The sequence below is a fragment of the Azospirillum sp. ST 5-10 genome, assembly GCF_051225715.1.
In the GTDB taxonomy this organism is placed as follows: domain Bacteria; phylum Pseudomonadota; class Alphaproteobacteria; order Azospirillales; family Azospirillaceae; genus Azospirillum.
This window is the reverse complement of sequence record NZ_JBPJSP010000021.1, coordinates 1-55646: the sequence shown is the minus strand read 5'-3', so window position 1 is coordinate 55646 and position 55646 is coordinate 1. Positions and strand designations below refer to the sequence as shown.

50 protein-coding genes (1 of these 50 running past the window's edge) are annotated in these 55646 nt (G+C 71.6%); 19 read left to right on the top strand and 31 right to left on the bottom strand.

Annotated features, from left to right (window positions below):
* The 5 genes from ACSBPG_RS21210 to ACSBPG_RS21190 all read right to left on the bottom strand — a co-directional run.
* Positions 1-536, bottom strand: partial view of a phosphotransferase family protein gene (locus tag ACSBPG_RS21210; protein ID WP_435539206.1) — the 5' portion only. 496 nt of this gene lie to the left of the window's left edge; 536 of the gene's 1032 nt are visible here — the first part of the coding sequence; its start codon is at positions 534-536; the stop codon falls past the left edge of the window.
* 1 nt (position 537) lies between these two features.
* On the bottom strand, positions 538-1734 hold the full coding sequence (locus tag ACSBPG_RS21205; RefSeq protein ID WP_435539205.1) for an acyl-CoA dehydrogenase family protein: 1197 nt from the start codon (positions 1732-1734) through the stop codon (positions 538-540).
* A gap of 30 nt (positions 1735-1764) precedes the next feature.
* Complete coding sequence (locus tag ACSBPG_RS21200) at positions 1765-2535, bottom strand: glucose 1-dehydrogenase (protein WP_435539204.1); 771 nt, start codon at positions 2533-2535, stop codon at positions 1765-1767.
* The gene (locus tag ACSBPG_RS21195) at positions 2532-4169 is read right to left on the bottom strand and encodes a long-chain-fatty-acid--CoA ligase (protein ID WP_435539203.1); all 1638 of its coding nucleotides are present in this window, start codon (positions 4167-4169) and stop codon (positions 2532-2534) included. Before ACSBPG_RS21195 ends, ACSBPG_RS21200 begins: the two co-directional genes overlap by 4 nt.
* Positions 4170-4325: 156 nt before the next feature.
* Positions 4326-5459, bottom strand: coding sequence for a lytic transglycosylase domain-containing protein (locus ACSBPG_RS21190; RefSeq protein WP_435539202.1), 1134 nt, complete (start codon positions 5457-5459; stop codon positions 4326-4328).
* 254 nt (positions 5460-5713) lie between these two features.
* Here ACSBPG_RS21190 and ACSBPG_RS21185 point away from each other — a divergent pair, with 254 nt between their 5' ends.
* The 4 genes from ACSBPG_RS21185 (at position 5714) to ACSBPG_RS21170 (ending at position 10287) form a co-directional block, all read left to right on the top strand.
* Positions 5714-6808 (top strand): NnrS family protein, encoded by a 1095-nt coding sequence (locus ACSBPG_RS21185; RefSeq protein ID WP_435539201.1) that lies wholly within the window; start codon positions 5714-5716, stop codon positions 6806-6808.
* Between the two features lie 16 nt (positions 6809-6824).
* Positions 6825-7328 carry a hemerythrin domain-containing protein gene (locus tag ACSBPG_RS21180; protein WP_435539200.1) on the top strand — a complete coding sequence of 168 codons (504 nt, stop codon included), beginning with the start codon at positions 6825-6827 and terminating at the stop codon, positions 7326-7328.
* A 371-nt stretch (positions 7329-7699) separates the two neighbouring features.
* A complete protein-coding gene (locus ACSBPG_RS21175) occupies positions 7700-8353 on the top strand; it encodes a chemotaxis protein CheC (protein WP_435539199.1) in 654 nt (217 codons plus the stop codon).
* Positions 8354-8418: 65 nt separating this feature from the next.
* Positions 8419-10287 (top strand): PAS domain-containing hybrid sensor histidine kinase/response regulator, encoded by a 1869-nt coding sequence (locus tag ACSBPG_RS21170; protein ID WP_435539198.1) that lies wholly within the window; start codon positions 8419-8421, stop codon positions 10285-10287.
* Between the two features lie 457 nt (positions 10288-10744).
* Here the strand turns inward: ACSBPG_RS21170 and ACSBPG_RS21165 are convergent, their stop codons facing one another.
* The gene (locus ACSBPG_RS21165) at positions 10745-11140 is read right to left on the bottom strand and encodes a MerR family transcriptional regulator (RefSeq protein WP_435539197.1); all 396 of its coding nucleotides are present in this window, start codon (positions 11138-11140) and stop codon (positions 10745-10747) included.
* A 359-nt stretch (positions 11141-11499) separates the two neighbouring features.
* On the opposite strand from ACSBPG_RS21165, the gene ACSBPG_RS21160 reads away from it, so the two are divergent.
* A complete protein-coding gene (locus ACSBPG_RS21160; protein ID WP_435539196.1) occupies positions 11500-11802 on the top strand; it encodes an SCP2 sterol-binding domain-containing protein in 303 nt (100 codons plus the stop codon).
* Between the two features lie 323 nt (positions 11803-12125).
* Here the strand turns inward: ACSBPG_RS21160 and deoA are convergent, their stop codons facing one another.
* The 14 genes from deoA to deoC (ACSBPG_RS21090) form a co-directional block, all read right to left on the bottom strand.
* Positions 12126-13460 (bottom strand): thymidine phosphorylase, encoded by a 1335-nt coding sequence (gene deoA, locus ACSBPG_RS21155; RefSeq protein WP_435539195.1) that lies wholly within the window; start codon positions 13458-13460, stop codon positions 12126-12128.
* A gap of 7 nt (positions 13461-13467) precedes the next feature.
* Positions 13468-14286, bottom strand: a complete 819-nt coding sequence (deoC, locus tag ACSBPG_RS21150) for a deoxyribose-phosphate aldolase (RefSeq protein WP_435539194.1) — start codon at positions 14284-14286, stop codon at positions 13468-13470.
* A complete protein-coding gene (locus ACSBPG_RS21145; protein WP_435539193.1) occupies positions 14283-15116 on the bottom strand; it encodes a purine-nucleoside phosphorylase in 834 nt (277 codons plus the stop codon). The genes deoC (ACSBPG_RS21150) and ACSBPG_RS21145 overlap by 4 nt, the downstream gene beginning before the upstream one ends.
* Positions 15113-15553 (bottom strand): cytidine deaminase, encoded by a 441-nt coding sequence (gene cdd, locus ACSBPG_RS21140; protein WP_435539192.1) that lies wholly within the window; start codon positions 15551-15553, stop codon positions 15113-15115. The genes ACSBPG_RS21145 and cdd overlap by 4 nt, the downstream gene beginning before the upstream one ends.
* 4 nt (positions 15554-15557) lie before the next feature.
* On the bottom strand, positions 15558-16529 hold the full coding sequence (locus tag ACSBPG_RS21135) for an ABC transporter permease (RefSeq protein ID WP_435539191.1): 972 nt from the start codon (positions 16527-16529) through the stop codon (positions 15558-15560).
* A 4-nt stretch (positions 16530-16533) separates the two neighbouring features.
* A complete protein-coding gene (locus ACSBPG_RS21130) occupies positions 16534-17646 on the bottom strand; it encodes an ABC transporter permease (protein ID WP_435539190.1) in 1113 nt (370 codons plus the stop codon).
* A 95-nt stretch (positions 17647-17741) separates the two neighbouring features.
* Complete coding sequence (locus ACSBPG_RS21125; protein ID WP_435539189.1) at positions 17742-19388, bottom strand: FGGY-family carbohydrate kinase; 1647 nt, start codon at positions 19386-19388, stop codon at positions 17742-17744.
* A gap of 24 nt (positions 19389-19412) precedes the next feature.
* Positions 19413-20357: a ribokinase gene (gene rbsK, locus ACSBPG_RS21120; RefSeq protein ID WP_435539188.1), complete on the bottom strand. Its 945-nt coding sequence runs from the start codon at positions 20355-20357 to the stop codon at positions 19413-19415.
* 17 nt (positions 20358-20374) lie between these two features.
* Positions 20375-21460, bottom strand: a complete 1086-nt coding sequence (locus tag ACSBPG_RS21115; protein ID WP_435539187.1) for an aldose 1-epimerase family protein — start codon at positions 21458-21460, stop codon at positions 20375-20377.
* A 22-nt stretch (positions 21461-21482) separates the two neighbouring features.
* Complete coding sequence (locus tag ACSBPG_RS21110) at positions 21483-22493, bottom strand: ABC transporter permease (protein WP_435539186.1); 1011 nt, start codon at positions 22491-22493, stop codon at positions 21483-21485.
* Between the two features lie 13 nt (positions 22494-22506).
* Positions 22507-23484 (bottom strand): ABC transporter permease, encoded by a 978-nt coding sequence (locus tag ACSBPG_RS21105; RefSeq protein WP_435539185.1) that lies wholly within the window; start codon positions 23482-23484, stop codon positions 22507-22509.
* 10 nt (positions 23485-23494) lie between these two features.
* A complete protein-coding gene (locus ACSBPG_RS21100) occupies positions 23495-24997 on the bottom strand; it encodes a sugar ABC transporter ATP-binding protein (protein WP_435539184.1) in 1503 nt (500 codons plus the stop codon).
* A gap of 95 nt (positions 24998-25092) precedes the next feature.
* Positions 25093-26139 carry an autoinducer 2 ABC transporter substrate-binding protein gene (locus tag ACSBPG_RS21095; protein ID WP_435539183.1) on the bottom strand — a complete coding sequence of 349 codons (1047 nt, stop codon included), beginning with the start codon at positions 26137-26139 and terminating at the stop codon, positions 25093-25095.
* 107 nt (positions 26140-26246) lie between these two features.
* Positions 26247-26918 carry a deoxyribose-phosphate aldolase gene (deoC, locus tag ACSBPG_RS21090; protein ID WP_435539182.1) on the bottom strand — a complete coding sequence of 224 codons (672 nt, stop codon included), beginning with the start codon at positions 26916-26918 and terminating at the stop codon, positions 26247-26249.
* A gap of 187 nt (positions 26919-27105) precedes the next feature.
* On the opposite strand from deoC (ACSBPG_RS21090), the gene ACSBPG_RS21085 reads away from it, so the two are divergent.
* The 4 genes from ACSBPG_RS21085 to ACSBPG_RS21070 all read left to right on the top strand — a co-directional run bounded on the left by ACSBPG_RS21085 (position 27106) and on the right by ACSBPG_RS21070 (position 33951).
* The gene (locus ACSBPG_RS21085; protein WP_435539181.1) at positions 27106-27873 is read left to right on the top strand and encodes a DeoR family transcriptional regulator; all 768 of its coding nucleotides are present in this window, start codon (positions 27106-27108) and stop codon (positions 27871-27873) included.
* A 690-nt stretch (positions 27874-28563) separates the two neighbouring features.
* Positions 28564-30915, top strand: coding sequence for a UDP-galactopyranose mutase (gene glf, locus ACSBPG_RS21080; RefSeq protein ID WP_435539180.1), 2352 nt, complete (start codon positions 28564-28566; stop codon positions 30913-30915).
* Between the two features lie 81 nt (positions 30916-30996).
* Entirely contained in the window at positions 30997-32145 is a 1149-nt protein-coding gene (locus tag ACSBPG_RS21075; RefSeq protein WP_435539179.1) for a beta-glucosidase, read from the top strand.
* Between the two features lie 42 nt (positions 32146-32187).
* Positions 32188-33951 (top strand): ABC transporter ATP-binding protein, encoded by a 1764-nt coding sequence (locus tag ACSBPG_RS21070; protein ID WP_435539178.1) that lies wholly within the window; start codon positions 32188-32190, stop codon positions 33949-33951.
* Between the two features lie 155 nt (positions 33952-34106).
* Here ACSBPG_RS21070 and ACSBPG_RS21065 read toward each other — a convergent pair whose 3' ends face one another.
* Positions 34107-35051 carry a threonine/serine dehydratase gene (locus ACSBPG_RS21065; protein ID WP_435539177.1) on the bottom strand — a complete coding sequence of 315 codons (945 nt, stop codon included), beginning with the start codon at positions 35049-35051 and terminating at the stop codon, positions 34107-34109.
* A 65-nt stretch (positions 35052-35116) separates the two neighbouring features.
* Between ACSBPG_RS21065 and ACSBPG_RS21060 the strand changes: the two genes are divergently transcribed.
* The gene (locus ACSBPG_RS21060) at positions 35117-35410 is read left to right on the top strand and encodes an ArsR/SmtB family transcription factor (protein ID WP_435539176.1); all 294 of its coding nucleotides are present in this window, start codon (positions 35117-35119) and stop codon (positions 35408-35410) included.
* Positions 35411-35497: 87 nt separating this feature from the next.
* On the opposite strand, the gene ACSBPG_RS21055 is transcribed toward ACSBPG_RS21060, so the two are convergent.
* Positions 35498-37021, bottom strand: a complete 1524-nt coding sequence (locus ACSBPG_RS21055) for an ABC transporter ATP-binding protein (RefSeq protein WP_435539175.1) — start codon at positions 37019-37021, stop codon at positions 35498-35500.
* Between the two features lie 15 nt (positions 37022-37036).
* On the bottom strand, positions 37037-38044 hold the full coding sequence (locus tag ACSBPG_RS21050; RefSeq protein WP_435539174.1) for a BMP family lipoprotein: 1008 nt from the start codon (positions 38042-38044) through the stop codon (positions 37037-37039).
* Between the two features lie 422 nt (positions 38045-38466).
* On the opposite strand from ACSBPG_RS21050, the gene ACSBPG_RS21045 reads away from it, so the two are divergent.
* Positions 38467-40518 carry a putative bifunctional diguanylate cyclase/phosphodiesterase gene (locus tag ACSBPG_RS21045; protein ID WP_435539173.1) on the top strand — a complete coding sequence of 684 codons (2052 nt, stop codon included), beginning with the start codon at positions 38467-38469 and terminating at the stop codon, positions 40516-40518.
* Between the two features lie 16 nt (positions 40519-40534).
* Here ACSBPG_RS21045 and ACSBPG_RS21040 read toward each other — a convergent pair whose 3' ends face one another.
* Positions 40535-41764 carry a calcium-binding protein gene (locus ACSBPG_RS21040; protein WP_435539172.1) on the bottom strand — a complete coding sequence of 410 codons (1230 nt, stop codon included), beginning with the start codon at positions 41762-41764 and terminating at the stop codon, positions 40535-40537.
* Positions 41765-41941: 177 nt separating this feature from the next.
* Entirely contained in the window at positions 41942-42769 is an 828-nt protein-coding gene (locus ACSBPG_RS21035; protein ID WP_435539171.1) for an SDR family oxidoreductase, read from the bottom strand.
* 155 nt (positions 42770-42924) lie between these two features.
* Between ACSBPG_RS21035 and ACSBPG_RS21030 the strand changes: the two genes are divergently transcribed.
* Together ACSBPG_RS21030 and ACSBPG_RS21025 are read left to right on the top strand one after the other, a co-directional pair.
* Positions 42925-43728, top strand: a complete 804-nt coding sequence (locus ACSBPG_RS21030) for a hypothetical protein (protein ID WP_435539170.1) — start codon at positions 42925-42927, stop codon at positions 43726-43728.
* Positions 43729-43750: 22 nt separating this feature from the next.
* Complete coding sequence (locus tag ACSBPG_RS21025) at positions 43751-44749, top strand: BMP family lipoprotein (RefSeq protein ID WP_435539169.1); 999 nt, start codon at positions 43751-43753, stop codon at positions 44747-44749.
* A gap of 16 nt (positions 44750-44765) precedes the next feature.
* Here ACSBPG_RS21025 and ACSBPG_RS21020 read toward each other — a convergent pair whose 3' ends face one another.
* Positions 44766-45959, bottom strand: coding sequence for a pentapeptide repeat-containing protein (locus ACSBPG_RS21020; RefSeq protein ID WP_435539168.1), 1194 nt, complete (start codon positions 45957-45959; stop codon positions 44766-44768).
* A 223-nt stretch (positions 45960-46182) separates the two neighbouring features.
* On the opposite strand from ACSBPG_RS21020, the gene msrB reads away from it, so the two are divergent.
* The 4 genes from msrB (at position 46183) to ACSBPG_RS21000 (ending at position 48597) form a co-directional block, all read left to right on the top strand.
* Positions 46183-46689 (top strand): peptide-methionine (R)-S-oxide reductase MsrB, encoded by a 507-nt coding sequence (gene msrB, locus ACSBPG_RS21015; protein ID WP_435539167.1) that lies wholly within the window; start codon positions 46183-46185, stop codon positions 46687-46689.
* Positions 46690-46836: 147 nt separating this feature from the next.
* A complete protein-coding gene (locus tag ACSBPG_RS21010; RefSeq protein ID WP_435539166.1) occupies positions 46837-47427 on the top strand; it encodes a hypothetical protein in 591 nt (196 codons plus the stop codon).
* Positions 47427-48059 (top strand): hypothetical protein, encoded by a 633-nt coding sequence (locus ACSBPG_RS21005; protein WP_435539165.1) that lies wholly within the window; start codon positions 47427-47429, stop codon positions 48057-48059. Before ACSBPG_RS21010 ends, ACSBPG_RS21005 begins: the two co-directional genes overlap by 1 nt.
* Before the next feature lie 64 nt (positions 48060-48123).
* Positions 48124-48597 (top strand): DUF1772 domain-containing protein, encoded by a 474-nt coding sequence (locus ACSBPG_RS21000; RefSeq protein WP_435539164.1) that lies wholly within the window; start codon positions 48124-48126, stop codon positions 48595-48597.
* 58 nt (positions 48598-48655) lie between these two features.
* Here ACSBPG_RS21000 and mobB read toward each other — a convergent pair whose 3' ends face one another.
* The 4 genes from mobB to ACSBPG_RS20980 form a co-directional block, all read right to left on the bottom strand.
* Entirely contained in the window at positions 48656-49186 is a 531-nt protein-coding gene (gene mobB, locus ACSBPG_RS20995) for a molybdopterin-guanine dinucleotide biosynthesis protein B (protein WP_435539163.1), read from the bottom strand.
* Entirely contained in the window at positions 49183-49782 is a 600-nt protein-coding gene (gene pgsA / locus ACSBPG_RS20990) for a CDP-diacylglycerol--glycerol-3-phosphate 3-phosphatidyltransferase (RefSeq protein WP_435539162.1), read from the bottom strand. Before pgsA ends, mobB begins: the two co-directional genes overlap by 4 nt.
* Positions 49783-49854: 72 nt before the next feature.
* Positions 49855-51780, bottom strand: a complete 1926-nt coding sequence (uvrC, locus tag ACSBPG_RS20985) for an excinuclease ABC subunit UvrC (RefSeq protein WP_435539161.1) — start codon at positions 51778-51780, stop codon at positions 49855-49857.
* 393 nt (positions 51781-52173) lie between these two features.
* Complete coding sequence (locus tag ACSBPG_RS20980) at positions 52174-52944, bottom strand: SDR family oxidoreductase (RefSeq protein WP_435539160.1); 771 nt, start codon at positions 52942-52944, stop codon at positions 52174-52176.
* Positions 52945-53009: 65 nt separating this feature from the next.
* Between ACSBPG_RS20980 and ACSBPG_RS20975 the strand changes: the two genes are divergently transcribed.
* The gene (locus ACSBPG_RS20975; protein ID WP_435539159.1) at positions 53010-53822 is read left to right on the top strand and encodes a hypothetical protein; all 813 of its coding nucleotides are present in this window, start codon (positions 53010-53012) and stop codon (positions 53820-53822) included.
* Between the two features lie 101 nt (positions 53823-53923).
* A complete protein-coding gene (locus ACSBPG_RS20970; RefSeq protein ID WP_435539158.1) occupies positions 53924-55471 on the top strand; it encodes a M10 family metallopeptidase C-terminal domain-containing protein in 1548 nt (515 codons plus the stop codon).
* A gap of 88 nt (positions 55472-55559) precedes the next feature.
* Here ACSBPG_RS20970 and ACSBPG_RS20965 read toward each other — a convergent pair.
* On the bottom strand, positions 55560-55646 hold an 87-nt coding region (locus ACSBPG_RS20965), incomplete at its 5' end, for a hypothetical protein (RefSeq protein WP_435539278.1).

Genomic DNA, 55646 nt, shown 5'->3' with positions numbered 1-55646 from the left:
ACGCCGATCCAGGCGCGGAAGGCGCGCACCGCCTCCAGCGCCGGCGGCCCGTGCGGCACCGGCAGGTCGAGACCGTCATCGTCCGGGCGCACGCCGTGCAGCCGGCCGAGCTGGCGGCCCAGCTCGCGGGCGAGGTCGCGCTGCGGCGCCTCGGCGTTGACCACCAGGCGTCCGGCCGCCGTCCCGGCGGCGCGGCGCATGACGTAGAAGGGGCTGCCCAGGACCGTTCCGTCGTCGCAGGCGAACAGCGGCTCGGGAACCGCCACGCCGGCGTCGCGGGCGGCGCACAGCACCCGGAACTCCTGCATCTTGTCGAGGCTCGCCGCCATGCCGGCGGTGGGGCCGACCCGCACCACCACGGCGTGGCGGCCGTCGAGCGGGCCGCCGGTCACCGCCAGGGTGGCGGCCACGTTCAGCGAGATGGCGCCGCCGCCCAGCCGCTCGGCGTCCCCCACCGCCACCCGCTCGGCCCCGGCCGCCGCGGCCAGCCAGCGCTCCAGGCCGGGCCTGGCCTCTTCCGCGATCGGACCGGCCATCTCACCCCCAGCTCCAGAAGGAATCGCCTTCCTTCAGGTAGAAGCCGCTCAGCACCATCTTGTGCACCTCCGACGCACCGTCGACGAGCTTGGCTTGGCGGGCGTAGCGGTAGATCCACTCCAGCACCGTGTCCTTGGAGTAGCCGCGGGCGCCGCAGAGCTGGATGGCGGTGTCCGCCGCCGTGAAGAGGGTGTCGGCGACCAGCACCTTGGCCATCGACAGCTCCTTCTTGGCGCGGCCGCCCTGGTCCAGGGTCCACGCCGCCTTCATCACCATCAGCCGGCCCAGCTCGATCCGCATGGCCGCCTCGCCCAGCATCCACTGCACCCCCTCGTGGCCGGCCAGCGGCATGCCGAAGCTCTCGCGCTCCTTCACGTAGGCGCCGGCGATCTCCAGGCAGCGCTTCGCCAGCCCGGTCCAGCGCATGCAGTGGGTCAGCCGGGCCGGGCCGAGACGGATCTGCGTCACCTTCAGCCCGTCGCCGACCCCCATCAGCACGTTCTCCTCGGGAATCTCCAGCCCGTCGAACGCCAGCTCGCAATGGCCGCCATGCTCCTCCGGCCCCATGATCGGCACGCGCCGGACGATCTCCCAGCCCGGCTGGTCGCGGTCGAACAGGAAGGCGGTGAGCCCCTTGCGCGGGTCGTCGGAGGTGCGGGCGATCAGGATGAAATGCTGCGCCACCCCGGCCCCGGTGATGAACCACTTCCGCCCGCGCACCACCCAGCGGTCGCCCCGCCGCTCGGCGGTGGTGCGCATCATCGACGGGTCCGAGCCACCGCCGGGATGGGGCTCGGTCATGGCGAAGGCGGAGCGCACGCGGCCGTCGACGATGGGCTGCAGCCAACGTTCCTTCTGCGCGTCGGTGCCGACCCGGTTCAACACCATCATGTTGCCGTCGTCGGGCGCCGCGGCGTTGAAGCACACCGGGCCGAAGATGGAGCGGTTCATCTCCTCGTAGCAGGCGGCCATGCCGACCATCGACAGACCGCCGCCGCCGCGCTCCTTCGGCATCCGCAGCGCCCACAGGCCGGCCGCCCTGGCCTTCGCCCGCAGGTCCCGCAGCGCAGGCTCGGCGATGTTCTCGTGCTCGTCCCAATGGGCGCGGTCCGCCTCGACGGGAAGGATCTCCGTCTCGACGAAGGCGCGGACGCGGCGCCGGGTCTCCTCGATCTCCGGCGAAAGGGCAAACTCCATGACCGCTTGGTCTCCCGTCCTTGCCTGGGTCTACAGCGAGCCGACGAGGTGGCCGCCGTCGACCGCCAGCGTCGCCCCGGTGATGAAGGAGCCGGCGTCGGAGCACAGCAGCAGCAGCGGCCCCTCCAGGTCCTCGGGCCGGCCGAGGCGGCGTTGCGGGACGCGGCGGATCAGCGCCTGCCCGGCCTCGCCGGCGAAGAATTCCCGGTTGAGGTCGGTCTCGACGTAGCCGGGGCAGAGCGCGTTGACGCGGATGCCGTGGCGCGCCAGCTCCAGGGCCATCGCCCGGGTGAGCTGCACCAGCGCCGCCTTGGAGGCGGCGTAGGCGGCCACCTGTCCGGCGACCCGCTCGGCGAGGATCGAGGCGATGTTGACGATGGCGCCGCCCTGCCCCCGCTCGCGCATGGCGTCGGCCACCTCGCGCGCCACCAGGAAGGCGCCCTTGAGGTTGGTGTCGAGCACCCGGTCCCAGGCCGCCTCGTCGAGGTCGAGGAAGGGCCGGGTGTCCGTCACCCCGGCGTTGTTGACCAGGATGTCGATGCCGCCGAGGCCGACCCCGGCGTCGGCGACCGCGGCGCGCACGGAAGCCGCGTCGGTGACGTCGAGCGGCACCGCCACCGCCTCGCCGCCGACGCCGGCGACCGCGTCGCAGACGTCCTCCAAGGCGTCGACGCGCCGTGCCGCCACGGCGACTCGCGCCCCGGCCAGCGCGAGCGCCAGGGCGAAGTGCCGCCCCAGCCCCGACGAGGCGCCGGTGACCAGGGCCGTACGGCCGGTGAGGTCGATGAGGTAGCCGCTCATGACAGGTCCCGTGCCTGGTCGCGCAGAGCGAACTTCTGGATCTTGCCGGTGGCCGTCTTGGGCAGCGGCCCGAACACCACCGTGCGCGGCACCTTGAAGCGGGCGAGGTGCTCGCGGCACCAGGCGACGACGGCCTCGGCGTCGACCGCCCCTTCGGCCGCCGGCTTCAGGGTGACGAAGGCGCAGACGCTCTCTCCCCAATGCGGGTCGGGGCGGGCGACCACGGCGGCCTCCATCACCGCGGGATGCCGGTAGAGCACCTCCTCGACCTCCAGCGAGGAGATGTTCTCGCCGCCGGAGATGATGATGTCCTTGGCGCGGTCCTTGATCTCGACGTAGCGGTCGGGATGCAGCACCGCGAGGTCGCCGGTGTGCAGCCAGCCGTCGCGCAGCGTCGCCTCGGTGGCTTCGGGGTTCTTCAGATAGCCCTTCATCACCGTGTTGCCGCGCAAGGCGAGCTCGCCCAAGGTGGCGCCGTCGGCCGGGACCGGCTGGCCGCTGTCGGGATCGAGCACCGTCTGCTCGGCCATGGTCACCATGGCGACGCCCTGGCGCGCCATGAGGACGGCGCGCTCCTGGAGGTCGAGACCGTCCCAGCCCTCCTGCCAGACGCAGACGGTGGAGGGGCCGTAGCACTCGGTCATGCCGTAGAGGTGGGTGACGGCGAAGCCCATCTCCTCCATGCGGCCGATCACCGCGCTGGGCGGCGCCGCGCCGCCGGTGGCGACCTGCACCGGCCCGTGCGCGAAGCGGCGCTTGGCCTCCTCGGGGGCGTGGATGAGCATGGTCAGCACCACCGGCGCGCCGCAGAGGTGGGTCACCCGCTCCTCCTCGACGAGGCGGAAGATCAGCGGCGGATCGACCTGGCGCAGGCAGACGTGGCGCCCGCCCACGGCGGTGACCGCCCAGGGATAGCACCAGCCGTTGCAGTGGAACATGGGCAGCGTCCAGAGATAGACGCTGCGCGGGTTCAGCCCGAAGGTCAGGGCGTTGCCGAGCGCGTTCAGGTAGGCGCCGCGGTGGTGGTAGACGACGCCCTTGGGGTTGCCCGTCGTGCCCGAGGTGTAGTTGAGCGCGATGGCGTCCCACTCGTCCCGCGGCCCGGCCAGCGGCCGCTCCGGATCGCCGCCCGCGAGGAAGCCGTCGTAGTCGACGTCGCCGACCGGCTCGGCCTCGCCGGCGTGCGGATCGTCGATCCACACCACCCGGGGCCGGGCCTTCGTGCGCCCGAGTGCCGCCCGCGCCACCCCGGCCAGGCCGCGGTCGACGAGCAGCACGCGGCTCTCGGCATGCTCCAGGATGAAGGCGACGGTGGCGGCGTCGAGACGGGTGTTGACGGCGTTGAGCACCGCGCCGGCGCCGGGAACGCCGTAATGCGCCTCCAGCATGGCCGGGGTGTTGGGGATGAGCGCCGACACGCGGTCGCCCGGCGCCACCCCGGCCCGCTCCAGGGCCGACGCCAGGGCCGCGGCGCGGGCGTGGAGATCGGCGTAGGTGCGGCGGCGGTCACCGTAGACGACGGCCACCTTGCCGGAGTGCACCGTCGCGGCGCGTTTCAGGAAATCGAGCGGCGAGAGCGGCACGTGGTTGGCCGCGCGCTTGTCGAGACCGCGCAAAGCATCGGATTGCTCCAAGACGCCCCTCCCCCTGGTTGCGGTCACCGCCGGCCCTGTCCGGCCTTGTTCGGTGTGCCAACCATCGTAGGGCCGTCGCCACCGCCCGGGCAAGCCCGGGCGTGCGACGCGTTCGGGGGAGGAAGCCGGCGTCCGCGGCGGCGCGGGCGCTGCCCGTCAGTTCAGCTCGACCTGGGTCAGGCAGACGCTGTCGCGTCCCTTCAGGCTGCCGCAGCCGTCGGTGCGCTGGCTGACGAAGCGGAACTGGACGCGCTCGGGATCGACGCCGGCCGGAAGGAAGGCCTGGGCGACCTCGGCGCGGAACGCCGGCGACACCGTCCGCCCCTTCGGCGCGGCGGCCACCAGCGTGCCCGGCTTGCGCTGCGGCGGCGGCGAAGCGGCCGGGGCGTCGACCACGGCGGCGGCGAGTTGCACCGCCGGGGCGGGCTGCGGCGCCGGCCGCACGGGCGCCGGCGCGGCCGCCGGCTTGCCGGCCATCGCTACCTGGAAGGCGCCGTCCCGCGGCGCGGACCTGGCCTGCGGCACCGGCGCCGGGGCCACAGGAACGGCTTCGGCGACGACCACGGGAGCGGGCGCCTCCGGCGCGGCCACCGGCGCCACGGGTGCCGCCGGCGCCGCGACTTCGGGCGCCGGTTGGGGCGCCGGTCGGGGCGCCGGTGCCGGCTCGGGAACGGCGGCCACCTCGATGGCGTTGGCGATCGGCGCGCCGGTGGGCTGGGCGCCGCGCACCGCCGGGGAGAGCGCGGCGAGGTAGGCGCGCGTCTCCTGCGGCAACCTCTGCTTGCCGGCGAGATGGTTGGCGTAGCAGCCCGGGCCGCAGTTGTAGGCGGCGAGGAAGCCCGGCGCGCCGAACAGGTCGTACATCTCGCGGATGTAGGCGGTGCCGGCCATCACGTTGTCGCGCGGGTCCGCCGGATCGGAGCCGAGATCGTAGGCCTTGCGCATCAGGTCGTAGGTGCCCGGCATCACCTGCATCAGGCCGATGGCGCCGGCGCGGCTGGTGATGACCCGGCCGTTCACCCAGTGGCGGCCGCCGCTCTCGCGGATCATCACGGCGCGGATCCACGTCTCCGGCACGTCGAAGCGGGCCGACGCCTCGCGGATGTGCGGGACCCAGGGAGCGAGCCGGTCGTTGGGGTCGATGGGCGCGGCCGCCGTGGTGGCGGGAGGGGCCGGCGGCTCGGAGGCGCAGCCGGCAAGGGTCAGTCCCAGGATCGCCAGGGCCCCGAACGCGGTGCGCGTCCGAAACCGTCCGTGGGCCGTGGCGGCCCGGATCTGCCGAAGTTCCACGTCGCGAGGTCCGTACTGGCCATGCACAATCGATCGGATTAGTCCGCTTTGTCGGCAAGCCGGGCGACAAAGTCAAGCGACTCGGTCACCCTGCGACCATCTTTCCGTCACACTGTTGCCATGATGACTTCGACCAGAAGAACATTTAATGCACATTCATATGAAAGAATTCTGGTATTCCATGGTTCTCCTGCCGCCGCACCCTTGACCGCGGACAAGGCGCGCGGCCGCGGCGCGGTGCTAGACGGCGCCCCATGACAGCCGACCACCCTCCGGCCGCCCGGCGCAGCGGCGGCCACCGCCTGTTCTTCCCCCTCGCCCTCGCCCATGGCGCGCTGACCGTCCCGTACTGGACCGCCGCCCATCTCGGGCTGGTGCCGACGCCGTGGACGCCGGCGGTGCACGCCCATGAGATGCTGTTCGGCTTCGCCCTCGCCGTCGTCGGCGGCTTCCTGCTGACCAGGCCGAGCCGGGCCGTGCTGGCGCTGGCGCTGGCGGCCTGGACGCTCGGCCGCGCGGCGATGGTCGTCGGCCTGCCGCCGGCGCTGGCCGCCCCGCTGGCCCTCGCCTACCCCGCCGTGCTGTTCGCGTTCGCCGGCTGGCCGTTCCTGCGCTCCGCCAAGAGCGGGCACAACGCCGTGTTCGGACCGCTGATCGGCGCCTTCGTCGTCTCCGAGGCGGTGTTCTGGCTGGCCGACGACGGCGGCCGGACGGGCGTGCTGCTGGCGCTCCATCTCGTCGGCCTCCTGCTGTTCGCCATGGGCGGGCGCATCATCCCGGCGGCGACGGCCGGCGCGCTGCGCCGTCAGGGCGGGCTGCTGGTCGAACGGGTGCAGCCGCGACTCGAATGGGCCGGACTGGCGGGCGGCACCGTCGCCCTCGTCGCCACCGCGGCCGACCGCTGGCCTCTCGTCGGCGCGGCCGGGGCGGCGGCGGCGGGCGTGGCCGCCCTCGCCCGCCTGGCGCGCTGGCGCACCGCGGCCGTGGGCGGCCGGGCCGACCTGTGGAGCCTGCACCTCGGCTACGGCTGGGCGGGGCTCGGCTGGCTGGCGGCAGCCGTGGAGCACCTGGCCCCGAGCGCGTCGGGCGCCGGCTGGCACGTCCTGGGAAGCGGCGCCCTCGGCACCCTGGCCGCGACGATGATGGTCCGCGCCAGCCTGCAGCGGGCCGGGCGGGACACCGCCTTTCCGCCCGCCGCCACCCTGGCCGTGCTGTTGATCGCCGCCGCCACCCTGGCCCGCGCCGCCGCGCCGCTGCACCCGATGCTGCTGCCGGCGGGAGCGGTGACGTGGAGCGTCGCTCTCCTGTTGATCCTGATCGTGGTGCGGCGGATTCTGTCCCGCCGCTGACCCGACGGAGCGTTTCATGCACGCCAGCACCGAAACCGGCCGCCACATCCACGACGACCACGACCGCACCATCGCCATGATCAACCGCCTCGACGCCCACATCGAGGCGGCGGAGGAACGCGGCATCCCGTCCCTCGACGACCCGGAGGTGCGCGCCCTCGTCGCCGACCTCGACGCCCTGCTCGACCGCGAGCTCGGCCCGCACTTCGACTTCGAGGAGCGGGCGGTCTTCCCCCTGCTGGCCGAGCGCGGCGCCCACGACCTGGTCCAGCACCTCGGCGACGAGCACGCGGCGATGCGCCCGATCGGCCGCCGCCTGCAGCGCTACTGCGCCTTGGCCCTGGCGGAGGGATTCGACGCCGACAGCTACGGCGCCTTCGTCCACCTCGCCGCCGACATGGTCGGCCGCCTGGAGCGCCACCTCCAGGTCGAGGAGACGGCGCTGCTCGGCGCCGTCGAAGCCATGCTGGCCGACGCTCCGGAACTCGACCGCACGCTGGCCCGCACCTACCGGTCCTGAGACCGCGGCCGATAGTCGTTCCGGACAAAACGCCTATGTCGTCTGCTGGAACGCCCCTGCGCAACGGAGATCCCCGGAGCGCCTTATTGACGCGTGCGGCGCGGCAATTTATGTCAACATCAGGAGTTTCCACTCTACCCGCCGGATCGACGCCTTTGTTCCTCTGGCCGGCGACGGAGACGGAACGGCGGCGCCTCGATTGCCGGGCGCCCGCCACGTCGAGGCCACGGCCGGGAATTCCAGGTGTGCCGGCTCCCGGCCAGCACCGCGGACGATGAAAGGGAAAGAGCGCATGTCACAGGCCCTGCGGCGGGAACGGGACGGGCGACGAACCGCGGCGGACCGTGGCGGCACGTGAACCGGTGGCCGCGATGTGGACGTCGCTGAGCGACCTCGAAGCCGATGCCCTGACCGAACTCGTCAACGTCTCCGTCAGCAAGGCAGCGGTCACCCTGAGCCGGATGATGCGCGGCGGCGTGTCGCTGACGGTGCCGCGCGTCCGCATCGTCCCCCGCGAGGAGGCGACGGCGGCGCTGCGGACCGACGAGGCGGACGACCGGCTGGTCGCCGTCGGCGAGGCCTTCGACGGCCCGTTCGCCGGCTCGGCGGTGCTGGTGTTCCCGGTGTCCAACAGCCTGGAGCTGGTGCGTGCCGTGCTGCCGCACCTCTCCGATCTCGACGAGATCATCGAGATGGAGCAGGAGGCGCTGAGCGAGATCGGCAACATCATCATCAACAGCTGCCTGTCGACCCTCGCCAACATGCTGCAGGAGCGCATCACCACCTCGCTGCCACGGGTGATCTACGGCGGCGCCGGAGAGATCCTGGTGCGCCCCGATGCCGACGCTGACGACGCCGACCGCGTCATGGTCTTCCACGTGGATTTCCTGATGCGCGAACGCGGCATCCGCGGCTTCTTCGTCATCGTCATGAGCGTGTCGTCGATGATGGCGCTGCGGGCGAGCGTGCAGCGCCTGATGGACGCCTGCGCCGCCGAGGCGGCCGGGCGGCCGACGCCCCATTGACCCGTTCCTCCCCTCCATCGAGCGGGCGCGCGGCGGCACCCGACGGCCTCGAACGGCAGATTTCTATGGTTGAGCCTCACGGCGACACGACGTCCTTCGACGACCTCGACCTCGGCATCGTCACGCTCGACCGGGACCGCCGCGTCGTGCGCTGGAACCGCTGGATAGCCGAACATTCCGGGATCGCCGATGCCGACGCCCGGGGCCGGCGCTTCTTCGACCTGTTCCCGCGCATCGCCGAAAGCCGGCTCAGCCACGCCGTGGACGATGCGCTCGACAGCGGCATGTCGTCGGTGGTGTCGCACTATCTGAACCCGGAGCTGCTGCCGCTGGACACCGAAGCGGCCGGCGGGCGCCAGGACGTGCACCAGTCCATCGTCGTGCGGCCGCTCGGCAGCGGCACCTGCCTGCTGCAGGTGTACGACATCTCGGCCGCGGTGCGGCGCGAGCAGCAGTTGCGCCAGGGGCGGGCGGCGCGCTACCGCGCCATCGTCGACACCGCCACCGACGCCATCGTCACCGTCGACGAGGCCGGCCTCGTGCAGACCGCCAACCGCGCCGCCGCGTCGCTGTTCGACTGCAGCGAGAGCGAGCTGGTCGGCACCGCGATCGCCCGGCGCATCACGCCCTTCATCGAGGGGCGCGCCCGCGTCGAACGCGCCGGCGGCGGCGAGGTCCACGTCGACATCTCCATCACGCGCTGGACCGCCGAGGGACGCAACTTCTACACGGCGATCATGCGCGACGTCTCCGCGCGCATCGAGATGGAGCGCACCATCATCGCCGCCAAGGAGGAGGCGGTGGCCGCCCGCATCGCCGCGGAGCAGGCCAACCGTGCCAAGTCCAAGTTCCTGGCCGCCGCCACCCACGACCTGCGCCAGCCGGTGCAGTCCCTGATGCTGTTCTCGTCGGCGCTGGGCGCCCGCGCCGTCGACGAGCGGTCGAAGACGCTGGTCGGCCACATGGACCACGCGCTCAACGCGCTCAAGGGGCTGCTGGACAGCCTGCTCGACATCTCCAAGCTGGACGCCGGCATCGTCACGGCCAAGGTCGAGGCGACGGACCTCGGGCCGCTCCTCGCCTCCATCGACCACGGCTTCCGCCCGATCGCCGAGGCCAAGGGGCTGGCGTGGTCGGTGGAAGGGCCGGCGCAGATGACCGTGCGCAGCGACGCCACCCTGCTCGGCCGCATGATCCGCAATCTGGTGGAGAACGCCATCCGCTACACCGACCGGGGCGCCGTGCGGGTGATGGCGACGGCGGAGGAGGCCCATCTGCGCGTCACCGTGACCGACACCGGCATCGGCATCCCGCCGGAGAGCCTGGACGAGATCTTCACCGAGTTCCACCAGCTCGCCAATCCCGAGCGCGACCAAAAGTTGGGCCTCGGCCTCGGCCTCGCCATCGTGCGGCGGCTGTCGCAGCTTCTCGACCATCCGGTCGAGGTCCGCTCGACGCCCGGCCAAGGCTCCACCTTCACCATCACCGTGCCGCTCGAACCCAGCGAGGGCGACACCGTCGCCGCCGACCCCGCCCCGGTCGCCGCCAACGGACGCACCGTGGTGGTGATCGAGGACAACGCGGTGGTTCTGATGGGCCTGCAGGGCATCCTGGAGCAGTGGGGATACCGGGTGCTGCCGGCGGAATCCTGCGACGATGCGCTGCAGGCGCTCGACGCGGCAGGCTCCGCGCCGGACGCCATCGTCGCCGACTACCGGCTCCGCCACAAGCGCACCGGCACCGAAGCGATCCGCACCATCCGCGCCCGCTATGGCAGCGCCATCCCCGGCCTGATGCTGACCGGTGAGAACAGCCCGGACTGCCTGCACGACGGCCGCACCGAGGGGTTCGCCATCCTGCACAAGCCGATCGAGCCGGAACAGCTCCGCTACGCGCTCGGCGCCGCCCTCGGTCCGGACGCGTCGCGGCACTGAAGCGTCCTCACCGGAAAATAAAAAGAAAACCGGTGGCCATCGGTCTTCCGGATCACCAGCAGAGAAACCCCAGGGGCACTGCCTCCGGGGTTCAGTTCTGCATTATATTTTAAAGTATTTGGCGTTTCCTCCCGGAAATCGTTCCAGCTTATGCCGTTCGATTTCGCGTGGCGGTTTTATGCCAGAAGAGTCCCTTTCGCGGAAGGGGACAATGGTCGTATCCCGACTCGCTTTCGTCGGGGTGACCATCAGACCAAGGTAGGGCCTCACCGTCACGGCACCTAGCCGAAAGTGCAGGTGGCAACCCACCCCCCTGGCGGGGCGCCCGGCGAGCGGAACGGTGCTCCGCCGAACGGCCACCTGACCGGGCATCTCCGGCGGTTGCGTGCCTGTTCGACGGCCGCCAGCACCACGCGCCCTGGGCGCCCCGGGCGCCATCAGACGTCGGCGGGCGCCGTCAGGCGTCGGCGGGCGCCGCCCCACGGTCCTTCAAGGCGTCCAGGGCCTGGGATTCGATCTCGGCCAGTTCCGCCACGGTGGCGTCCAGGTCCTGGCGCTGCTTCTCCAACTCGGCGAGGCGGTGGCGCACGCGGCCGAGCAAAAGGGTGAGCTGGCCGACGTTGCCGCGCTCCAGGTTGTAGAGGTCGAGATACTCCTTGATCTCGGCCAGCGAGAAGCCCAGCCGCTTGCCCCGCAGGATCAGCGTCAGCCGGGCCCGGTCGCGCTTGGTGTAGACACGGTTGTTGCCGAGCCGTTCGGGCGAGAGCAGGCCCTTGACCTCGTAGAATCGCAGCGCCCGCGGCGTGATCCCCAGATCCGCCGCGAGCTGGTTGACGGTGTAGAGATCTTCCATCGGGCGCCCTTCGCGGTTCGTTCCGGACGGTACGGCGTTCCGGTGCGCCGCCCGTTGACGCGCACGTCACCGGATTGTCGCCGGGTCCACCTGTGTTGGTAACACACGGACGCGCTGCCCACCAAGGCAGCCGTTTCCCCCGTCCGCCCCGGCACAGCCGCCCCGTCTTCGCCGGCGCCGCGGACGTCCGCCAGACGCGCACTCTTCGGTCGCAAACCGATCGCAGCCCTCGGCAGCGCCTCCGCGGCGCCGGCGGGGCACCACCCTATTGACGGCGATGCTCCCGTTATTCCGTTGACGTAAACGTAACCCATTCCCACTGTCAAAGATCATCCACGGTCTGTGTTCGGAGCTTCCCCATGGTCGACGATCTGGTTCGCGGCATGCAGGCGCGCTCGACGGAGCTGCGCGGCCTGAACGCTCGGGTGCGTTTCGTGCTGGGCGGTCCCGGCGAGACCATCCTGGTGGATGCGCGCTCCACCCCGGTGGCGGTGACGCGGGCCGACGGCGAGGCCGACTGCACCCTGCGCCTGTCGCCGGAGAACCTGGCGAAGCTGATGGACGGCCGCCTCAACCCGATGCTGGCCTACAGCATGGGCAAGCTGAAGGTCGAAGGCTCCCCCGGGGTCGCCATGAAGCTGGCGTCGCTGCTGGACGGCTGACGCGTCACTCGGACGGCGCTTCGGCAGCGGATTGACGCCCGTCCGCATACCGGATACCGTTTGTGCAAAGACGAGCTTCGGAGCCCCATGACGGGCGGGGCGGTGCCAGACCGGGAACCCGGCGGCCGCATCCCGCGGGACTTCGGGGAGGGTTCGGGACAGCGGTGGCCGGCGGCGCGTCCTTCGTGCCGCCGGTTCCGTTCTCACCGGGCCGCAGCGGCCAGCTTCGCCGCGGGCCGCGCGTGCGCATGGGTGCCGCCCGTCGACGAGTTCACCGCGGTCCGGCCGCCCCTCCGTCCGATGGCATCACACCCGCTTGGCGATCACACCCGCTTGGCGACCGTCGGCCGCGGCGGCGGGGCGGTCTCGGCCACGGTGAAGGCGGCGCGCACGGCGGCGGCGGCGCGGTCGGCCTCGGCCTCGCTGCGGGCATGGACCACCGCCAGCGGCCGGCCCTGCGGCCCCACCCTCTCGCCCGGCGCGGCGACGGCGTCCAGACCGACGGCATGGTCGACGGCGTCGCTCGCCTGAACGCGCCCGCCGCCCAGCCCGATGACGGCGACGCCGAGCGCCCGGGTGTCGACCGCGGCGACGACGCCCTCGTGCGCCGCCGGCACGGGGCGGCACACCGGGGCGGCCGCGAGATGGCGGCCGGGGCGCTCCAGCAGGTCGGCCGGGCCGCCCAGCGCCGTCACCATGCGGGCGAACCGCTCGGCCGCGGCGCCGCTGGACAGGGCGTCGTCGAAGCGCCGCCGCGCCGTGGCGACGTCGGGCGCCAGTTCCGCCAGCACCAGCAGTTCGGCGGTGAGGGCGGCGGTCACCTCGCGCAGCCGCGGGTCGGCCGGCTCGCCGCGCAGCATGGCGACGGCCTCGCGCATCTCCAGGGCGTTGCCGGCGGACCGGCCGAGCACCTGGTTCATGTCGGTGAGCAGCGCCACCGCCGGCAGGCCGGCGCCGGCCGCCACGGTGACGATGCTCTCGGCGAGCGCCTCGGCGTCCTCCAGCGAGACCATGAAGGCGCCCGAGCCGAACTTCACGTCCATCACCAGCCCGTCGAGCCCCGCCGCCAGCTTCTTGGCCAGGATCGAGGCGGTGATGAGGTCGAGGGACTCCACCGTCGCGGTGACGTCGCGGATGGCGTAGAGGCGGCGGTCGGCCGGGGCGATGTCGGTGGTGGCGCCGATCACCGCGCACCCCACCTCGCGGACCACCCGCTGCACGGTCGCCAGATCGGGCTGGGACCGGTAGCCGGGGATGCTGTCGAACTTGTCCAGGGTGCCGCCGGTGTGGCCGAGGCCGCGCCCCGACACCATCGGCACGAAGCCGCCGCAGGCGGCGACCGCCGGGGCGAGGATCAGGCTGACCTTGTCGCCGACGCCGCCGGTCGAGTGCTTGTCCAGCACCGGGCCCGGCAGGTCGAGCGGCCGCCAGTCCAGCACCGTGCCGGAGCCGGCCATGGCGCGGGTGAGCGCCACCCGCTCGTCGAGACGCAGGCCGCGGAAGAAGACGGCCATGGCGAAGGCGGCCGCCTGCCCCTCGCCGACCGTACCGTCGACGATGCCGCGCACGAAGGCCTCGATCTCGGCGGCCGCGAGGAGATGGCCGTCGCGCTTGCGGCGGATGAACTCCTGGGGCAGGAAGGCGGACGGGCGGGTCAACACGGCCTCAGTACGCTTCGGCCGTGTCCTTGCCGACCGCCCCGCCCTCGCCCAGCACCTCCAGCAGCGAGTCGAGCAGGGCGGAGGCGCCGAAGCGGAAGGTTTCCGGCGTCACCCAGCTCCTGCCCATCACGGCGTCGGCGAGGTGCAGGAAGCCGGCCGCCGCCGCCGCGTCGCGCATCCCGCCGGCCGCCTTGAAGCCGACGGCGCGGCCGGACTGGCCGATGGCGTGCAGGATCAGGGCGGCGTTCTCCAAGGTGGCCGCCGGCTCAAGACGGCCGGTGGAGGTCTTCAGGAAGTCGGCGCCGGCGTTGATGGCGTCGCGCGCCGCCCAGTCCAGGAGGTCGGCGTCGGGAAAGGCGCCGGCCTCCAGGATGACTTTCATGACCACGTCCGGGCCGCACGCCTCGCGGCAGGCGCGGATCAGGTTGAGCGGCTGGGTGCGCGCGCCCTCGATGAAGCTGCGGTAGGGCAGGACGACGTCCACCTCCTGGGCGCCGTCGGCGATGGCGGCGGCGGTCTCCGCCACCACGCCGGCGCTGTCGCCGTCGCCGCCGGGGAAGTTGACGACGGTGGCGACCCGCACCGGCGTCCCCTTCAGCGCCTTGCGCGCCGGCTTGACGAAGCGCGGCCAGACGCACACCGCCGCCACCGGCCCGACCGGCGTGACGGCGCGCCGGCACAGGGCGGCGACGCGCGGCTCGGTGTCGTCGTCGTTGAGACTGGTCAGGTCGAGAAGCGCTACGGCGCGACGGGCCGCCTCGGGCGACGCCGCGACGGTGGCAGCGTCGTCGACGACGAGCTGCAGGTCGGCGGAGAGTTTCATCGCTGGTTCACGTCCTCTTCCGTCAGTCCTTCCAGAAACCCGACCAGCAGCCGTTCCAGGTCGCCGGCGGCGGCCGCGGCGGTGCGAAGCGTGTGCCCGTGGTCGACCGGTCCGTCGGCGATGCCGACGCCGAGGTTGGTGATCACCGCGCAGCCGACGACGCGCAAGCCGCAGTGCCGCGCCACGATGCATTCGGGCACCGTCGACATGCCCACCGCGTCGGCGCCCAGAACTCTCAACATGCGCACTTCGGCCGGCGTCTCGAAACTGGGGCCGAGCCAGGCGGCGTAGACCCCCTCCGCCAGGGCGACGCCGGCGCCGGCCGCGGCGGCATGCAGCCGCCGGCGCAGCTCCGGGTCCCAGGCCTCGACCAGGCTGGGAAAGCGCGGGCCCACCGCGTCGTCGTTGGGGCCGACCAGCGGGTTGGTCCCCAGGAGGTTGAGATGGTCGGCGATCGCCATCAGCCGTCCCGGCCCGACCTCGGGGCGCAGCGAGCCGGCGGCGCAGGTCAGCACGAGGACGCCGCAGCCGACCAGCTTGAGCGCGCGGATGGCGGTGCGCAGCGGCGCGAAGTCGCCCCCCTCGTAGGCGTGCACGCGGCCCTGCATGCAGGCCACCGCCTGGCCGCCGAGCCGGCCCAGCACCAGGCGGCCGGCGTGCCCCTCCACCAGCGGCGTCGGGAACCCCGGCAGCTCGGCGTAGGGGATCGCCACGGCGCCCTCGATCCGGTCGGCGATGGCGCCCAGCCCGGAACCGAGCACCAGCCCGACCCGCGGGTGCAGGTCGTGGGCGCGGACCAGGATGTCGGCGGCGGCGCGTGCGGCGGTCATCTCCGTCCCTCTCCCTCGCCTCGCGGGCCCAGGATGTCGGGCCCGAACGAATGCGGCAGCAGTTCGCCCAAGGTGAACGTCCGGCGCAAGCCTTCCGGTCCGCAGACGTGCACCGGGGCGTCGTCCGCGGCGAATTCCCTGAGGCGCTGGCGGCAGCCGCCGCACGGCGTGCACAGCAGGCCGTCCGCCGCTTCGCCGCCCATCACCACCACCGCGGCGATGCGCCGTTCGCCGGCCGCCACCATGGCGCCGATGGCCGAGGCCTCGGCGCACTGACCCTGGGGATAGGCGGCGTTCTCCACGTTCGCCCCGGCGAAGACGGCGCCCGAGTCGGTGCGCAGCGCCGCCCCCACGGGGAAGCCGGAATAGGGGGCGTGGGCGTTGGCCCGGGCGGCGCGCGCCGCGGCGATCAGGGGGGCCAGGGCGTCGTCGCTCACCGCCTCATCGCTCCTTCGCGTAGGGGATGCCGCTCGCCTTGGGCGCCACCGCGCGGCCGACGAAGCCGGCCAGCAGCAGCACCGTCAGCACATAGGGCAGCATCTGGATGAACTGCACGGGGATCGTGCCGACCAGCGGCACCACCACCCCCTGCAGGCGCACCTGAACGGCGTCGGCCAGGGCGAACAGCAGGCAGGCGGCCAGGGTCGGCCACGGCCGCCACTTGCCGAAGATCAGCGCGGCCAGCGCCAGATAGCCCTTGCCGGCGGTCATGTCGCGCACGAAGCCGGCGCCGTGGGCGATGGACAGGTAGGCCCCGGCCATGCCGGTCAGGGCGCCGGTCAGCAGCAGCGCCCGGTAGCGCAGGCCCGCCACCGAGATGCCGGCGGTGTCGACCGCCGCCGGGTTCTCGCCGACCGCCCGCAGGCGCAGGCCGAAGCGGGTGCGGGCGAGCACGCCGCTGGTCGCCACCACCACCGCCAGCGCGACCCACACCAGCACGTTGTTGCCGTCGATCAGCACGTCGTAGACCGTGCCCAGCACCGGCACCGTGTCGGCCAGGGGGCCGGGCAGATCGACGTCGGGCAGCCGCTCGCCGGCCTTGAGCAGCGGCGTCTGGCCGCCCTGCTGGAACCAGGCGAGCGCCAGGGTCGGCGCCAGCCCGGCGACCAGGATGTTGATCGCCATGCCCGACACCACCTGGTTGCCGCCGTAGGTGACGCAGGCGAGGCCGTGCACCAGGGCCAGGGCCACGCCGGCGGCCATGGCGGCGAGCAGGCCGAGCCAGGCGCTGCCGGTGAGCGCGGCGACGGCGGCGCCGAAGAAGGCACCGGCCAGCATCTTGCCTTCCAGCCCGATGTCGACGACGCCGGCACGCTCGCAATAGAGGCCGGCGAAGGCCGCCAGCACCAGCGGGGTCGCCACGCGGACGGTGGCGTCGACGATCAGCAGCAGCGTCATCAGCGCGTCGGCCATCGCCCTACCCCGCCTCGGCGGCGAAACGACGCCCGCGCATCGCCGCCTCGATGCGCGGCCGGAACAAGTTCTCCATGGCCCCAGCCATGAGGATGACGAGCCCCTGGATGACCATCACGAGGTCGCGGTTGACGGCGGGAAAGTCGAAGGAGATGTTGGCGCCGCCCTGGGCCAGCACGCCGAACAGCAGCGCCGCCGGCACGATCCCCAGGGGATGGCTGCGCCCCATCAGCGCCACGGCGATGCCGACGAAGCCGGCGCCGTTGACGACGTTGAGGATCAGCCGGTGCTGGGCGCCGAGGATGTCGTTGACGCCGGCCAGCCCGGCGAGCGCCCCCGACAGCACCATGGCGAGGATGACGACGCGCCCCGGCCGGATGCCGGCGTAGACGGCGGCGCGCTCGTTGCGGCCCACCGTGCGCAACTCGTAGCCCCAGCGGGTGTGCCAGACGAACACCCACACCGCCGCGCAGGCGGCCAGCGCCAGCAGGAAGGAGAGGTTGAGGGGGGAGCGCGCGACCTCGACGCCCATCCAGGCGAACACCCGGTCGACGGTGGGCAGCCACGATTCCGGGGCGAAGGAACGCGACTCCGGCGACTGCTGGCCCGGCTTGATCAGGACGTCGACGAGCAGCCAGGTCATCACCGCGGCGGCGATGAAGTTGAACATGATGGTGGTGATGACGACGTGGCTGCCGCGCCGCGCCTGCAGCCAGCCCGGCACGAACGCCCAGCCCGCGCCGAACAGCGCCGCCGTGACGGTGCCGGCCAGCGCCACCGCCGGCCACGGCCAGCCCGACAGCGCCAGGCCCGCCAGCCCGGCGCCGAGCCCGCCGATGTAGGCCTGCCCCTCGCCGCCGATGTTGAACAGGCCGGCATGGAAGGCGACCGCCACCGCCAGCCCGGTGAAGACGTAGTTGGTGGTGAAGTAGAGCGTGTAGCCGATCGCCTCGGGATAGCCCAGCGCCTCCACCACCATCAGCCGCAGGACGGCCAGCGGATTCTCGCCGATCGCCAGGATGACCAGGCTCGACAGCGCGAAGGCGGCGACCAGGTTGACCAGCGGGATCAACCCCCAGTCGACCCACCGCGGCAGCGTGCTCCCCCCACCCGCCATCCGACCTCCCGACCGCGACCGCCTCACGGACCGTGACAGTGCCGTGCCGCACGCACGAGCGCAAGGGCGCGACGGTGATAGTGCCGGCCGCTCCCTCAGGCCGTCGCCGACGGCGCCATGAGCGCCCGGTACGCCATCTGGTCGTCGTAGAGCCGCTGGAACACCCGGTACTTGCGGTCGTGATAGCCGCGCAACGCGCCGTCGGCCGGCGGCACGACCCGGCCCGCCCGGCTCATGCCGGACATGCCGGCCGGCACGTCGGCGTAGGCGCCGGCCGCCACGGCCCCCAGGACGGCGGCGCCGAGCAGCACCGCCTCCGGCTCCTCCGGCAGGACGAGGGCGCACCCCAGCGCGTCGGCGTGCGCCTGCACGAACACCGGATTCTTCGTCCCGCCGCCGCAGGCGAGCAGCGTGTCGATGGCATAGCCGCAGCCGTTCATCGTCTCGACGATGTGGCGGGTGCCGTAGGCGACGGCCTGCACCGTCGCCAGGTAGAGCAGCGCCAAGTCGTCGAGGCTGTCGGCCAGGCGCAGGCCGCTGATCATGCCGCGCAGGCTGGCGTCGGCGCGCGGCGAGCGGTTGCCGTGGAAGTCGGGCAGCACGTGCAGGTCGCGGGTCAGCTCGGCGACGGCGACGCCGTCGCGCGCCGCCATGGCGGCGAGGTGCTCGTTCAGCACGAGGTAGACCGACTCGTCGACCGCCCGCGCCCGCGCGGCGAGGTCGGCATGGCGCGGGTGGCCGTGCACCACGTGGTCGATCAGGGCGCCGGTCGCCGACTGGCCGCCCTCGTTCAGCCACAGGCCGGGGACCATGGCGGAGAAGTAGGGGCCCCAGACGCCGGGGATGAAGCGGGGCGCGCCGCGGCTCACCGCCATGTGGCAGCTCGACGTGCCGCCGACGAGGGCGAGGCGCCGGTCGAAGTCGACGGCGCCCTCGCCGGGGATGGCGGCGCCGAGGACGCCGACGCCGCCGGCGTGGGCGTCGATCAGCGAGGTGCCCACCGGCGTGCCGGGCCGCAGCCCGAGTTCGCCGGCCGCCCGCGCCGACAGCCCGCCGGGAACGGCGCTGCCGACCGCGCCGACATCGGTGCCGATGCGGGCATGCCCCTCCTCCACGAGGTCGCCGAGGCCGATGGCGCGCAGGAACCCGTCGTCCCAGCGGCCCTCGTGGCCGAGATAGGTCCACTTGCACACCAGCGAGCACAGCGAGCGCCGCGGCGATCCGGTGGCGCGCCAGGTCAGGAAGTCCGGCAGGTCGAGGAAATGGCCGGCGCGGCGCCAGCTCTCCGGCAGGTTCTCCTTCAGCCACAGGAGCTTGGGCGTCTGCATCTCGAGCGACACGCGGCCGCCGACGTAGCGCAGCACGTCGTGGCCGCCGGCGTTGATCCGCGCGGCCTGGTCGTCGGCGCGGTGGTCCATCCAGACGATGACGTTGCGGGTGTCGCCGCCGTCGACGTCCACCGTCACCGGGCGCCCGGCCGGGTCGAGCACCACCAGGGAGCAGGTGGCGTCGAAGCCGATCCCCACCACGTCGGGCGCCGCGGCGCAGCCCTCCAACGCCTCGCGCACCGCGGCGCACACGCTGGACCAGATGTCGTCCGACGACTGCTCCGCCCATTCCGGGGCCGGCCGCCACAGCCGGATCGGCCGCGTGGCCGTCGCCAGCCGGCGCCCCTCCAGGTCGAAGATCCCGGCGCGGGCGCTGCCCGTGCCGACGTCCACCCCGATGACCGCCCGTGTCATGATCCTTCCCTCCGGGGCCCGGCCTCAGGCCGCCCCCGCTCCGTCGAGGCCGGCGCAGAAGGCCTCGAACGCCTCGCGCGTGGCGTAGGACTTCTGGGTGCCCGGCCGGGTGATGCTGTCGGCAGCATAGCGCACCGCCAGGCGCAGAGCCTTGTCGAGGTCGCGGCCCTCCACATAGTAGCGCGCGAAGCTGCCGATGAAGGCGTCGCCGGCCCCCGTGGTGTCGACCGGACGGACCGCCACCGGGTCGATCCGCCGCGCCGCCGTGCCGGCCGTCACCAGCAGCGCGCCGCGCGCGCCCAGCGTGACGATCACCGTGCGGATGCCCCGCCCGATCAGGCGCCGCGCCGCCGTCTCGGCTTCGGCCTCGGTGGTCACCGGCAGGCCGGAGATGGTGGCGAGCTCGGTCTGGTTGGGCACCAGGAAGGTCACCCGTTCGATCCGCGCGGGATCGAGGTCGGCCGCCGCCGGGGCGGGGTTGAGCAAGGTCTCGATGCCGTGGCGGGCGCCGAAGGCGATGGTGTGGTAGACCGTTTCCAGCGGCACCTCGAGCTGCAGGACGATCAGGTCGCACGCCCGCAGCGCGTCGGCGGCGCGGTCGACATCGGCCGGCGACAGCAGGGCGTTGGCGCCCTTGACGATGAGGATGCTGTTCTCGCCCGACGGCTCGACGAAGATCGGCGCCACCCCGCTCGACGTGCCGGGCACCCGCTCGACGAAGCGGGTGTCGATCCCGCAGGCGCCGAAGTTGCGGATCGTGTTGTCGGCGAAGATGTCGTCGCCGACCTTGGTGACCATCAGCACCTCGGCCCCCAGGCGCGCCGCGGCGACGGCCTGGTTGGCGCCCTTGCCGCCGCAGCCCATCTCGAAGCGCGGCGCCTCGATCGTCTCGCCCGGCGCCGGCATGCGGTCGGTGTAGGTGATCAGGTCGACCATGTTGCTGCCGACCACGGCGATCCTGCCCGGCATGGCGGTGTCCTCCCTCGTCACAGTGCGCGGATGGCGCGTTCGGCGGCCTCGGCCTCGGCGGGCGCGAGATAGCCGAGCCGCACCGAGAAGCGGCGCGTCGCCCCGCCCTCCAGGGTCTGCACGTTGCCCTTGGCGCGCTCGGCGGCGTAGCCCTCCGGCTCGCAGGTGGAGGGCAGCGCGAAGGCGCAGACCTTCTGGTCGCTGTTGACCAGCACCCAGCGCACCGTCCTGGGGAAGCTGGCGACGTCGTAGGCGATGTGGAAGGCGTCGCCCTCGCGCCGGCGCAGCATCAGCGCGGTGCGCCCGTCGGCCGCGGCGCGCAGGCCGCGGACGTAGAACACCTGCTCGGGATCGTAGCGCGCGGGCTCGTCGAGCACCTCCATGACCGAGGGATCGCGCGCCAGCTCCTCCAGCAGGGCGTCGTAGGCCGGGCTGCGCGGCACGTGGGCCGGCACCTGGGTGCGCACCACGGTGCATTCCGGCGTGAAGGGAGCGGGCTGGACGATGCGCGCGCCCTCGGCGAAGGCGAAGTTGACGTGGCACATGTACATGAGGTCCATGGCCGCGCCGGAGCGGTTCTCCACCGCCATCTCGATGTCGAACAGGGTGGAGTCGGGGCGCAGCACGACCCGCGGCCGCGCCGCGTAGTGGGCGCCGAAGCCCATCACGTACTCGCGCAGCCCCGTCACCGCCAGGTAGGGCCCCTCGCCGTCCTCGCCGATCTCCAGGCCGGCCTCGTCCATCGGCGCGCACGGCATCTCGCCGTGCAGGGGGTGGCTGTCCTGCGGGCCCGGGCAGCCGTTGCGCAGCAGGCCGGAATGGAAGGCGAAGCAGCCGTAGGTGCCGACGATCACGTCGGCCGGCCGCGGCATGGCGAACATGTTGGCCATGGTCAGGTCGACGCCGTCGAACACCGCGTCCCACACCATCTGCCCGAAATAGGGCAGCACCACGAGGTGGCCGCGGCGGTTGGCGAGGCGGACCGCCTCGATGCCGCTGTCGTAGCGGAACAGGCCGGCGGTCATGCCGGCCGCCTCGACGACGGTCCGCTCGGCCTCGCCGAAGAAGGTCCTGCGGAGATGGACTGCGGATCGGACGGTCATGGTTTCCCCCTCCGGCGCCCGCTCAGCGGGTGCGCGTCTTGAAGGCGTTGATGGCGATCACCAGCAGCAGGAAGCCGCCCCAGATGAAATCGATGAGATGGTTGGAGAAGCGCAGGATCTGGAAGCCGCTGGACAGCAGCATCAGGGCCAGCACGGCGATCGACACGCCGAGCACGGTGCCCCGCCCGCCGGCCGGGTTGGTGCCGCCGAGCACGGCGATCAGCACCGCCTGCAGCAGGTACGAGGTGCCGTAGTCCGACTTGGCGGCGTTGGTCCGCCCCGACAGGATGATTCCGGCCACGGAGGCGAGGACGCCGGTCAGCACGTAGCTCCAGAACACCATGCGCTCGCGCTTCAGACCGGCGAACAGGGCCGCCTTCGGGTTGGTGCCGATCAGCATGAGGTTGACGCCGAAGGTGGTGCGCGACAGCACGAAGGCGATCAGCGCCGCCAGCAGCACGAACAGGACGAAGGGGGTGGCGAGCCCGAGGATCTTGCCGTTGCCGAGGAAGGTCCAGGCCGCGGGGAAGCCGACGATGGCCGGGCCGCCGGTCAGCACGATGGCCAGCCCGGTGAAGACCTGGCCGCTGCCGAGCGTCGCCAGGATCGGCGTGATGCCCAGGCGGGTGATGAGGAAGCCGTTGATCGCCCCCGCGACCACCCCGGTGCCGAGCGCCACGACGCCGCCCAGCAGCACCACCATGACCCCGGTGTCGGCCATTCCCGCGGCACCGGCCAGCCGGTGGAAGACCACGCCGGCGAGGATGCCCGAGAGGTTGGCCACGCCGACCACCGACAGGTCGATGCCGCCGGTCAGCATGGCGATCATCATGGCGATGGACAGCAGCCCGAGCTCCGGGAAGATGTAGGTGATCGATTCGAAGTTGTAGTAGCGCAGGAACTTGTCGGGGCTCAGCGCCGTCATCACGGCGAAGATCAGCACCGTCATCACCACGAGCTGGACGATGTTGTTGTCGCGGTTGATGAGGGCGCGGACATCGAGCGGGTGCTTCATGGCGGCTGCGTTCCTCATGATCCCACCCCCCTCACGCCTGGCGACGGCGGTCGCGCCACGCCGTCACGGCGGTGGCGACGATGATGATGACGCCCACCACCACCCGCTGCCAGGTGGTGTCGACCTTCATGATGATGAGGCTGTTCTTGACCATCACGAGCATGAAGACGCCGAGCATCGTCCCCAGCACCGTGCCGCGCCCGCCGAAGATGGAGGCGCCGCCCAGCACCACGGCGGCGATCACGTCGAGCTCCAGGCCGACGAAGTCGCGCGGATTGGCCAGCCAGATCATGCCGCTGTGCAGCAGCCCGGCGAAGCCGGCGAGGGCGCCGGCGGTGCAGTAGATGAAGAAGATGGTGCGGCGCAGGTCGAAGCCGGCGCGCCGCGCCGCCTCGGCGTCGCCGCCCAGCGCGTAGGCGCTGCGCCCGATCATGGTGTGGCGCAGCACCAGGTGCATCAGCACCGCCAGGCCGAAATAGACCAGCACCATGGCGGTCAGCCCGTAGGTCGTGCCGTTGTCCTTCACCAGGCTGACGACCTCGACCTTGGCGAAGTCCATCAGCGCGTCCGGCATCCGGTTGATGTTGATCATGCTGGTGCCGACGACGCCGAGCAGGAAGCCGCGCACCATGGCGCCGGTGCCGAGCGTCACGATCAGCGGGATCATGCGGAATTTGTAGACGAAGAGGGCGTTGAGGCAGCCCAACAGCAGGCCGATCACCGCGGCGGTCAGGAAGGGCAGCGCCACGCCGTCGTAGCCCAGGTACAGCATGCCCTTGACCGTCAGGTACATGGCGGCGACGGCGAAGGCCGGGAACGAGACGTCGATGCCGCCGGAGATCATGACCAGCAGCACGCCCAGCGCCATGATGCCGATGATCACGTTGCTGCGCAGCAGGCTGAACAGGTTGTCGAGCTGCCAGAAGGCCGGGTTGACCAGGCCGATGAGGATCATGGCGAGCAGCAGGATGCCCGCGATGACCGTTTCCGAGCGTCGGAGCCAGGCCATCATGTCCTCCTCACGTCAGGGCCTTCAGACGCTCGCTGACCTGCTCCTCGGAGGTCGCGGCGCTGTCCAGTTCCTCGACGAACCGGCCACGGTGCATCACGACGATGCGGTTACAGTTCTGCACCAGCTCCAGCACGTCGTCGGAGATCATCAGCACGGCGAGTCCGTGATGCACGGCGAGTTCGCGGATCTTGCGGTGGATCTCGGCCTTCGAGCCGACGTCGACGCCGACCGTCGGCCCGTTGAGGATGAGCACCCGGGCGTCGGTGAGCAGCCAGCGGGCGAGCACCACCCGCTGCTGGTTGCCGCCCGAGAGCTGGATCACCGGGGCGGCCCCCGACGGCGTCACGATCGGCATGGAGCGGATCATGCCGGAGGACAGCGCGGCGGCGCGCTCGCGGTCGATCACCAGATGCGGCGCCAGCCGATCGTAGGAGGTCGCCAGCATGTTGCGGTCGATGCTCTGGGTGAGGAACAGCCCCTCGGTCAGGCGGTCCTCCGGCACGTAGGCGACGCCGGCGCCGATGGCGTCCTGGGTCGAGTGCAGGCGGACCGGCGCCCCGTCGATGCGGATCTCGCCGCGGTAGCCCGGCATCATGCCGAACAGGGTCAGCGCCACCTCGGTGCGGCCGGAGCCGAGCAGGCCCGACAGCCCGACGATCTCGCCGGGCCGCACCGCCAGGTTCAGCCCCTCGAAATGGCCGGCGGCAGCGAGGTCGCGGATCTCCAGGCGCGGCGGCGGCGCGGTGCCGGCCGGCGGCGTCCAGACATAGGGCTCGTTCAGGATGTCGGACCCGGTCATGTGGCGGACGATGGCCGCCTCGTCGAAGTCGCCGGTCGGGCCCTCGGCGACCTTGCGGCCGTTGCGGATGACGGTGATGCGCTCGCTGATCTCCAGCATCTCGCGCATCTTGTGGCTGACGAACAGGACGGCGATGCCGCGCGCCTGGATGTCGCGGACGATGCGGAACAGCGTCTCCACCTCCTTGCGGGTGAGCGCCGTCGTCGGCTCGTCCATGATGATGAGCCGGGCGTCCGACATCAGCGCGCGGGCGATGGCGACGAGCTGCTTGCCGGCGGTCGGCAGGGTGCCGACCTCGGCGTCGAGGTCGAGGGCGACGCCCAGCCGCTCCACCGCCTCGCGGGCGATGGTCCGCGTGCGCCGCCAATCCATCAGCCGCCGCTTCTCGCGCAGATGGACGTTGATCGCCAGGTTCTCGGCGACCGTCAGATTGCCGAACAGGGAGAAGTCCTGGTAGATCACCTGGACGCCGCGGTCGATCGCGGCGATCGGCGTCAGCCGGCCGGCGGGCCGGCCGTCGACGAGGATCTCGCCGGCGTCGGGCTGGTAGACGCCCGACATGATCTTGATCACCGTCGACTTGCCCGAGCCGTTCTCGCCGGCCAGGCAGTGGATCTCGCCGGCCCGGATGGCGAGCGAGATGCCGTCGAGGGCGACGACGCCGGAGAACTCCTTCCGGACGTCGCGGAGTTCGATGAGATCGTCTGCCATGGCCAGCCCGCCAGCGTGAAGAACGGAGGAAGCGAGGGGTGCCGGCGCCGGAAGGCCGGCGTCGCCGCCGGCCTTCCCCGCCCGCCGGGGCAGGCTCAGAAGTCGTACTTGTCCATGTTCTTGTTGGTCACGCCGACCCAGCCCTGGCCGTAGAGCAGGTTGGGCTTGGCCCCTTCGGGCGTGGTCAGCTTGGTGTAGCCGGGCAGGCCGAGGTCGAGGCCGGCCTTGATCTGGTCCTTCTTGCCGTCCAGCGCCATCACCGCCAGCATGTTCATGGCGTAGCCGGCGACCGCGGGGTCCCAGAACTGGATGTACTGGATGTTGCCGTTGGCGAGATACTCGCCCGCCACCGAGACCAGCCCGGTGCCGGAGAAGAACAGCTTGTCCTTCAGCCCGCGCTCGGCGATCAGCCGGCCGGCGCCCGCCGAGGTCGGCATCGGACCGCCGACGATCCCCTTGAGGTCGGGATAGGTGGTGAGGACTTCCTTCAGCTTGTTGTAGTCGGTGTTGGCGTCGTCGTAGGTCTCCAGCCGGTTGGTCACCAGCTCCATCTTCGGGAAGTGCTCCTTCTGGTAGGCGATGGCGCCGTCGATCCATTCGTTCTGCGACTTCGACGTCAGGCTGCCGACGGTGGCGACGTACTTGCCCTCGCCGCCCATGTAGCCGCCCAGCACCTCCATGAGCTTGGCGCCGTACGCCTTGTTGTCGAAGGCCTCCAGCACGTAGTCGGCGTTCTGGATGTTCGACGCCTCGTGGGCGATGACGACGATGCCGCGGTCGCGCGCCTTCTTCAGCACGGGCTCCACCGCCTCGACCGAGAACGGCACGATGGTGATGGCGTCGACGCCCTGGGCGATCAGGTTCTCCACCAGTTGCACCTGCGCCGCCGCGTCCGCCTGGCTCGGTCCCACCATCCAGGTGTCGTGGCCGGTGTCGGCGCCGAACTGCTTCACGCCCTCGCGCATGCGGTCGAACCAGGCGATGCCGTCGACCTTCACCACCGTCGCGATGGAGTAGGTCTTGCCGGTGGCGCTCGACGTCAGCGTCTTGACGGCGTCCGGCGTGGCGACCGGGTCCTCGGCCAGCGCCGGTCCCGCGATCAGCGCGCCGGCGACGAAGAGTGACGAGAGAAGCATCTTCATTGCTGCGGACTCCCATGGAAGAAGGCTTTTTGTGTCGAAGGGGCCGCCCGACCCCTCCCCCGTGCCGACGGCGGATCGCCTCGCGAGGCGGCCCGCCGCGTTCCGCGTCAGCCGGTGACGATCGCCACGCTGGCGCTGGCGCCGATCCGCGACGCCCCGGCCTCGATCATGCGGCGGGCGTCCTCGGTGGTGCGCACGCCGCCGGACGCCTTGACCCCCATGCCGTCGCCGACGGTGCGGCGCATCAGGGCGACGTCGGCGACGGTGGCGCCGCCGCCGGCGAAGCCGGTGGACGTCTTGACGAAATCGGCCGTGGCCTCCTGCGCCAGCCGGCAGGCGAGCACCTTCTCGGCGTCGCTCAGCAGGCCGGTCTCGATGATGACCTTGAGCAGCGCGTCGCCGCAGGCCCGCTTGACCGCGGCGATGTCGTCGCGCACGGCGGCCGTCTCGCCGGCCTTCAGCAGGCCGATCGGGATGACCATGTCGACCTCGCGCGCGCCGTGGCGCACCACCCACTCGGCCTCGGCCACCTTGATCGCGGTGGGGTCGGCCCCGAAGGGAAAGCAGATCACCGCGCAGGTCGCCACCGCCGAGCCGGCGAGCCGCTCGGCCACCAGGGGAACGAACAGCGGGTTGACGCAGACCGCCTTGAACGCGTGCGCCAGCGCCTCGTCGCACAGCCGGCCGATCTCGGCCGGCTGCGCGTCGGGGCGCAGCAGCGTGTGGTCGATGTACCGCGCCAGATCACCCGGCGCCGCAGGGACGCTCGCTGTGGACATGGGACGCTCCCCCGGACGGCGCCGTTGGCAGCCGTCCAAATGTTATTATTCTAACATTTTGTGGAATGATGGTTTCACATTGACGGCGTGTATGTCAAGGTGAAAACATGTTTCCGGGACTCGCCCGATCCCGCCCCCGGCCGCCGGCCGCCGGGATGCCGGGCGGTCGCCGGTGGTGGGGGCAGCCATGTCGACGCGAAGGACGGAGCGGCTGGACCGCTTGCAGACGGCGTTGGAGCCGGGGGGATATCTGAGGCTGAAGGACGCCGCGCGCCTGCTCGGCGTGTCGGAGATGACGGTGCGCCGGGACATCGCCGCCGGCGGCGGCCGCTTCACCTACCTCGGCGGCTACATCGCCGGCGCGCCGGAGGACCCGGGCGGGCTCGGCTACATGCTGGACCGCGAGCGCGACGCCCACACCGACCTGAAACGGGCCGCCTGCGAGGCCGCGGCGACCCTGCTGGCACCGCGGGCGACCATTTTCCTCGACTGCGGCACGACGATCCCGCACCTCGCCAGCCGGATACCCGCCCACAGCGGCATCACGGTGGTGTGCTATGCGATGAACGTGGCGGAGATCGTCTGCAAGAAACCCGGCGTGCGGGTGCTCCTGCTGGGCGGCCTCTACCACCCGTCCTCGGCCTCCTTCTCCAGCCCGGAGGCTCTGGACACGCTGCGCGGCATCGGCATCAACACGGCCTTCGTCTCGGCCGGCGGCGTCCACCCGTCGCTCGGCGTGAGCTGCTCCAACTTCCACGAGGTGGAGATCAAGCAGGTCGCCATGGCGAAGGCGGTGAGCAAGGTGCTGGTGGTCGATTCCACCAAGTTCGCCGTCGTCAAGCCGGCGTACTTCGCCCGGCTCGACGCGTTCGACGCCGTGTGCTGCGACGCCGGCATCGCGCCGGACGCGCGGACCCTGGTCGAGGACGCCGGAGCCCGCCTGCTGGTGGCTTGACGGGGCTTGGCGTTCGCCCCCCGCCGTTGTCGGGCCACGCGGCGCCGTCGGCCCGGGCCGTGGGCATGCCTCCGGCGATGCGGTCGCCGCACCGGACGAAGATGCGGTCGACCACGGGACCTCCCTCGACGCTGCCGGCGCCGGAGACATCACCCTGCGGGCGTCGCGCAGCATGAACGGGCGCTCGCGAGCGGACCCGGCGGCGCCGACGGCGACGCCGCGAGTCGGCTGACCCGCCGGAGAACGCCGGAACAGCATCGCTCAGCCAAGCTCCAGCTCACCCAATGGCAGTCAGCCAAAGCTAAATAATCCACGAAACCACCCGCCTATACTTCCTTTTTTTCCTTCGAATACGGATTACAGCGGAAAAAAGGGCGAAACCCTCACAAAACAGTTGTTGCTGCACCGCAGCGTTTATACTTCCTTTTGCTGAACACTGCTGAGCTTCTACATTCCACCGCGAGCCAGCAGCCGATCACCTCAGCAATGATTTTCCGGACAAACCGTCGAGGAGTCACAGGTCTCATGAGCTGGGCCGGCCAATTCCAATGCGCCATCGGCAAGAGCCGATTCGGGTCCCATCAGCAGACGCCTCCACGCGCAACGCCAAGATCCGACCACTCCCTCCCCACGCTGATCTGCTTTTCGCATCTGCGCTGGAATTTCGTCTATCAGCGGCCGCAGCATCTGATGGCGAGGTTCGCTCGGGACCATCGGGTGCTGTTCTTCGAGGAGCCGGTCCGCAACGACACGCCGGAACCCTGGCTGGACGTGCGGGAGGAGGAGGGGGTGCGCGTCCTCGTGCCCCGGATTCCTCTCGCCCTGAGCGAGCGCGACACCGCAATGGCGCAGCGCGCGCTGCTCGACGACCACCTCGCCGCCGGGGGAATCGAGGACCCGATCCTCTGGTATTACACGCCGATGAGCCTGGACTGGTCGGGCCATCTCCGCGGCTCCCTGGTGATCTACGACTGCATGGACGAACTGTCGGCGTTCCACGGCGCACCGCCGGAGCTGGTCGAGCGCGAACGCGCTCTGCTCAAGCGGGCGGACGTGGTGTTCACGGGCGGGGTCAGCCTGTACGAGGCCAAGCGATCGCTTCATCCCAACGCGCACGCCTTTCCCAGCAGCGTCGACGTCGCCCACTTCGCGGCCGCCCGGTCCATGGTGGACGAACCCGACGACCAACGCGCGATCCCCGGACCGCGCCTTGGTTTCTACGGCGTCATCGACGAGCGGCTGGACGTCGATCTCCTGGACGCCGCCGCCGGCCTGCGCCCGGACTGGCAGTTCATCCTCCTCGGGCCGGTCGTCAAGATCGATCCCGCCCGCCTGCCGAAGCGCCCGAACGTCCACCATCTCGGCCCGAAAGTGTACGACGACCTGCCGCGCTATCTCGCCGGCTGGGACGTCGCCCTGATGCCGTTCGCACGCAACGAAGCCACCCGCTTCATCAGCCCGACCAAGACGCCGGAGTATTTGGCCGCCGGCCGCCCGGTCGTCTCGACGTCGATCACCGACGTGGTGCGGAGCTACGGCGACACCGGCCTCGTCCGCATCGCCGACGCGCCGGAGGACTTCGTCGCCGCCATCGGTGCGGCGCTGGCCGACGCTGCCGATCCGGAGCGTCTGCGCACCGCCGCCGACCTCGTCCTGCGGGACATGTCCTGGGACAGGACGCAGGCGCGCATGAAGGAGGTGATGGACAAGGCCCGGGTCCCGGTCCGCACGCCGCCGGCGCCGGTGCCGCTCCATCTGGTCGCCTCGGGCATCCCGGTGCCGACCGCGGCGGGCGGGGTGCGACCGGCGCACCGGAAGACCGGGTTCGACTATCTGATCGTCGGCGCCGGGTTTGCGGGCAGCGTGCTCGCCGAGCGGCTGGCGAACGGCCTGGGCAAGCGGGTGCTGCTGATCGACCGCCGACCGCACATCGCAGGCAACGCCTACGACCATTACGACGACGCAGGCATCCTCATCCATCGCTACGGCCCGCACATCTTTCACACCAACGCGCAGCAGGTCGTCGACTATCTCTCCCGATTCACCAAGTGGCGCCCCTACGAGCATCGTGTGCTGGCGCAAGTGCGCGACCGGCTCGTGCCGATCCCGATCAACCGGACCACCATCAACCGGCTGTACGGCCTCGCCCTGACGCCGGAGCAGGTGGACGGATTCCTGGCCTCGCGGGCGGAGCCGGTCGCCGAGATCCGCACCTCGGAGGACGTGGTGGTCAGCCGCGTCGGGCGGGAGCTCTACGAGCTGTTCTTCCGCGGGTACACCCGCAAGCAGTGGGGGCTCGACCCGTCGGACCTGGACAAGTCGGTCACCGCGCGGGTGCCGACGCGGACCAGCGACGACGACCGCTACTTCGGCGACAGCTTCCAGGCCATGCCGCTGCACGGCTACACGCGGATGTTCGAGGCCATGCTCGACCATCCGAACATCAAGGTGATGGTCAACACCGATTTCGAAGAGATCCGGCACGAGGTGCGGTACGACCGGATCGTCTACAGCGGCCCCATCGACGAGTTCTTCGGCCATTGCTACGGCAAGCTGCCCTACCGGTCCCTGCGGTTCCGGCACACGACGAGCGATCGGGAGACCTTCCAGCCGGTGGCGGTGGTCAACTACCCGTCGGAGGACGTGCCCTACACCCGCATCACCGAGTACAAGCATCTGACCGGCCAACAGCACCCGAGGACCAGCATCACGTATGAGTATCCGGCCGCCGACGGTGACCCCTACTACCCCATCCCCCGGGCCGAGAACCAGGAGCTGTTCCGCCGATACCAGGCGCTCGCCGACGCGACGCCGAACGTCCTCTTCCTCGGGCGGTTGGGGACGTACCGCTACTACAACATGGACCAGGTGGTGGCGCAGGCGCTGGCGGCCTACGCGCGCATCGCCCGCGACGACCAGCAGGCCCAGGCGCTCACCCGCGCCGCGCGCGAGTTCCGGTCGCTCGGCAACGAGCCGGTCGTCCGGAACGACCCGGCCGGCGTCGACGCCGTGTCCCGCAAGGTCGCCGATCTCGGAGACTGAACGCCCCCATCCCACCCGTCGTGACGGCGGCAGCCGGCGCTTCCCATCGGCGGCGCCGGCGTGTCCGCGGGAGAAGCATGCATGAACCACGCGCCCCTCTTCGACAGCGTCTTTCTCGGCGGCTTCGAGTGTTCGACGCACCGGCGGCACGACGGGCGGCGTCTCGACCTGATCGCCGCGACCGGCCACGACCGGCACGCCGCCGGCGACTACGCCCGCATGGTCGCCCACGGCATCCGCGGCGTCCGCGACGGGGTGCGCTGGCATCTCGTGGAATCGGCGCCCGGCCACTACGACTGGTCCAGTTTCGTGCCCATGCTCCGCGCCGCCCGGGCGGCCGGCGTTCGTGTCGTCTGGGACCTTTGCCACTACGGCTGGCCGGACGATCTCGACATCTGGCGGCCGGCCTTCGTGGAGCGGTTCGCGCGCTTCGCCGCCGCCGTTGCCGGCGTGGTGCGCGACGAGGGCGGGGAGCCGCCCGTCTACTGCCCGGTCAACGAGATTTCGTACTGGGCGTGGGCCGGAGGCGACATGGCCCGCTTCAACCCCATGGCGCGAGGCCGGGGTTGCGAGCTGAAGCACCAGTTGGTGCGGGCGACGATCGCCGCCGTCGACGCCATCCGGTCCGTCGACCCCCGCGCCCGCTTCGTCCAGGTCGACCCGGTGATCCACGTGCTGCCCCGGCCCGACCGGCCCCGTGACGCCGCCGCCGCCGAGGGCGCGCGCCTCGCTCAGTTCGAGGCTTGGGACATGATCGCCGGCCACGTCTGGCCGGGTCTCGGCGGCAAGCCGGAGTATCTGGACATCATCGGCGTCAACTACTACTCCGACAACCAGTGGTTCCTGAACGGCGGGACGATCGAGCGCACCGATCCCCGCTACCGGCCGTTCGCCGACATCCTGGCCGAGACGCACCGGCGATACGACCGTCCGCTGCTGGTCGCCGAGACGGGCGCCGAGGGCGACGCCCGCGTGCCATGGCTCGACTACGTCTGCGACCAGGTCCGCTCGGCGCTCGCCCGTGGCGTCCCGGTGGAAGGGATCTGCCTCTATCCCATCCTCGACTATCCCGGCTGGGCCGACGAACGGCACTGCGAGGTCGGGCTCTATGGGCCGTGCGACGAGCGCGGCGGGCGCCGCCTCCACCGTCCCCTCGCCGCCGCCCTCGACCGCCAGGGGGCCGGTTTCGACGCCCGGCCGGCCGCGGTCGCGATGGCGGCCGCCTCCTGAGGCGGTCCGGCCCGTCCATCCGCCGCCGTGAAGGAGCCGTCCGTGACGCCGTCCCATCAGCCTCTGCCCGATCGCCCGCTTCCCTTCCTCATGCGCTACGTGCGCCTGCGGTCGTGGCACTTCGGCTGGCTGTTCACCTTCATCGTCGGCGCCGCCGCCTGTGCCGTGGCCGTGCAGTACGCCATGAAGCTGCTCATCGACGCGATGGCGGCCCCCGACCGGCCGTCGGTCGACGTCTGGACGCCGCTCGGCCTGTTCCTCGGCCTGATCGCGATGGAGAACGTGCTGTGGCGGCTCGGCGGATGGCTCGGCGGCCGCACGGTGGTGGCGACCGGCGTCGACATGCGCCTCGACCTGTTCGCGCATCTCACCGGGCACTCGATGCGCTATTTCTCCGGCCATCTGGCGGGCGCGTTGGGCAACCGCATCGCCGGCACGGCAACGGCCGCAGCGCAGATCTTCAGCACGCTCACCTGGAACATCGTTCCTCCCTGCACCGATTTCCTCGGCGCCGTGGTGGTGCTGCTGACCATCGACTGGCGCATGGCGCTGGCGCTGGTCGTGTTCGTCGCGGTCGTCGCCTGGTGCATCGTCCGGCTGGGCCTGCGGGGACGCCACCTGCACCACGCCTTCGCCGAACAGGCGGCGCGCACCGGGGGCGAATTGGTCGACGTCGTCGCCAACGTGTGGGCGGTGAAGGCCTTCTCCGCCGGCCGGCGCGAACGCGACCGCCTCGCCGGCGAGTTCGGCGTGGAAGCGGCGGCGCATCGGCGCAGTTGGATGCACCTGGAGAAGACGAGGGTCGTGCACGACGCCTGCCTGTGGGTCATGGCGGGCTCGATGCTGCTGTGGGCGTTGCTGCTGTGGCGGGCCGGGGACATCACCACGGGAGACGTGGTGATCGCCAGCGCCCTCACCTTCCGCATCCTCCATGGCTCACGCGACCTCGCCTTCGCGCTGGTCAGCGCGACGCAGCACGTGAGCGCCATCGGCGAAAGCCTCCGGGTGATCGCCGCGCCCCACGACGTGCGCGACCCCGTGCCCGCCTCGCCCGTGGCGCCGGGGACCGGGCGCATCGATTTCGAAGCCGTCCGCTACGCCTATCCCGGCGGCCAGCGCGTGTTCGATGGGTTCAGCCTGCACATCCCGGCCGGGCAGAAGGTCGGCCTGGTCGGCCCGTCCGGCGCCGGCAAATCGACGCTCACCAGCCTCATCCAGCGGCTCGACGACGTGCAGCACGGCCGCATCCTGATCGACGGGCAGCCGATCGCCGCGATGGCCCAGGACGACCTGCGGGCGAAGATCGCGGTGGTTCCCCAGGACATCTCCCTGTTCCACCGGCCGATCCTGGAGAACATCCGCTACGGACGCCCCGCTGCCGGCGACGAGGAGGTCCGCGAGGCGGCGCGGCACGCCTTCTGCGACGGTTTCATACGGGAACTCCCGGAGCAGTACGGGACGCTGGTCGGCGAGCGCGGCGTCCGGTTGTCGGGCGGCCAGCGGCAGCGGTTGGGAATCGCCCGCGCCTTCCTCAAGAACGCGCCGATCCTGATCCTCGACGAGGCCACGTCGGCCCTCGACACGGAGTCCGAGCGCGAGGTGCAGATGGCCCTCGCCGAGCTGGCCCGGGGCCGGACGGTGCTGGCGGTGGCGCACCGGCTGTCGACGGTCTCGGCGTTCGATCGGATCGTCGTGCTGATGGAGGGCCGCATCGTCGAGGACGGCCCGCCGTCGGAGCTGCGCCGGCGCGGCGGCGTCTTCCACGCGCTGTGGCGGCTGCAGGCCGAGGGCTTCGCCGCCGAGTAGCTCGGCGCCCTTGTCGGTGGGCCGCCATCCCTCCCGGCTAAGCAGGTTTGCCCGGATCGGGTCACCGATGGCCCGGCCTGGGCAAACTTGCGGGCTCTATGGTTTTGCTGGTTTTCCGAGCCCGCCCAAAGGTGGGCGGAGTTCGGAAAACCTGCTTAGTCGAAGCGGACCGCCGTCGTGTTGGCGCCGCAGACCAGCACCGCCACCCGCTCGCCCGGGGCCGGCACGTAGGCGCCCGCCAGCAGCGCCGCGAAGGCCGCGGCACCGCCGGGTTCCGCCACCACCCGCACGGTGTCCCACAGCGCGCGCTGGGCGGCGCGGATGTCGTCGTCGGTGACGAGGACGGACCGCGCGACGTGCGCCCGGGCGATCGGGAACATCAGCGACCCGACCCGCCTGGGGGCGAGCGAATCCGCGGCGATTCCCTCCGTCTCGGCATCGACCGGGCGTCCCGCGTCGAGCGCCCGCCGCAGGGTCGGGGCCCCCTCGGGCTCGACCGCCACGACCTTGCGCCGGCCGCGGAACCAGGCGGCGATGCCGCCGATGAGCCCGCCGCCGCCGACCGCCACCAGCAGGGTGTCGGTCTCGGGCGCGTCCTCGTCGAGTTCGCAGCCGACGGTTCCCTGCCCCAGCAGGGTCTCCGGCTGGTCGAAGGCGTGGATGGCGAGCGCCCCGCGCTCCGCCACCCAGCGTTCGCTGGCCGCCAGGGCATCGGCGTAGCGTTGGCCGACGACCACCAGGGTGGCACCGTAGCTGCGGATGCGGTCGGCCTTGGCGGGCGACGTCACCTCCGGCACGAAGATCGTCGCCGGCACGCCCAGCCGCATGGCGGCGTAGGCGACCGCCGCTCCGTGGTTGCCGCCCGACGCGGCGACCACGCCGGCCGCCGGGACCGGCCGGGTCAGCAGATTGGCGAACGCGCCGCGGGTCTTGAAGGAGCCGGCGTGCTGCAGGCACTCGAGCTTGAGGTCCACCGGCCGGGCGGCGAGGCCGAAATCCGCCATGTCGACGCGCAGCATCGGCGTGCGGCGGACGTGCGGCCGGATCAGGCGCTCCGTCTCGGCGATGCGCTCGGGTGTGATGGACGGGTCGATCGGCATGGCGGGGCTCCCAGTGGAGGCTTGACATCCATTCTGTTACTTAGCTTAATAACGAAATGCAAGACGTGAACGTGCTGAAGGCGCTGGCCAACGAGCGGCGGCTCGCCATCCTCGGATGGCTGCGGGAGCCCCGGGCGCATTTCCCGCCGCAGGTCGACGGCGACCTGGTGGAGGACGGCGTGTGCGCCCTCCTCATCGCCGAGAAGCTCGGCGTCACGCCGGCGACGCTGAGCGAGCACATGCGGATCCTCGGCCAGGCCGGCCTGGTGCGCTCGAAGCGCATCAAGCAATGGATCTTCTATCAGCGCGACGAGGAGCGGATCGCGGCGGTGAAGAGCGGGCTGCTTGCCGACCTGTGACGCGGCCGCCTCAGCAGGTTTTCCGAACTCCGCCCACCTTTGGGCGGGCTCGGAAAACCTGCAAAACCATGGAGGCCGCAGATTTGCTTAGGCCGCCGTCGCCTCGCCCGCCATCATCAGCCCGAGCCGGCGCTCGTCGGCCTGGCCGGCGGGCATCGCGCCGACGATGCGGCCGCCGCACATGACGAGGATGCGGTCGGCCAGCGCCAGGATCTCCTCCAGCTCCACCGACACCAGCAGGATCGCCTTGCCGGCGTCGCGCAGGGCGACCAGGCGCTTGTGGATGAACTCGATGGCGCCGATGTCGACGCCGCGGGTCGGCTGGCCGACCAGCAGCAGGTCGGGGTTGCGCTCGATCTCGCGGGCCAGCACCAGCTTCTGCTGGTTGCCGCCGGAAAAGCCGGCGGTGGCCAGATCCGGATCGCGGGGGCGGACGTCGTAGGCCGCCATGGCCGCGGCGCAGTGGCGGCGCACCGCGGCGCGGTCCAGCAGCACCCGGCCGTTGTAGGCGACGTCGTCGTGATAGCCGAGGATGGCGCTCTCGGCGGCGGCGAAGCCGGTGACGAGGCCGACCCGCTGGCGGTCCTCCGGCACGTGGGCGAGGCCGCGGCGGCGCAGGTCGCGGGGGTCCTCGGCCGACGGCAGCTCCCGCCCCTTCAGGCGCACCGTCCCGGCGGCGCGGCGGCGCATGCCGGCCAGCGCCTCCAGCAGCTCCGACTGGCCGTTCCCCGAGACGCCGGCGATGCCGACGATCTCGCCGGCGCGCACCGTCAGGTCGACGCCCTTGACCCGCTCCACCCCGGCGCCGTCGACCACCCGCAGCCCCTCGACCTCCAGCACCGCCGCGCCGGGAGAAGCCGCCGCCTTGTCGACGCGCAGCAGGACCTTGCGGCCGACCATCAGCTCCGCCAGCTCCTCGCGGCTGGTGGCGGCGGTCGCCCGTTCGGCCACGACGCGGCCGCCGCGCATCACCGTGACCGCGTCGGTCAGCTCCATGATCTCGCGCAGCTTGTGGGTGATCACCACCACCGTCTTGCCGCGCTGCGTCAGGGCGCGCAGGACGGCGAAGAGGTGGTCGGTCTCCTGGGGGGTCAGCACCCCCGTCGGCTCGTCGAGGATCAGCACGTCGGCGCCGCGGTAGAGCGCCTTGAGGATCTCGACGCGCTGCTGCGCGCCGACGGGCAGCTCGCCCACCGGCCGGTCGAGGTCGACCTCCAGGCCGAACTCGCGCTCCAGCCGCTGCAGCTCGGCCCGGGCACGGCGCAGGCCGGGACGCAGCGCCGGCCCGCCCTCGGCGCCGAGCAGCACGTTCTCCAGCGCGGTGAAGGGGTCCACCAGCATGAAGTGCTGGTGGACCATGCCGATGCCGTGGCGCATGGCGTCGCGCGGCGTGGCGATGGCGACGCGGCGGCCGGCGACGCGGATCTCCCCGGCGTCGGCCCGCAGGTAGCCGTAGACGATGTTCATGATCGTCGACTTGCCGGCGCCGTTCTCGCCGACGATGCCGTGGATGGTCCCCGTCTCCACGCGCAGCGACACCGCGCGGTTGGCGTGGTTGGCGCCGAACCACTTGTCGACGCCGACCACCTCGAGCGCGGCCTCGCGCGCCATGGTGCCGGTCGCCCCTTACGGCCTGTAGGGCTCCACCGACAGGCCGCCGGCGACGATCTTGGCCCGGGCCTCCTCCACGGCCTTCTCCATGTCCGGCGTGACGAGGGAGCGGTTGTGCTCGTCGAGCGCGTAGCCCACCCCCTCCTCCTTGAGGCCCAGCACCTCGTGGCCGGCGCTCCAGGTGCCGTTCTTGGCGTCGGCGAAGCAGTCGTAGATGGCGACGTCGACGCGCTTCAGCATGGAGGTGAGGATGTGCCCGGGATGCAGCCAGTTCTGGTTGCTGTCGACGCCGATCCCCAGCTTGCCGGCGTCGGCCGCCGCCTGGAGCACGCCGAGGCCGGTGGCGCCGGCCGCGGCGTAGACCACGTCGGCGCCGCGGTCGAACTGGCTGCGCGCCAGCTCGGCACCGCGCATCGGGTCGTTCCAGGCGGTCGGCGTCGTGCCGGTCATGTTGGCGAGGATCTCGGTCTTGGGATCGACGTGCTTGACGCCCTGTTCGTAGCCGGTCTGGAAGTTGCGGATCAGCGGCACGTCCATGCCGCCGACGAAGCCGACCTTGCCGGTCTTCGAGGCCAGCGCCGCCAGCATGCCGACGAGGAACGAGGCCTCCTCCTCCTTGAAGGTGACCGAGCGCACGTTGGGCAGGTCCACCGTCTCGTCGACCAGGCAGAACTTGGTGTCGGGAAACTCCTTGGCGACCGTCTCGATCGCCGCCGCCTGGGTGAACCCCACCGCGGCGATCACGTCGGCGCCGCGGCGCGCCAGGGTGCGCAGGGCCTGGTCGCGCTGCGCCTCGTTGGTCAGCTCGAAGTCGCGGTAGGCGATGCCGGTCTCGGACTTGAACCGTTCGGCGCCGACGTACGCCGCCTCGTTGAAGGATTTGTCGAACTTCCCGCCCATGTCGTAGACCAGGCCGGGCTGGAACGGGTCGGCGGCCCGCGCCGTCCCCGCCGCCAGCCCCGACGCAACCGCCGCAACCGCCGCAACCGCAACCGCCGCCACAACCGTCCGTGTCGCCGCCATGTCCGTTCCCTTCGCGTCCGCCGAATCCCGGAATCCCGGTGGCCCGGGCCAGTGGCACAGTTTGTCACGCGGCAGGAGAATCGCAACCGTGCCGTCGTCCGGCGGCGGGCAGAACGCCCGATGACAATCCCGACACACGCGATCCCGGAATATTCAGGTGCTCATATCGTCAGCAATTCGCACTTCTGCGCCCGCCCTTTGCGGCGGGCGGGCGGAAGCAGGGGCCGGCAACGATGCAACGGAAGGGCGATATTAATCTTTCTTTCGTGTAATCCCTGAAACATTATCGAAGCACCGTCCGACGCTGACTCCCGCCGATCCCGCGGGCCGTGCCGATGGGCGGCGGTCACCATCGAGTGTCGAAGATGCTGTTTGCCCAGGCGTTGAATGCAGTCGCGGACGAATCGCAGGACCGGTCGACGATGAGCCACGAGACCGAGGAGCAGTACCGCAGCATCTTCGAGAATGCGGTCGAGGGGATCTACCAGACGACGGTGGACGGCCGCTATCTGCGGGTCAACCCGTCGCTGGCGCGGATCTACGGCTACGACGGGCCGGACGAGCTGATGCTCAGCCTGACCGACATCGCCGGACAGCTCTACGTCGACCCCGGCCGCCGCGAGGCCTTCGCCGAGCTGATGGTGCGCCAGGGCATCGTCCAGAACTTCGAGGCGCGCGTCTTCCGCCGCGACGGCTCGATCATCTGGATTTCCGAGAACGCCCGGTGCGTGCGCGGCCCCGACGGCGAGATCCGCTTCTACGAAGGCACGGTCCAGGACATCACCGAGCGCAAGCAGCACGAGGAGAAGATCCGCCTTCTCGCCACCGTCTTCCTGAACGTCGCCGACGGCATCCTCATCGTCGACCCCGAGCTCATGGTGCAGGCGGTCAACCCGGCCTACACGGCCATGACCGCGTTCGAGGTGGACGAGCTGGTGGGCCAGCCGCTGGTGCTGTTCCATCACGGCAGCCACGAACGCGCCTTCATCGAGGAGATCTGGCGGGTCGCCCAGCAGACCGGCCGCTGGCAGGGCGAGATCGCGTCGTTCCGCCGGTCGGGCGAGGAATTCGCCGCCGACGTCACGGTGTCCGCCGTGCGCTCCCCCGGCGGCGCGCTGGAGCACTACGTGCTGACGCTGGCCGACATCAGCCAGCGCAAGTACCAGGAGCACCAGATCCGCTACCAGGCGAGCTTCGACCGCCTGACCGACCTGCCCAACCGCTGGCTGGTCTGCGAACGGCTGGAGGAGGCGCTGCTGCGCGCCCAGCGCAGCCGCACCAAGGTCGCCATCGCCTTCCTCGACCTCAACCGCTTCAAGCAGGTCAACGACACCCTGGGGCACCAGGCCGGCGACGAGCTGCTGAAGATGGTGGGGCGGCGGCTGCGCAACGGCACCCGGGTGGCCGACACGGTGGGACGGCTGGGCGCCGACGAGTTCCTGGTGGTCGCCCCGGACGCCGCCGACCGGGCGGCGGGAGCGCGGCTGGCGGAGAAGATCGTCTATTCCATGGGCGAGCCGTTCACGATCTTCGGGCAGGAGATCTACTGCGGGGCCTCGATCGGCGTCGCCTTCTATCCCGACGACGGGGAGACGGCCGACCAGCTGCTGCGCAACGCCGAGCTGGCGATGCACCATGCCAAGCGCAACCCGGAGCAGCGCTTCGTCGTCTACGACGACGGCATGCGCACGCACAACGGCTACCATCTGACGATGGAGAGCGACCTGCGGCGGGCCATCGCCAACGGCGAGTTCGAGCTGTTCTACCAGCCCAAGATGGACCTGACGCCGCGCCGGCTGATCGGCGCCGAGGCGCTGATCCGCTGGCGCCATCCGGTGCGCGGCCTGGTGTCGCCGGCCGAGTTCATCCCGCTGGCCGAGGACACCGGGCTGATCTGGGAGATCGGCTGCTGGACGCTCTACAGCGCGGCGCGCACCCTGGCGGCGTGGATCGAGCGGGGCCTCGACGTCGGCGTGGTGTCGGTCAACCTGTCCGCCCGGCAGTTCCAGGACGTGCGCCTCGTCGGCTTCGTCCAGTCGGTCATCGAGGCGTCGGGCGTGCCGCCCGACCGGCTGGAGCTGGAGCTCACCGAAGGCGCCATGATCGGCGACATCGAGAAGGCGGTGGCCGTGCTCAACGGCCTGAAGGGCATCGGCGTCAAGCTGTCGATCGACGACTTCGGCACCGGCTACTCCTCGCTGGCCTATCTCAAGCGCTTCCCCATCGACACCTTGAAGATCGACCGCAGCTTCGTGCGCGACATCGTCAAGTCCTCCACCGACCCGGCCATCGTCGGCACCATCGTGAGCCTCGCCGACAGTCTGGGCTTCGCCACCATCGCCGAAGGGGTGGAGACCCAGGAGCAGGCGGACATGCTGTTCCAGCAGCGCTGCACCAGCATCCAGGGCTATCTCGTCAGCCGCCCGCTGGAGCAGGCGGCCTTCGAGTCCTTCGTCGCCCAGGCGGTGGCGTGAGTCGGGCCGGCCGCCGTCAGGCCGCCACCACCCAGTCCGGGAAGTAGGCGTCGGGCGAGACGCCGGCCAGCGTCACCGACGTCGCGCCGTCGACGACGATCACCGCGTTCCCGTCGGCGTCGGCCACCACCTCGATCGCGGCGCCGGAGGCGACGACGATGCGGTCGCCGTCCACCGGGCGGAAGTCGGTCACCGTGACGAAGCCGCCGTCGGCGACGATCCGGTCGGCGCCGTCGCCGGTGACCACCACGTCGGCCCCGCCGCCGCCGTAGAACGTGTCGTCGCCCGCCCCGCCGGACATCCAGTCGATGCCGAGATTGCCGTAGAGCAGGTCGCTCCCGGCCCCGCCGACCAGCTCGTCGTTGCCCTGGCCGCCGAACAGGGTGGAGGCGTCGCCGCCGGCGGCGATGCTGTCGTCGCCGAGCTGGCCGTACAGGACGTCGTGGCCCCACCCGCCTGTCAGCACGTCGTTGCCCTGGCCGCCGAACAGGAAGTCGTCGCCGTCGTCGCCGAACAGCCGGTCGCCGCCCTGGTTGCCGTACAGCGCGTCGGCCCCGTCGCCGCCGTACAGGCTGTCGGCTCCCCCCAGCCCGACGAGGGTGTCGTCGCCGCCGAGCCCGTCGATCCGGTCGCCGCCGGCCCCGCCGGTCCGGTCGTCGGCCAGCGCCGTGGCCGTCCCCGAGACGGCCGGCGGCGGGACCGTCACGGGGGTCGCGTGATCCTCCATCCAGGACGCCATGGACCTGGTCTCGGCGATCACGTCGTAGAAGTCGTCGCGCAGCGAACCGGGCAGCCGGCTGCTGGAGACGTCGCCGAGGTAGCCGGGCGCCGCTTCGATGGCACGGACGACCTGGGCGTGGGTGAGGGTCTGGCCGCCGATATCCCAATATTCGATCACGTTCGCCGGCTGCCGCCAGTCGATGAAGATCGTGTTGTTGGTGGCGTTGGCGTTGGTCATCGCCAAATGGCGGCCATCGATGGTGAAGATGTACGTCGCCGGCGAATAGACGGCGAAGTCGACATACCGGTCGTTCGCGCTGTTACCGGTCTCCATGAAGATGGCGTTCACCCGGCCGAAGGTGCCGGTGTAGGTATCGGCGCCGCTGCCGCCGACCAGGATCGTCTCGCTGGTGGCCGACGCCTGCAGGTAGTCGTCGCCGGGGCCGCCGAACAGCTTCTGGTTCGGCGACGTGCCGATCAGCCGGTCGGCGCCCGCCGTGCCGAAAACGTGGCTGTATGCAACCATCCGCTCCCCCTGTGCGCCTCTCGGTCGTCCGTCGGCGGCAAACGCGCCGTCGCGATCAACCTATTGATGCGACCGGCCGGCCCGGGGCGTCAATGGATTTCCCGGCGGCCGGACCACCGACTCGGTTCGCTCTTAAACCCGCTTTAACACGCCTTGAGAGCGGGACGGCCGGGCTCTTCAGCCCAGGAACAGATCCGGCAGCAGCGGCGCGCCGGGCTGCACCGCGTAGGCGTCGAAATCGGTGACGCCGGCTTCCGTCAGGACCGCGTCGTCGATGAAGAAGTTGCCCGAACAGGTGCGGGCGTCGCGGGTCAGGATGGCGTGGGCGGCGTCGGCGACGATCTCCGGCTTGCGGCAGTTCTCGGGCCGGACCGCGTCCCCCAGCATCGCCAGGGCGGCGGTGGCGATGACGGTGCGCGGCCACAGGGCGTTGACGGCGACGCGGCCGCGGAACTCCGCCGCCAGGCCCAGCGTGCACAGGCTCATGGCGTACTTGGCGATGGTGTAGGCGGTGTGCCCGGCGAACCATTTCGGGTCCAGGTTGGGCGGCGGGGCCAGGGTCAGGATGTGCGGATTCGCCGCCCGCAGGAGATGGGGCAGCGCCGCCTGCGAGCACACGAAGGTGCCGCGGCCGTTGACGCCCATCATCAGGTCCCAGCGCCGGGGCGCGGTGTCGAGCGTGCCGGTCAGGCTGATGGCGCTGGCGTTGTTGACCAGGATGTCGAGGCCGCCGAAGCGCTCGACGGTGCGGGCGACGGCGGCGGCGACCTGCGCCTCGTCGCGGATGTCGCAGGCGACGGCGAGCGCCCGCCCGCCCGCCGCCTCGATCTCCGCGGCGGCGGTGTGGATGGTGCCGGGCAGCTTCGGGTGCGGCTCGCTGCTCTTGGCGGCGACGGCGACGTTGGCGCCGTCGCGGGCGGCGCGCAACGCGATGGCCTTGCCGATGCCGCGGCTGGCCCCGGTGATCAGCAGCGTCTTTCCCGCCAGACCGGCGTCCTGCGTCATGACCGTCCTCCCCGTCCATGGTTCGTGGTTCCGACGATGCTAGGGTATGGACCGCCTGCGGTCCAGCCGCCGGCGGACGCACGCGGGCGGCGAATCCTGTGGTCCCTGCGCGCCGCGCCGGATTAGGATCGGCGGGCGACCACATCGGGGGAACCATGGTGCGCGTGCTGTTCGTTCTCTGGGCGCTGCTGGCGGCGGTCCCGGCGCTGCCCGCGGTGGCGGCCGACCCGGCGCAGACGGTGTTCTACGAAGCCGTTCCGGCCAGCGCCGGCGCCGCCCTCGCCGGCACGCCGTACGGCCGGCGCGCCGCCCTCACGGCGGCCGTGGCGAAGGAGATCGTCCCGCAGGTGCTGCACGCGCTCGGCATCGCCCCCGACGGCGTGTCCACCCGCGCCACCTTCGGCGGCTGGCAACTGCGCACCAACCCGACGCTGACCACCACCCTGCCCGCCTCGGACGAGGAGGCCGAACGGCTGGCCGCGGCGCTCGGCTGGGTGCTGCGCCAGGACAGCGTGCTGGTGGCCGAGATCCCCGACAAGGCCGAGGGCAAGACCTTCTACGCGCTGCTCCGGCTGCCCGACGACACCCTGCACCCCGACGTCGGGCAGTCCTTCTTCGAGCTCGCCGCGGCCATCACCCCCGGCCTCGGCATCGGCTACACCGCGCTCGGCGACACCCTGCTGTTCCTCAACGTCCGCGACGGCGCCGGCAGCCCCTACAGCGGCCTCGACGACAACGCCTTCGCCGCCGCCCTCAAGATGGCGGCCGAGCGGTTCGCCATCGTCAAGCCAAAGCTCTACGACGTCGGCAAGGCGGACGCCCGCTTCGTCGAGAACGACTGGACCGCCGCTCCCGCCGGGGAGGCCTACGCGTCCGTCCTCACCCCCGCCGCCGTCGACGCGCTGCGCCCGCTGCAGGCCCGCGTCGACTCGTTGCTGCGCAGCGCCGCCCAGCCCTGAACGACATCACGGACCCCGCCCGATGCCGATGCCGATCACCCGCCGCCTCGCCTCCGTCCTGCTGGCGGGCGCCCTGGTCCCAGCGTTGCCGGTCGCCGCGACCGCCGGCGACTTCGTCCCGGCGCTCATCTACGCGGTCGGCCAGAAGTTCGACAAGAGCTTCAACGAAGGCGCCTTCCGCGGCGCCGAGGCGTTCACCGCCGAGACCGGCGTGCGGGTGACGGAGGCGCAGCCGCAGGCGGTCGCCCAGTTCGAGCAGACGGTGAACGCCGTGGTCCGGCGCGGCGCCACCGACGTGGTGGTCATCGGCTTCTACTACGCCACGCCGCTGGCGGAGATCGCGGCGCGCCATCCCGGGACGCGGTTCACCATCGTCGACGCCGTGGTCGACGGGCCGAACGTCCAGTCGATCGTCTTCAAGGAGCAGGAAGGGACTTTCCTGGTCGGCATCCTGGCGGCGCTGGCGTCGAAGAGCGGGACCATCGGCTTCGTCGGCGCCCTCGACATCCCGCTGCTGCGCAAGTTCATCGCCGGCTACCAGCAGGGCGCCCGACACGCGCGTCCCGCGACGACGGTCCTGGTGAACTTCGTCGGCACCACGCCGGACGCCTTCAACGACCCGACCACCGGCGCGGAGGTGGCGCGCAGCCAGTTCCAGCGCGGCGCCGACGTGGTGTTCGCCGGAGCCGGCACCTCGAACTTCGGCGTGTTCGCCGCCGCGGCCGAGGCCGGACGCCTCGCCATCGGCGTCGACAGCAACCAGAATCCGCTCTATCCCGGCACCATCCTGACGTCGATGCTCAAGCGCACGGACGAGGCGGTGATCCGGGCGCTGCGCAGCGGGCGCGACGGCACGTGGCGGGCGGGCGTGCAGGCGCTCGGTTTGGCGGAGCGGGCGGTCGACTACGCCGTCGACGACAACAACCGCCCCCTGCTCACGCCGGCCATGGTGACGATGGTGGAGGACGCCCGCGAGGCCATCGTCGCCGGCGGCATCGTCGTCGCCCCGCCGGCCCCGTGAGCCGCCCCCCAGGGGGTCATGCGGTCTCCGCCTGGCGTGGCGCCGCCGCCCGGCCGGCGGCGGACAGCAGCGTCGCCGCGTTGCGCCGGGCGGTGCTGAGATCGGCGCCGGTCAGGACGGCCTTGCTGAGGTCGGCGTCGCGCAGGTCCGTGCCGGTCAGGACGGCCCCCTGCAGGTTGGTCGGCCACATGCGGCTGCCGTCGCCGCGCAGGTCGATCGGCCGCATGCGCGTGCGCCACAGCTTGGCCCCAGCGAGGTTGGCCCCGCGCAGGTTGCAGCCGGACAGGTCGGCGCTGGTGAAGTCGGCCTCCCGGAGGTCGCAGTGGGACAGGTCGGCCATCACCAGCCGGGCGCCGGAGAAGTCGGCGCCGCGCAGGCCGCAGCCGCGCAGGCTCGCCCCGGACAGGAGCTGGTTGGCGAAGCGATAGCCGCGCAGGTCGACCCGCTGCAGCATCAGGCGCTCGCCGGCCCCGCCGGCGCGGTCGATCCACAGCTGGTGTGCGCCGATGCGGTCGGGCAGCGCAGCCGTCGGGCCGGCCAGGCCGGTGCCGTCGATGTCGACCCCCCGCCGCTCCAGCCGGCGCCGCAGCTCCTCGTCGAGCGTCGCCCCGCACAGCAGCGCCCCGGCCAGCGCGGCATCGTCGAGCAGGGCGTCGGCGAGATTGGCGGCGATCAGCACGGCCCCCGACAGGTCGGCGTCACGGAGATCGGCCCCGCCGAGATCGCTGCCGGAGAGGTCGCACTGGCTCATGCGGCAGCCGACCAGGCGCGCCCGGGCCAGGGTGGCGCCGACGAAGGTCGTGCTGCCGTCGCGGTTGCCGGCGGGCCGCTGGTCCGCGCTGTGGGCGATCCGGCCGCGCCGCAGGTCGGCACCGCACAGGTCGGCGTCGGAGAGACAGGCGCCGTCGGCGCGCACGCCGCGCAGATCCGCCCCCATCAGGCGCGCGCCGGTCAGGCGCGCCTTGAACAGGTCGGCACCGAACAGGTCGACGTCCTGCATGTCCGCCCCCACCAGGCGCGATCCCGCCAGGCATGCGCCGGCCAGCTTGGCGCCGCGCAGGGCGATGCGGTTCAGGCCGAGGCGGGACAGGTCGTGGAAGCTGAGATCGGCACGCCGGCCGCGCCCCGCCGGATCGCGCTTGAGCCACTGCTGGTGCAGCACCAGAGCGTCGCGGACCGCCCGCAGGTGCTCCGTATCGTGACTCGACATGCAGCGCTCCGCACCGGCCGCGCGAGGTTCGGCGCGCATCCGGAGGCGGATGGTACAGGAGCGGTCGGCGGAAGGAAAGTTCGCTCACCCGGCGGCGGCGGCCCGCGCCGCGTCACAAGGCCGTGACCGGCCCTGGCCCCGCCCGCCCGCCGGCCGATATGGAAAGGCGCGGCCGCGCGGCCTTCCGCGCCGCGCGGCCGCGCGATCCGAGAAGGAACCGGACATGACCCGACGCACCCTCATCCGCGCCGGTCTCGCCCTTCTGGGCGGCGGCCTGGCGGCCCGGCACTTCGGCTGGGGCACGGCCAACGCCGGCAGCGACCCGTTTCCGGTGACCCGCTCCGAGGCGGACTGGAAGAGGATCCTGACGCCCGCCCAGTACGACGTGCTGCGCGATCACGGCACCGAACCGCCGGGGTCCAGCCCGCTCGACGGCGAGAAGCGGCCGGGCGTCTTCCACTGCGCCGGCTGCGACCATCCCCTGTTCGACTCCGCCGCCAAGTACGACAGCGGCACCGGCTGGCCCAGCTTCTGGCAGCCCCTGCCCGGCGCGGTCGGCACCTCGACCGACTATCTGCTGATCTTCCCCCGCACCGAGGTGCACTGCGCCAACTGCGGCGGCCATCTCGGCCATGTCTTCGACGACGGGCCGCCGCCGACGGGCAAACGCTACTGCATGAACGGCGTGGCCATGCGCTTCGCCCCGGCATCCGCCGCCAAGGCGTCCTGACCCCGCAAGTTGCTGGACCCACGGATCGTGCGTCGCGCGGCTCATACGGAAGGATGGACCCGAATACCCCCGTTTGTCGTGGCGCCTGGATTGCGTCTCATGATAGTTATGGACCGCCCGGAACGAAACATGAAGTGAATCGTTCGCATGCTGTTCTCGGTGGAGTTCCTCGGACCCATCGTGCTGGTGGCCAGCGCCGCCGCCCTCGGCCTGTCGATCGTGATGGACGTCGGGCGGCTGGGCGCCGAGCGGGCTCGCCAGATGTCCCTCAAGCTCGCCGTCGAGAAGAAGCGGGCGGCCGCCCGGGAATGGACCGCACGCGCCAACAGGCATCGCGCCGATCTCGACGCGCTGCGCGAGCGCTACGACGCGAGCGTCGTTCGCCGCCGCCGCGCCCTGGGCGAGATCCGGTCGATCGAATTCGGCCGCATCGAGATGGTCCACGAGATCGAAGGCGACCAGCCCGCGGCGGGCTTCTGGATGCTGCTGACGACGAGTCCGGACTTCGCCGACGTCGCCCGTGAGGACGTCATCTTCTCGCGCCAGATCTGGGATTTCCGCAACGTCGCCCATGTCTGGGCCGAGTCGGCCGACATGGCGGCGCTGCTGGCGGGCGGCGCCTTCCAACCGCGCAGCGGCGTCTATCCGACCCAGCCGGTGCCGCTGACGGCGGCGCTGCAGGCCGGCGGCGGAGCGGCCGGCGGGGGGACGACCGGCGGTGGGGCGGGAGAGGCGTGATGACGATGACCGGCCTGCTCGTCTACTCCGCCTTCAGCCTGATGGTCCTCACCGTCCTCTCCAACCGCTATTGGCGCGGCCACATCGCCCGCTGCCGCAGCGCGGTGCGCCGCCTGCAGGACGAGGTCGAGGCGGCGACCAGGGACCTGCGCGACGCCGCGCAGTCCTGCGGCGAGCTGGCCCAGCGCTTCGCCGAGGCCGAGCAGCGGACCCTCCGCTCCGAACTCGAGGCCGGCCAGGTCGAGGCCGAACTCGAGGCGATGCGCCAAGCGGCGGTCGAGCGCTACTACGTCTTCGACCGTCTCGAGCCGCGGTCCGGCCGGTTCTGGGAGGCGGCGATCCGCCGCAGCGCGGACGGCTCGCCCCGCGGGCACCGCAGGCCGCCGCCGAGCCAATCGTGGAGCGGCGTGCGCCGCTACCTTCTGGTGGCCGACGGCGAGCGCGACGCCCGCGAGCGGGTGACCGCGCGCTTCCAGGCCAAGGCCGGGTTCGACGTGGCCGAGCTGATGCCCTGCCGGCTGGCGGCCCTGGCGGTCAACCGCGCCGGCGACGCGGCGCTGCCCGACACGGTCCGGGTCGCCGCCGGCCGGGGCCGGGGGCGGCGCTCGGCGAGCGACCCGGCCGTCGGCTGAGCGATCGGCGGCCGGCCGGCAGCGCCGGCGCGACAAGGCCGTGCGGCGGCGCTACAATGCCGCAATGGCCGATCCGCTCGCCCTGCTCACCGCTCTCGCCGCGCTCGGCTCCGGGCTGGTGGCCGGGATCTTCTTCGCCTTTTCCACCTTCGTGATGGGCGCGCTGGGGCGGCTGCCGGCGCCGCACGGCATCGCGGCGATGCAGTCCATCAACGTCGTCGTCCTCAATCCCCTCTTCTTCGCCGCCTTCTTCGGCACCGCCCTGCTGTGCGCCGCGCTCGCCGTCGCCGCCCTGGCCGGCGGCGCGTCGCCGCGCCCGCTGCTGCTCGCCGGCGGCGCGCTCTATCTCGTCGGCACCATCCTGGTGACCATCACCTGCAACGTGCCGCTGAACGACCGGCTGGCGCGCGCCGTGCCGGACAGCGCCGAGGGGGCGGCGCTGTGGCGCCTCTACCGCACGCGCTGGACCGCCTGGAACCACGTGCGCACGGCCGCGGCCCTGGCCGCCGCGGCGTGCTTCACCGCCGCCCTGCTCTAAGCCCTTGAATTTGGAGCGGGATTCACCCCCAGGTGATGCCGCCTGGAGCGATCCCGCTCTAACCGTCCAGCCGGCAGTGGCGCATCACCAAGGCCGCCACCGCCGCGGCGTCGTCGAGGGGCAGGACCGGCACCGGCGCGTCGGGGACGTCGCCGTCGCTGGCGATCGCGACGATGGTGGGGTCCTCGCGGGCGATCAGCGGCTTGCCCAGCGCCGGGCGCCACACCTCCAGCTTGGGATGGCGGTCGCGCTTGAAACCCTCGACGATCAGCAGGTCGACCGGCGCCATGCGGGCGATCAGGTCGTCGAGCGTCGGCTCCGGCTCGTCGCGCAGCTCGTGGATCAGCGCCCAGCGCCGCGGCGACCCCACCACCACCTCGGTGGCGCCGGCCAGGCGGTGCCCGTGGCTGTCCTTGCCGGGGTGGTCGATGTCGAAGCCCTTGTGGGCGTGCTTGACGGTGGACACGCGGATGCCGCGGGCCACCAGGAGCGGGAGCAGCCTGACGATCAGGGTCGTCTTGCCGCTGCCGCTCCAGCCGGTGAAGCCGAAGATGGTCCGGGGGCCGGCGGCCGGAACGGGATGGGTCATACGGATCGGACGGTCTTGACGGCTGGGGGGCGGGAGGCGGAGTCGGCCATCATGTGACGGATGCCGACGCGGGTGTAGTCCCACCCGGTCGCCAGGGTCAGGATGGCGGCGGCCCAGAGGCCCAGCGTACCGATCAGGGTCACCGGGACCGCCTGGGGACCATAGTCGCCGACGATGAGAAAGCCCAGGGCCACCATCTGGATCGTCGTCTTCCATTTGGCCAGCCGGGTGACCGGGACACCGACGTTGAGGCCGGCGAGGTACTCGCGCAGCCCCGACACCAGCACTTCGCGCAGCAGGATGACCACGGCGGCCAGCACGGAAATGCCGGTCAGGCGGCCGACCGCCACCAGCATGAAGAGCACCGCCGCCACCAGCAGCTTGTCGGCGATCGGGTCGAGGAACTTGCCGATCACCGACTCCTGCTCCCAGGCGCGGGCGAGGTAGCCGTCGATGTAGTCGGTGATGCAGGCGGCGGCGAACAGGAAGCAGCCGGCCCAGGCGGCCCAGGCTTCCGGCACGTAGAACAGCCCGATCACCGGCGGGATGACGGCGATGCGTGACAGGGTCAGGAGATTGGGCAGACTGGTCAGCATGGGCCTTGGGCTCGAACGCTCGGGCGCGGTTCCACTGCCCCGGATGTGGGGCGGCGCCGGATCGCCGCCATACTAACCATCCGGGTGGAAATGATCGTAGATCTTTTTCGCCACCGTCCGGCTGATTCCCTCGACGGCCTCCAGGTCCGCCAGCCCGGCGCGGGCGACGGCGCGGCCGCTGCCGAAATGGTGCAGCAGCGCCTTCTTGCGCGCCGGCCCGATGCCGGCGACCTCGTCCAGCGGCGACGCGCCGATGGCCTTGGCGCGGCGGGCGCGGTGGGTGCCGATGGCGAAGCGGTGGGCCTCGTCGCGCAGGCGCTGGAGGAAGTAGAGCACGGGGTCGCGCGGCTCCATCTGGAACGGCGCGCGCCCGTCCATGAAGAAACGCTCGCGCCCGGCGTCGCGATCCGGGCCCTTGGCGATGGCGACCAGCGCCACGTCGTCGATGCCGAGGTCGGCGAACACCTCGCGGGCGACGTTGAGCTGCCCCAGGCCGCCGTCGATCAGCACGAGGTCGGGCCAGGTGCCGCGGGCCCGGTCGGGGTCCTCCTTGAGCGCCCGGCCGAAGCGCCGGCGCAGCACCTCGCGCATCATGGCGTAGTCGTCGCCGGCCGCGTCCTCGTCGCGGATGTTGAACTTGCGGTAGGCGTTCTTCACGAAGCCCTCGGGCCCGGCGACGATCATGGCGCCGATGGAGAAGGCGCCCTGCACGTGGCTGTTGTCGTACACCTCGACCCGCTGGGGCGGCCCGTCCAGGCCGAACGCCTCGGCGACGCCATCGAGCAGGCGGGCCTGCGACGCGCTCTCGGCGAGACGCCGGCCGTGCGCCTCCCGGGCGTTGGTCAGGGCGTGCTCGACGATGCGGCGCTTATCGCCGCGCTTGGGCACCGCCAGCTCCACCCGGTGGCCGGCGCGCACCGCCAGCGCCTCGGTCAGCAGCTCCATCTCGCTCAGGGAGTCGCTGAGCAGCACCAGCTCCGGCGCCGCCTTGTTCTCGTAGAACTGGGCGACGAACGAGGCCAGCACCTCCTCCAGCTCCGCCGCCTTGTCGTGGCTGGGGAAGTAGGCGCGGTTGCCGTAGTTGCGGCCGCCGCGGAAGAAGAACACCTGGACGCAGGTGGCGCCGCCGTCGCTGTAGGCGGCGATCACGTCGGCGTCCTCCACCACCCCCTCCAGGTTGATGTCCTGATGGGCCTGGATGGCCGTCAGGGCACGGATGCGGTCGCGGTACTGGGCGGCGGTCTCGAAGTTGAGGGCCTCGGCGGCGGCGGCCATGGCGCGTGCCATCTCGCCCTGGATGTCGCGGCTCTTGCCGGAGAGGAAGGCCCGGGCCTGGTCGACCTGCGCCTGGTAGTCGGCCGGACTGACGCGCCCGACGCAGGGCGCGGTGCAGCGCTTGATCTGGTACTGCAGGCAGGGCCGGGTGCGGCTCTCGAACACCGTGTCGGCGCAGTTGCGCAGCATGAAGGCGCGCTGCAGCGCGGTGATGGTGCGGGTCACCGCGGCACCGGAGGCGAACGGGCCGAAGTACCAGGCGTCCTGGCCGCGGCTGCCGCGGTGCTTGAGCAGCTGCGGATAGTCGCCGCCCTTGGTGATCATGATGTAGGGAAACGACTTGTCGTCCCGCAACAGGACGTTGTAACGCGGCATCAGCCGCTTGATCAGGTTCGATTCCAGCAGCAGCGCCTCGACCTCGGTGTGGGTCGTGACGAACTCCATGGTCTCGGTCTCGGCGACCATGCGCTGCAGGCGCACCGGCAGCCGGTTGACCTGGGTGTAGTTGAAGACCCGCCGCTTCAGGTTCTTGGCCTTGCCGACGTACAGCACCGCGCCGTCGCCGGCGAGCATGCGGTAGACGCCGGGGGTGGCGGGCAGCGTCTTCAGGTGGTTCCTGATGACCTCGACGCCGCGCCCGAGATCGGCACCGCGCCGGCGCGGGCGGGCCGGTGCACCGCCGGCCGCGGGCTGTCCGCCCGGCTCCGTAGGGGATTCTGACATCACCAGAATGTCGGCAACCGACGCGGCACGATCAAGCTTCTCCCCACCCATAGCGTTAACACCTTCGACTCAGCTCGTCCGGGACTATCCACGATTTCTGTGGATAAGTCTGTCGATAAGGGGAAACTAACCCCATTTCGGCCAAGGCGCCTCAAGGGGTTCATGACATCTGCTCAAATTATGGGCAAACGCATTAAGTGTTTGTTTTTAAAGCCAAAACACGTTGTCAAGACGCTTCGGGATGGCTGTGACACGAATTTGTCACCGTGTGAATTTCGCCTCTTGCACCGGGCCGTCCACCTGTGTAAAAGGCCGGCATTCCCCGATTCGGTGATGGCCGCTTTCGTTAAAATGCGGCCGGAGTCCGTGCGCCGCCGCCGCCGGTCCGAATGCCTACTCGATAGGCACGAATCCCCGTCCCGGCTGCGCCCAGCCCAGGTGCTCACCGCCGTCGAGAGCCAGCATCTGGCCGGTCACCGCCGGCGCGTCGATCAGGTAGCGCACGGCGGCGCAGATCTCTTCAGGCGTCGTCGCGCGCCGCAGCGGCACGCTCTCCCATTGCGCGCGGAAGTGATCCTCCGACTGGCGGTCGTTGCGCAGCGTCGGGCCGGGGCCGATGGCGTTGACGCGCACCCGCGGCGCCAGCGCCATGGCGAGCGTCTGCGTCAGCGTCCACAGACCGGCCCGCGACAGCGTGTAGGAGACGAAGTGCGGCGTCAGGTTCCACACGCGTTGGTCGAGCATGTTGATGACCAGGCCGTGTTCGTGCTGCGGGAGCTGGCCGACGAACGCCTGCGTCAGCACGAAGGGCGCGCGCAGGTTGGTCTCCATGTGGCGGTCCCACGAGGCGCGGGTGACCGTGCTCGCCTCGTCCCGCTCGAAGCACGACGCGTTGTTGACGAGCAGCGTCAGCGGTCCCAGCCGCTCGGTCGCCTCGGGGACCAGGTCGTCGGTGCTTTCCTCGTGCGCCAGATTGGCCTGCAGGGCCGCCGCCCGGCCGCCCTTGCGGACGATCTCCTGGACCACCGAATCGGCGTCTCCGCTGGAGCGGAAGAAGTGGACCCCGACCGCCCAGCCGTGCGCCGCGAGGTCGAGCGCGATGGCCCGCCCGATGCGCTTTCCTGCGCCCGTGACGAGGGCGGCTTTTCGCTTGATCTCCACCATGGCGCCATAGGTACTGTCCGGCCAGCGCCGGTCAAGAGGAACGAGGGAGGGGAGCGGCCCGGCCCATGCTGCGCGAACTCTGGGACTACCTGGCGACCCCGGCGAGCGCGCAGGCGCGGGCGTTCGGCTACCTGTCGGAGGCGGTGGCGCTGGCGGCCCGCCACCGCCGCCAGCACCGCGCCTGGACCCCGCACGTCGCCGCCGCCCGCCGATTCGTCGCCGACTCGGCAGCCCTCGCCCCGGCCGGCGGACGCGCCCTGGTCGCCGGCTCCGGCCTGCTGATCGAGCTGCCGCTGGGCGAGCTGGCGGCGCGCTTCGAGGAGGTGGTGCTGGTCGATCTCGTGCACCTGCACCCGGTGCGGCGGGCGGTGCGGCGCTGGCCCAACGTCCGGCTGGCGACGCTCGACGTGACCGGCACGCTGGCCGCCCTGCGCGACGCGCTCCGGACCGGGGCGCCGCTGCCGACGCCCGGCGACGGGCCGTTCCTCGACCGCCCCTTCGACTACGCCGTCTCCTGCAATCTGCTGTCGCAGATCCCGTTGCTGCCGCGCGACGCCCTCGGACGCCGCCGCGACGCCGACGCCTTCGCCCGGTCGCTGGCCGCCGCCCACGTGGCGTGGCTGCGACGCGTCGCCGCGGTGGCCGGCCTGTTCAGCGACACCGAGAGCCTGTGGCTGCGGGACGGGACGGTGGTCGCGCGCGAGGAGTCCCTGTGGGGCGTCCCCCTGCCGCCGCCCGACCGGCATTGGACCTGGGACATCGCCCCGGCCCCGGAGGAGGACCGGGTCCTGGACCTGCGCCACACCGTCGGCGGCTGGCTCGATCTCAACCGCCGGCCGGCGCCGGACGATCGCTTCGCGTGCGAACGCCTCGATTGATCTCACAACGCCATTGACACCCCTCCGTTGCATCGGGCAGGCCGAGATTGCGGAATTGTTCCGCCCCTCCGCGTCGGAGGGTTCAGCCTTGGAGCCGCAGGATGGCCATTCCGGTTGTTGAAAGCGACCTTGCGACCAGCACCTACATCGCCCTGACGGGCAAGACGGGCGACGCCACGATCGACACCCTGCTCGAAGGGACGAAGTGGAAGATCTCCGCCCTCACCTACCAGTTCCCCACCGCCTCGGCCGACTGGTCCGGCTACAACGCCGGCGATCCGGCGGCCAACCATCCCTACAACGGCTTCGTGCAGCTCACCGCCGACCAGCAGGCGGCGGTCCAGAAGGCCCTGCAGGCCTGGGCCGACGTCGCCAACCTGACGCTGACCCAGGCGCCGTCCGCCGCGTCCACCGCCAACCTGCGCTTCTCCGGTTCCAACACGCCGCAGACCGCCGAGGCGGCCCTGCCCTCGCTGGGCGACCAGTCCAGCGGCGACTGCTGGTTCGGCCCGAACGACTACACCACCGCCCAGTGGCCGGAACACGGCGAGCCCTACTGGGGCGCCGTCCATGAGATCGGCCACACGCTCGGCCTCAAGCACCCGCACCAGGACGCCTCCGACCTCGCCCTCGGCGGCGGCACCCTGCCGGCCGATCAGGACAGCATGGAGCTGTCGGTGATGAGCTACCGCTCCTACGCCGGCGCCGACCCCAGCACCGGCCTGACCATCGCCGACGGCTCCTACCCGACCACGCCGATGATCAACGACATCGCCGCCATCCAGTGGATGTACGGCGCCAACTACGGCCACAACAGCGGCGACACGGTCTACGCCTTCACGCCGGGCTCGGGAAAGATCTTCGAGACGGTGTGGGACGGCGGCGGCATCGACACCTACGATCTCTCCGCCTATTCCGACAACCTCGTCGTCAACCTCGCCCCGGGCGCCTGGAGCACCTTCTCCACCAGCCAGCTCGCCGATCTCGGCGAGGGCCACGTGGCCCGCGGCAGCGTCGCCAATGCCCGCCTCTTCAACGGCGACACGCGCTCCCTGATCGAGAACGCCAACGGCGGCTCGGGCAACGACGCGGTCACCGGCAACGAGGGCGGGAACACCCTGTACGGCAACGCCGGCACCGACACCCTGTCGGGTGCGGCGGGCGACGACGCGCTCTACGGCAACTTCGGAAGCGACGCCCTCTACGGAAATCTCGGCACCGACACGCTGTTCGGCGGCCAGGGGGACGACTTCGTCTTCGGCGGCGCCGACGGCGACGTGCTGTACGGCCAGCTCGCCGTCGACGCGGTCTACGGCGGCGTCGGCAACGACACGCTGTTCGGCGGCCAGGGCGGCGACACGCTGCTGGGCGACGACGGCGACGACCGCCTGTACGGCAACCGCGGCGACGACGTGATGACCGGCGGCGCCGGCGCCGACCTCTTCGTCTGCACCGGCGAGAGCGGCACCGACACCGTCACCGACTTCAACGCCGCCGAGGGCGACCGCATCCAGATCGCCGTCGGCACCGCCTACACCACGGCCGACGTGGCGGGCTCCCTGGTGATCGGCCTGGGCGGCGGCCATTCGGTGACCCTGCTCGGGCTGAGCACCGCCCAGTTCTCCGACGGCTGGCTGTCCTACGCCTGATCCGGCAGCCCGCTCCTCCCCCGGCCGGGGGAGGAGCGGGCGCGTCCCGCGGCTCCCGGATGAGCGAACCGACCACCCGGGAAGCGCATCAGACCTTGAGGATGCCTTTGCCGGCGAAGCGGGCGGCGGCGCCGAGCTGCTCCTCGATGCGGATGAGCTGGTTGTACTTGGCGAG

Excerpts from the sequence above, each read along its gene's own strand:
- pgsA (WP_435539162.1), bottom strand. The coding sequence starts at position 49,782 with ATGCTGACCAGTCTGCCCAATCTCCTGACCCTGTCACGCATCGCCGTC.
- ACSBPG_RS21020 (WP_435539168.1), bottom strand. The coding sequence starts at position 45,959 with ATGTCGAGTCACGATACGGAGCACCTGCGGGCGGTCCGCGACGCTCTG.
- ACSBPG_RS21180 (WP_435539200.1), top strand. The coding sequence starts at position 6,825 with ATGCACGCCAGCACCGAAACCGGCCGCCACATCCACGACGACCACGAC.
- ACSBPG_RS21050 (WP_435539174.1), bottom strand. The coding sequence starts at position 38,044 with ATGGCGGCGACACGGACGGTTGTGGCGGCGGTTGCGGTTGCGGCGGTT.
- ACSBPG_RS21160 (WP_435539196.1), top strand. The coding sequence starts at position 11,500 with ATGGTCGACGATCTGGTTCGCGGCATGCAGGCGCGCTCGACGGAGCTG.
- ACSBPG_RS21010 (WP_435539166.1), top strand. The coding sequence starts at position 46,837 with ATGCTGTTCTCGGTGGAGTTCCTCGGACCCATCGTGCTGGTGGCCAGC.
- ACSBPG_RS21125 (WP_435539189.1), bottom strand. The coding sequence starts at position 19,388 with ATGACACGGGCGGTCATCGGGGTGGACGTCGGCACGGGCAGCGCCCGC.
- ACSBPG_RS21075 (WP_435539179.1), top strand. The coding sequence starts at position 30,997 with ATGAACCACGCGCCCCTCTTCGACAGCGTCTTTCTCGGCGGCTTCGAG.
- ACSBPG_RS21000 (WP_435539164.1), top strand. The coding sequence starts at position 48,124 with ATGGCCGATCCGCTCGCCCTGCTCACCGCTCTCGCCGCGCTCGGCTCC.
- uvrC (WP_435539161.1), bottom strand. The coding sequence starts at position 51,780 with ATGTCAGAATCCCCTACGGAGCCGGGCGGACAGCCCGCGGCCGGCGGT.
- ACSBPG_RS21110 (WP_435539186.1), bottom strand. The coding sequence starts at position 22,493 with ATGAGGAACGCAGCCGCCATGAAGCACCCGCTCGATGTCCGCGCCCTC.
- ACSBPG_RS21135 (WP_435539191.1), bottom strand. The coding sequence starts at position 16,529 with ATGGCCGACGCGCTGATGACGCTGCTGCTGATCGTCGACGCCACCGTC.
- ACSBPG_RS21095 (WP_435539183.1), bottom strand. The coding sequence starts at position 26,139 with ATGAAGATGCTTCTCTCGTCACTCTTCGTCGCCGGCGCGCTGATCGCG.
- ACSBPG_RS21005 (WP_435539165.1), top strand. The coding sequence starts at position 47,427 with ATGACGATGACCGGCCTGCTCGTCTACTCCGCCTTCAGCCTGATGGTC.
- ACSBPG_RS21065 (WP_435539177.1), bottom strand. The coding sequence starts at position 35,051 with ATGCCGATCGACCCGTCCATCACACCCGAGCGCATCGCCGAGACGGAG.
- ACSBPG_RS21145 (WP_435539193.1), bottom strand. The coding sequence starts at position 15,116 with ATGACCGCCGCACGCGCCGCCGCCGACATCCTGGTCCGCGCCCACGAC.
- deoC (WP_435539194.1), bottom strand. The coding sequence starts at position 14,286 with ATGAAACTCTCCGCCGACCTGCAGCTCGTCGTCGACGACGCTGCCACC.
- ACSBPG_RS21035 (WP_435539171.1), bottom strand. The coding sequence starts at position 42,769 with ATGACGCAGGACGCCGGTCTGGCGGGAAAGACGCTGCTGATCACCGGG.
- glf (WP_435539180.1), top strand. The coding sequence starts at position 28,564 with ATGGCGAGGTTCGCTCGGGACCATCGGGTGCTGTTCTTCGAGGAGCCG.
- ACSBPG_RS21175 (WP_435539199.1), top strand. The coding sequence starts at position 7,700 with ATGTGGACGTCGCTGAGCGACCTCGAAGCCGATGCCCTGACCGAACTC.
- ACSBPG_RS21105 (WP_435539185.1), bottom strand. The coding sequence starts at position 23,484 with ATGGCCTGGCTCCGACGCTCGGAAACGGTCATCGCGGGCATCCTGCTG.
- ACSBPG_RS21170 (WP_435539198.1), top strand. The coding sequence starts at position 8,419 with ATGGTTGAGCCTCACGGCGACACGACGTCCTTCGACGACCTCGACCTC.
- rbsK (WP_435539188.1), bottom strand. The coding sequence starts at position 20,357 with ATGCCGGGCAGGATCGCCGTGGTCGGCAGCAACATGGTCGACCTGATC.
- ACSBPG_RS21055 (WP_435539175.1), bottom strand. The coding sequence starts at position 37,021 with ATGGCGCGCGAGGCCGCGCTCGAGGTGGTCGGCGTCGACAAGTGGTTC.
- ACSBPG_RS21205 (WP_435539205.1), bottom strand. The coding sequence starts at position 1,734 with ATGGAGTTTGCCCTTTCGCCGGAGATCGAGGAGACCCGGCGCCGCGTC.
- ACSBPG_RS21100 (WP_435539184.1), bottom strand. The coding sequence starts at position 24,997 with ATGGCAGACGATCTCATCGAACTCCGCGACGTCCGGAAGGAGTTCTCC.
- ACSBPG_RS21185 (WP_435539201.1), top strand. The coding sequence starts at position 5,714 with ATGACAGCCGACCACCCTCCGGCCGCCCGGCGCAGCGGCGGCCACCGC.
- ACSBPG_RS21045 (WP_435539173.1), top strand. The coding sequence starts at position 38,467 with ATGAGCCACGAGACCGAGGAGCAGTACCGCAGCATCTTCGAGAATGCG.
- msrB (WP_435539167.1), top strand. The coding sequence starts at position 46,183 with ATGACCCGACGCACCCTCATCCGCGCCGGTCTCGCCCTTCTGGGCGGC.
- ACSBPG_RS21165 (WP_435539197.1), bottom strand. The coding sequence starts at position 11,140 with ATGGAAGATCTCTACACCGTCAACCAGCTCGCGGCGGATCTGGGGATC.
- mobB (WP_435539163.1), bottom strand. The coding sequence starts at position 49,186 with ATGACCCATCCCGTTCCGGCCGCCGGCCCCCGGACCATCTTCGGCTTC.
- deoC (WP_435539182.1), bottom strand. The coding sequence starts at position 26,918 with ATGTCCACAGCGAGCGTCCCTGCGGCGCCGGGTGATCTGGCGCGGTAC.
- ACSBPG_RS20975 (WP_435539159.1), top strand. The coding sequence starts at position 53,010 with ATGCTGCGCGAACTCTGGGACTACCTGGCGACCCCGGCGAGCGCGCAG.
- ACSBPG_RS21115 (WP_435539187.1), bottom strand. The coding sequence starts at position 21,460 with ATGACCGTCCGATCCGCAGTCCATCTCCGCAGGACCTTCTTCGGCGAG.
- ACSBPG_RS21040 (WP_435539172.1), bottom strand. The coding sequence starts at position 41,764 with ATGGTTGCATACAGCCACGTTTTCGGCACGGCGGGCGCCGACCGGCTG.
- ACSBPG_RS21085 (WP_435539181.1), top strand. The coding sequence starts at position 27,106 with ATGTCGACGCGAAGGACGGAGCGGCTGGACCGCTTGCAGACGGCGTTG.
- ACSBPG_RS21130 (WP_435539190.1), bottom strand. The coding sequence starts at position 17,646 with ATGGCGGGTGGGGGGAGCACGCTGCCGCGGTGGGTCGACTGGGGGTTG.
- ACSBPG_RS21200 (WP_435539204.1), bottom strand. The coding sequence starts at position 2,535 with ATGAGCGGCTACCTCATCGACCTCACCGGCCGTACGGCCCTGGTCACC.
- ACSBPG_RS21025 (WP_435539169.1), top strand. The coding sequence starts at position 43,751 with ATGCCGATGCCGATCACCCGCCGCCTCGCCTCCGTCCTGCTGGCGGGC.
- ACSBPG_RS21030 (WP_435539170.1), top strand. The coding sequence starts at position 42,925 with ATGGTGCGCGTGCTGTTCGTTCTCTGGGCGCTGCTGGCGGCGGTCCCG.
- ACSBPG_RS20980 (WP_435539160.1), bottom strand. The coding sequence starts at position 52,944 with ATGGTGGAGATCAAGCGAAAAGCCGCCCTCGTCACGGGCGCAGGAAAG.
- ACSBPG_RS20970 (WP_435539158.1), top strand. The coding sequence starts at position 53,924 with ATGGCCATTCCGGTTGTTGAAAGCGACCTTGCGACCAGCACCTACATC.